The following is a 57,671-nucleotide window of genomic DNA, read 5'->3' on the forward strand; positions in this document are numbered from 1 at the left end:
CCACTTGACAGGGAGCAGTTCACAGAGGGTGCTTTTTCCTGTAAAATATATTTTTTCATCTGTACACTGCCATGATGTTTTAAAGCTCCCTGAATATTTAGTGAAACAGCTTCTGAACCTCATCTAGGATCAGTTCCGCAGTCTCTTTTTTGGAAAGCTCTCCCAGTGGAATGATATCACCGGATCTATGATAAAGAGTCACATCATTCTGGTCCTCTCCAAATACTTTTCCATGAGAAATGTCATTGGCACAGATTAGATCCAGATTCTTCTTCTTGAGTTTCTCTAGCGCATTCTTCTCAATATCTTGAGATTCGGCGGCAAACCCTACAAGAACCTGCTGGTCTTTCTTGTCCCCTAGACTCTTCAGAATATCAAGATCCTTGACGAGCTCAAGATGAAGTGTTTCTCCAGTTTTCTTGATCTTTTCTGCAGCGTATTCCTTCACTTTATAATCAGACACCGCTGCAGCCATAATCACAGCATCCGCTTCTGAAAACCGCTCTTGAAGAGCCTTGGCCATGGCTTCATTTGTCAGTGCTTTCACTGCCTGAACACCTTTGGGAAGTTCCTCGGTCACATGCCCATGAATGAGCGTAACTTCCGCTCCTCTTTCAAGAAGCCTCTCTGCCAATGCAATCCCCATTTTCCCGGAGGATCTGTTTGTAAGAACTCTCACTGGATCCAGTGGAGCTTCTGTACCGCCAGCTGTAACCAGTATGCGTTTTCCGGCAAAGTCTTTCTTTGGGTAAAGAAGCGCCATGATTTCCGTGAAAATATCCTGTACCAAAGCAAGCTTCCCTTCCCCCACATCACCACAGGCCAGCCTTCCCTGTCCAGGGCTGACAAAGGTGTAGCCCAGAGATTTCAGTTTGTTCATATTCTCGACAACCATCGGATTGCTGTACATATTGGTATTCATCGCAGGTGCAATCAGAACCTTGGCACGGGTTGCCATGACAGATGTGGAAATAAAATCATCAGAAATGCCATGGGCCAGTTTACCGATGATATTCGCTGTAGCTGGTACCACAGCAAATACATCTGCTTTTTTCGCTAATGATATATGAGCAATTTCATACGCCTTTGGCTCATCAAACATATCTGTGATGACAGGATTCTGACTGAGACTCTGGAAAGACAGCGGTGTGACAAACTCTTGTGCAGATTTTGTCATCGCCACATCCACATTGATATTCTGCTTCCGAAGCAAAGAGACCAGCTCCAGTGCTTTATAAGCAGCGATACCACCAGTTACTCCTACCACTACATTTTTCATGACTATTTCACACCATCTTTTAGGGTTTCATATTCTATCAGTCCTGCATTGACTTCATTGACCGCCACGGTAAGAGGGTTCACACTGGTTACAGGAATCAGTGGTTCCTGTCCATCGATGATCTGTCTTGCTCTTTTGGATGTGAGTGTGACAAGTCTGTATCTGTTCTCCACCTTTTCCAGCAGTTCTGTTACGGATGGTTCTATTAATGAGCTCATTATAATTCTTCCTCCTTTAAGGTTAAAATTTCATTGGTTACTCGGGTAACACGGCACCGTTCTGCACGAACAATGCACATGAGGTCACTGTATGCCTGTTCCACCGTGTGATTGGTGATGGCATAATTGTACTTGGATACATAGTTGATTTCATTGTAGGCAGATTTGAATCTTGTAAGCAAAGATTCGGGGGTTTCGCTGCCTCTGCCGATGATTCTCTTTTTCAGTTCGTTCATGGATGGGGGCAGGATAAAGATAAAAATACCTTCTGATGTATTATCCTGAACATTCAGTGCTCCCTGAATATCAATCTCAAGAATGACATCAAATCCTTCTGCCAGCTTCTCCTCCACCTCTCTTCGAGGAGTTCCATAATAATTGCCATATACTTCGGCATATTCGAGAAAAGCATCCTCTTCAATTCTCTTCAGAAACTCTTCTTTCGAGACAAAGAAATAACTTTCCCCATGCACTTCTCCTGCCCGAGGCGCCCGTGTCGTCATGGATACAGAATTCCACACATGATTTTGGCAGTGCTTTTTATATGCTTCACAAACGGTACCTTTCCCTGCACCGGAGGGTCCTGATATCACCAGGAGAAGTCCTCTACTCATCAATACCTACCTCATCAATCACATCTTCTTTGGTCTCAAGTCTATGGGCAACAGTTTCTGGTTGAACGGCAGACAGAATAATATGGTCTGAATCCGTTACAATCACTGCCCTGGTTCTTCTGCCATAGGTTGCATCAATCAGCATCCCACGTTCTCTGGCTTCCTGGATGATTCTCTTAATTGGTGCAGATTCTGGTGATACAATGGCAACTATTTTATTGGCAGAAACAATATTTCCAAATCCAATATTCACTAAGCGGATGTTCATTTTCTCACCTCTATTCAATATTTTGCATTTGTTCTCTAATTTTCTCAATCTCGTTTTTAATTGAAAGAACCAGGTTGGTAATCTCAATATCAACGGATTTCGACGCCATGGTGTTTGCTTCCCGGTTCATCTCCTGGGCAAGGAAATCCAGTTTTCTGCCCACGGGTTCCTCTTCCTTGAGAAAATTCTCCAGCTGCTCCATATGAGAGGACAGCCTTGTTAGCTCTTCATCAATACTTGCCTTGTCTGTATACATGGCAACTTCCAGTGCCAGTCTGGACTCATCCACAGGCACTTTCTCCAGAAGCTCTTCAATTCTCTTTTCCAGTCTATCTTTATAAAGCGGAATCACGAGCTTGTCGCGTTCTCTGATTCTGTCCACAAGAGCGATGATGCCTTCTTTCTTCTGCAGCATATCATTCTTCAAGGATGTACCCTCAACTTTTTTCATCTCAAGCATCTTTAGAGAAGCCTCTCTCACGGCATCTTCAAGAAGGGACCATATTTCCTCAATATTCTCTTCTTTTTCCTCCGTAAAGATTACATCCGGAAATCTTGATACCAGAGAAACAGAGATATCATCTTTTAGAGAGAAGGAATCTTTAATGGAGTTCAACGCATCCACGTACCCCTTCGCCAGATGAAGATTGGTCTGAACCGCCAGATCTTCCTTTGCATAATTTCTATAGGTGATAAACACATCCAGCTTCCCTCTGGAAATCACCTTTGAGATTTCTTTGCGGACCCTGTCCTCCAGAGACATGAGACTCTTAGGCATTCGAATGGAAAAATCAAGGTATCTGTGATTCACCCCTCTCATTTCCACCAGAAAACTTCTTTTTTCATCCTCTGCCATTCCTCTGCCAAACCCTGTCATACTCTTTATCATAGCACACCTCCAAACTTCGTAGGACTAACTGCTCCACTCACTGTCTTCCATATAAAGGTCTTTTTCAAACCAGTCTCTCACATCTTCTGCTCTATGATACAGGGACAACGCGACCATAAGTTTGATTCTTGCTTTTTGTCCGGGGAGTGAATCCCCGAAGATAACGCCCATGGTTCTCAGATGTTTACCGCCACCCTCGTAACCATAACTTCCATACACTCTCCCCTCATAACATCTGGACACAATGACCACATGGATGCCTTTAGAGAGCGCATACCGAATCCCTTCCACCATCTGAGGTGGTACATTACCACGTCCGAAGGCTTCAATGACAATCCCCTTCGCGCCCTGGTCCGCGAGAAACTTCAGGTAGGATGAATCCATCCCTGCTACAGTTTTCACGAGAGCTACCGCCGTTTCCAGCACATCGATGTCTTCTACCTGTCTCACGTCATTGCTTCTGTAGTAAATCACTCTATTGTTGTCCACAATCCCAAGAGGTCCAAAGGAAGGAGTACGGAAGGCATTCAGGGACAGTGAGTTTGTTTTGGTCACTTCTTGCGCTGCGTTGAGTTCTCCATTGAGACACACAAGCACACCGCGTCCTCTGGACTCTTTGGAAGAAGCGGTGACGATAGACTGCGCGAGATTTGACGGACCATCATACCCTAGTTCAGATCCGGAACGCATCGCTCCAGTAAATACGATGGGTATTTCAGTATCAATGGTCAGATCAAAGAGAAATGCTGTTTCTTCTAATGTGTCTGTCCCATGGGTGATCACAACCCCATCCGGATTTTCCTCTTCCATGATCTTCAAGGTGAATGCTCTCAGCTCCATCATCTTTTCCATGGTCATATGGGGGCTGGGAAATGAACTGAAATTATAGGACTTGACTTCCGCATGCTTCTCAATTCCAGTGACCATGTGCATGATCTCCTCCCCCGTAAGGGAAGGAACCGCAGCTTTGATTTTAGGATCTACTTTCATGGAGATGGTACCGCCGTTGAATATCACTACAATTTTCTTCATACATCCGCCTCTTTCTTCTTCTCTGCAAAATACTGATAGAGATATGTTTGAATTCTTCCATTGTACAGTTTCCTGTTCTTGTGGGCCTTCTTGCCAAAAGTCTTCTCAAATCCTTCTAAAGCTGTAAGAATATACATTTCGTAGTCTTCATGCACAGCTTTATCTCTTCCCATTTTCTCCATGAGCTTTCTCACATGCTCATCCTCCAGAAGACGCTCCCCATAAGGAGGATTTGTGATGATGGTTACATCTTTTTCTGTAAACCTGTGCTTCATATAGTCAGAAGGCAGGAAATAAATATGTTTGAACACCCCCGCTTTTTTGGCATTCATCTTAGCCGTAGAGAGTACATAAGTATCAATATCATACCCGGTAATGGGAAACTTGATATCCTTGATCTGGCTTCTGGCCCCTTCACGTACTTGCGGGAAAATATCCTTTGGAAAGCTTGGCCAAGTTTCACAAACAAAATTCCGCTCCATATTGGGTGCCATGTTTTTAGCAATCATAGCGGCTTCAATGAGGATCGTTCCTGAACCACAAAAAGGATCGATGAGAGGCCGATTCCCATCATAGCCAGAGATCAGAACAAGGGCTGCCGCCAGTGTCTCTTTCAGAGGCGCTTTTCCTGAATGTTCTCTGTAGCCACGTCTGTGAAGCCCTTCGCCAGAGGTATCCAATGTAAGGGTGGCTAAATCTTTTAGAAGACCGATTTCAATCTTGAAGACAGCCCCGGTCTCCGCAAACTGTTCCCGGTCGTAGGTTCTTTTCATGGACTCCACTACGGCTTTCTTAACGATGCTCTGGCAGTCCGGCACGCTATAGAGCTTGCTCCTCACAGATTTACCTGTGACATGCATTTTGCCGCTCACTGGGATGATCTTTCCAAAATCCACTGCCTTAGTTCCCTGAAAAAGTTCTTCAAAGGATTCCGCTCTGAATTCAGCCAGTTTGATGAGTACTCGTTCTGCTGTTCTCAAATGAATGTTGCATATGGCAATATCCATTTCGTCTCCATAGAACTCTACTTTTCCGTTCTCCACGTGGAGATCATCATATCCCAAAGCTTTCAGCTCATTGGACAATATCTTTTCAATGCCGAAGGCACAAGTGGCGATGAGTGTATACTCCATTACTGCTCTCCTTTAAGTGTCAGAGATAACGGACAGTGGTCTGACCCCATAATATGGTTGTAGATTTCCACATCTTTAATCTCGGGCAGCACGTTTTCTGATACAACAAAGTAATCTATTCTCCAACCGGCATTTCTGTCTCTTGCTCTAAATCTCTGATCCCACCAGGTATAAATCACCTTATCCGGGTTTTCTCTCCTGTACACATCCACATAACCATGGCTCAACAGCTTCGTAAACCACTCTCTTTCAATATCGAGAAATCCTGATGTTTTTCTGTTGGACTCTGGATTTGCAAGATCAATCTCCTCATGAGCAACGTTGAAATCTCCGGTTATTATGACTTTCTTGCCTATTTCCTTTAATGAATCAAATTTCATGAGAAGATCTTCATAAAACTTCATCTTATAAGCCAGTCTTTCTTCTCCACGGCCACCATTGGGGAAATAGATGCCAAAAATCGCATATTCTCCCACATTCACCTGAAGGACTCTTCCCTCAACATCATATTCAGGTATCCCTGAGCCTTTAATAATCTCATCTACAGGAACTCTGTTATAAACCGCCACAGAAGAATACCCTTTTCTTTCTCCTGAATGCATGGTCAATGTGTATCCCAAATCTTTAAGTAGAATTTCCTCTTCCAGCTGATGCTCTTGCATCTTAGTTTCTTGAAGAAACAGAACGTCAGGATTCAGTTCCTCAACACTCTCTCTGAAACCTTTTTTCATAATTGCCCGAAGGCCATTGACATTCCATGATACTATTTTCATGCTACCCTTCCTTTGTGTATATTTCCACAGCGTTTTTCCCATCAATCTCTTCGAGCATTACTTTGATCATTTCATTTCTTGAAGTAGGTACATTTTTACCCACATAATCTGCACGAATAGGCAGTTCCCGATGCCCCCGGTCAATGAGTACCGCGAGCTGAATGCTTCTTGGTCTTCCATTTGCGGTGATGGCATCCAGCGCTGCCCGCACAGTTCTTCCTGTGAACAGCACATCATCCACCAGGACCACTTTCTTATCCTTGATAGAGACTTCAATCACATCATTTTTGATTTGGGGACTCTCGTAGTCTTCCTCCAGGTCATCCCGATAAAGAGTTATGTCCACACTGGCAACAGGAAGTGACACATCTTCAAAATTCAAGATGTTTTCCCGAATTCTTTCAGCCAAAGGAACGCCTCTTCTTTTAATGCCCACAAGGACCAGGTCCTGAACTCCTTTGTTCTTTTCTACAATCTCATGGGCAATTCTCACAAGTGCCCTTTCAATGGCTTTTTCATCTAATAATGCTGCTTTAAACTCCATAGTTCTTCCGCAAAGCACAGCTTCCGGAAATGACACCACCTTTTTATTTTGTCCGGCAAACTGCCGGCTCACTATCCTTTTATTATACTGAAAAATCCCAGCCTAGGGCTAGGATTTGTTCATTACTTGTTAACAATATTCATGTTTTATTTATATTATTCAATCCATTCGGTGAAGCTTCGCCAAAAAATCTCTGAACTCCTTATGAACGGGAGTATGAAACATCAGAAATCCTTTGTCAGGTGTCTGAAAACCTAAGGCAGCTGCATGGAGAAGCTGTCCCTTTACAGGGTCTTTCTTATGGCCATAGGTGAAATCGCCTACAAGAGGATGGTGAATGGATGCCATATGAACCCTGATCTGATGGGTCCTTCCAGTTTCAAGTGAAGCCTCAATGAGCGTATAGCCTTTGTAGCGTCTGATGACTTTATAATGGGTCACTGCCCGTTTTCCGTCTGGAACAATCCCCATCTTAAGCCTGTCATTCTTTGACCTTCCAAGAGGTGCATCCACAGTACCTTCCTCCAGCTTCACATTGCCATGCACCAAAGCATAATATCGTCTGATCATGCTGTGATCTTTCAGCTGATGAGACAGATAACCATGGGCTTGATCATTTTTGGCTACAACCAGTATTCCAGTGGTATCCTTGTCGATCCGGTGTACAATGCCAGGCCTCAGTACTCCATTGATGCCAGAAAGATCTTTCACATGGAAGAGCAAGGCATTCACCAGGGTATCATGATAGTTCCCCACTGCAGGGTGAACCACCATACCTTTTTCCTTATCCACCACTAATAGGTCTTCATCCTCGTAAAGAATCCGGAGAGGAATGTCTTTTGCGGTAATTTCCAGTTCACTTAGTTCTGGCAGTTCCACTAGGATTCCTTCCTGGGACTTGATCTTATAGGATGACTTTCTGATTCTGCCCTCCACAGTGATGCATCCATCCTCTATAAGCTTCTGAAGATAGGATCTGGAAAGATCCGGCAGTTTTTCACGAAGGTACACATCCAAGCGGAGTCCTTCTTTTTCATCCTCCACAAGATACTGTATTTCTTCCACTTAATCCACTTCCTTTATGATATAAAGAATAAGCAGCCCAGTCCCAACGGTGATACAGATATCCGCCACATTGAATGTGGGAAAGTAATAGGTGTTTTTCCAGTGCCAGGAGATGAAATCCACAACAAACCCGTAGCGGAGCCTGTCAATGAGGTTTCCGATGGCCCCGGTTAAGATCAGTGCTGTACTGATGGTCAGGAGTTTTGTTTTCTTCTTTGTTTTCTGATACATCACAAAAAGCACCGCCATGATAATCATAGTAACAAAAGCCAGAAGATAGACTCTTCCCTGAAAAATACCAAAAGCCGCCCCTCTGTTTTCCAGGTAAGAGAAATCGAAGAATCCTTCAATGACTGTGATATCCGCTTTTCCTTTCAACGTGTCAATGGCCCAGATTTTGGTGACATAATCCAGCAGCATACCCAAAATAAATATCAAATAAATCATCTGTACCTCCATAACTCTTTCGATGTCTTCATTATTTCTTCCAGCACTTCCATTGAGATGGTCTGCTGCGCATCCGAGATGGACTCGTCTGGAGCAATATGGCTTTCAACCATCAGCCCATCTGCCCCTGCCATAATCCCTGCGAGGGCCATAGGCTTTACGAGAGATCGAACTCCAGTACCATGGCTCGGATCCACAAGGACAGGCAGCCTGCAGTTCTCCTTGAGGTAGGCCACTGAGTTTAGATCCAGTGTGTTTCTTGTGGTCGTTTCAAATGTCCTTATCCCACGTTCACAAAGGATCACTTTTTCATTGCCCGTGTTCAGTATATATTCTGCAGCACTGACCCACTCAGCCACCGTAGCGCTGAATCCTCTCTTGAGTACGACAGGTCTGCCCAACTTTCCCACTTCCTCAAGAAGTACATAGTTATACATATTTCTGGAACCAATCTGAATGAGATCCACAAAATCATCCACTTTTTCCAGGTCACGGACATCCAGGATCTCTGTTGAGATCACAAACCCAAACTCTTTTTTGATGGTTTTTAGGATTTCAAGCCCCTCATCTTTCAAACCTTGAAAATCATAAGGCGACGTTCTGGGCTTAAACGCCCCTCCTCTAAGAACATCTACCCCCAAAGCTTTAAGCTTCGTTGCAATGACTCTCATTGTATCCAGATTCTCCACAGAGCAGGGTCCTGAAAAAATCAAAAGATCTTCTCCCAGCACCTTCTCTCCAATATTGATTTTTACTTTTCCCTTTGATAAATCCATACTCTTTTGTATCATCTCTTACTCCATAATCACGAATAAAGCAGAACGAATCCTTTCTTCTGCCACACTTTGTTTGATTTCCGGACAACCCACTTCACTTAACAGGGTGAAACGAAGGAAGTCATCATTCTTTTTATCTTTTTTGATATAGTCCAGCAGCTTCTCCACAGGCAAGTCATCCACTGCAGTAACCATGCCGAATCTTTCCATGATAGACCGGGTTTGTGTGCGGATGTCACTGCGAAGTCCAAAGAGATCCTCACTGAGTTTCAGCTCTGTCAAAATCCCCAACGCCACGGCTTCTCCGTGGGTAAGAGTCTTCGGATAAACCGCTTCAAGACCATGTGCGATGTTATGCCCAAAATTCAAAACATTCCGCTGACCCCGATCAAAAAAATCTCGAGAGACCACATCAATCTTGATTTTCAGTCCCATCTCAACATAGGGTCTTACTTGAAGATTCTGCAATGAAACCTCCTTCTCCAGTAGAGAAAGGATTGGCTCTTCTCCAATTAAACCATACTTCAAAATCTCTCCCATACCGCTTTTCAGATGTCTCTCTGGTAAAGTGGTCAAAAACTCTGTACAGATAAAAATCTCATCTGGTTTCTTGAATGTGCCGATATAGTTCTTCACACCCTTATAGTTCACACCACATTTTCCTCCTACTGTACTGTCACACATGGCGAGCAGTGTCGTCGGAAGGAGAATCAGAGGGATTCCTCTTTTAAATGTTGCAGATGCATATCCAGCCAAATCCCCTGTGATGCCTCCGCCAATGGCAACAAGAGGCTCCACAGTCTGATGCTTAAATAAAAACTCATAGAGGTTCTCTGTCTCCTCCAGTGTCTTTCTCGATTCCGAAGCGTCGAGCAGGTAGACTCTTTTGTCTTGTATGTACTCTCTGAGCACTGGCCAGCTTTCATATACATTCCGGTCCACAACAAATAGAGCCCTTGATGGAAGTCTTTCCAAAGTGCTCTTTACAGATAAGCAAAACTCTATGTGTTCATTTCGAAATATATCTTCTATGCTCCTCAGTCCTTTCAAAAGTTATCTTATCACAGGAAATCTTCCTTCACAAGAAAAGAGACTTTATTTCAAAGTCTCTTTCATCTGTCTCATCCTTGAACTTCTTCAAACAGCTCAGCAGAGTCTCCCTCTTCAAAGAGATCTTTTGGTGTAAGGCCTGAAACCTGCATCGAGCTGGATCCTAAGGTTCCCTTTTCAATCTCCTCAGAATTTGTCTTGAAGGAGCTCATCTGACCTTCCAGGAAACTGAGGACACGCATCTTAAAATTTCCGAAGTCCATACGGTATTTTTCATATTCTCTTTTCAGCATTTCATTTTCACGATTTGCGTTTTCTATGATTGCCTGTGCTTTCTCCTTTGCATTCTCAAGAATATGCTGTGCTTCCTTCTCCGCTTGAATCTTCGTTGCATCTGCAGTATTCTGTGCGAGTACCAGTGTACTTTGCAGTGTCTTTTCCAGGCTCGCATAATGTTCTATTTTTTCATTATATGCTTCAAGCTTATCTTTCAGACTGGCATTTTCCCTATATAGAGCTTCAAAATCCTCCACGACCTCATCCAAAAACTCATCTACTTCATCCGTGCTGTATCCTCTCATGGTTCTTTTAAACTCTTTGTTGGTAATTTCCACTGGTGTTATCTTCATGTCCACGCCCTCCTCTTACTGCTATAAAAACTTATAAAATTCCATTCTTAAGTTTCCTTTTTGTGTTTCCTTCAACACTTCTCCGACCTTAAACTTCCCTTTCCGTCTTATGGTCAGAGTGTCCTCTGGTTTCAGCTCTTTTGATTTCTCTTTACATTCCTGATAATTGAGCAGCACAAGTCCCCGATCAATGAGCTCCACTGCTTTTCCCCTGGATGTCTGTGCAAGCTCTGCAACAATCACATCCAGTCTCTTTGAAGCAACAACTGCTTCAAATTTCTGGAGCGAAGGCTTAAGCTCTTTCACTTTTTCCTCATAGGCATAGAGCGTTGTTTCCACTGGACACTTTCCTGCGGCATAAAGGTGCTCCTTCACATAAGAACCCATTTCCTCAAAAACGATAACATAAGCCACATCCTGCTGTACAAACAAGTCCCCAAACTTGTCTCTCTGGATACCCAGCCCCAACAATGCTCCCAAGTAATCCTTGTGTTCAAGCTTTACCGCAGGCTGAAGGTTTTTGATTTCTAAAATCTTTAATGGGGATAAACCTTCCCAGTTCACACAAAAGATTCTGCGCTCTAGAAACTCTTCTCCCAGAACGGTGATGTGTCTAAACTCCTTCATCTTTATTACAGCACTCCATACTAGAGGCGTATAGAATTCTTCTACAACAAAGGGGAACTCATAATTTCCTGCTCTTACCAAGGCTTCGAAAAGCTTTGCCATTCTATAGGTGTCCTCATTATTGAAAGCCCTTACAAAGCTTTGTTTGTCCATTACTTCCAGTTGAGAAGTCCTTTAAGTGAACTCTCTTCCTTTGCTTCTCTTGAAACTTCCACTGTGGAAGGAGACAGCACATACACCCCATTTTCCACTTCCTGAAGATCCCCACCAAGAGCATAGGTGGAACCGGCGATGAAATCCAAAAGTCTCTGTGCGGTACGGGGTTCCAGTCCTGATGTGTTCACGACAACAATCTTATTTGCTTTAAGGCTGTCAGAGATCTGTGGTGCCTCATCAAAGGTATTTGGTTTGATGATGTGAACCTTTGTCTGGCCGCCATGGAGGTTCACCACTTTGTTTACTTCTTTTTGCTCTCTTCTTCTTCCTAAAACAGAATAGCTTTCCTTCGGAACTTCCATCTCTTCTTCCTCATACTCTTCCTGATCGTAGTCGTCATAAAGTTCTTCATCTTCAAAACCCATCATATTTTTAATTGAGCTTAGCATCTTTCCCATTTTTCTTTCCTCCTAAAATTAAATCGTATAGTTTCTAGCGCCAAAAATACCAGTTCCAACTCGAATCATGTTTGATCCTTCCTCCATTGCCGTCACATAATCCATCGACATCCCCATACTAAGCACCTCCATGGTGAAACGTTCCTGTCTGACCTGGGACAATTTTTGAAAAAGCTCGTACATCTTTTTGAAGTATTTCCTGTTTTCCTCTTCACTTCCTTGAGGGATAATGGCCATGAGTCCTCTGACTCTGATATGTTTTAGATCTTTTAAAAGCGTTACGAACTCTTCTAGATCATCTGTAAGAATACCGGCTTTCTGAGACTCTTCCCCAATATTCACTTCAATCAGTGTATCCACAAGAATGCCCGTTTTTTCTGCTCTTTTATTAATCTCAAGAGCTAAGGACTCCCGATCCAAAGATTGAATCAAATATGTCTTGCCTATTACTTTTCTCACTTTATTGGTTTGCAGCCCACCAATCAGGTGCCAACGGATGTCCTTTGGCAGAAGCTCATATTTTTCTTCCAGCTCCTGGACTTTATTCTCACCAAAATCACGGATTCCTTCTTTATACGCTTCCATAATCTCTTCAACGGATTTTGTCTTCGAAACCGCAATCAATGTCACGTTGTCCTTCAGTGTGCTTCTAATTTCCTCTAAGTTCTTTCTGATATTTGACAATAAGCACGCCTCCTATTCGTTTGATTCTTCTAGATATAATGGAAATATTTCATCAATGGAACCATCCAGTGTCATGATCGGACGTTTCTCTACTGAAATCTCAATTCCTCTATGTTGCAGATTGGCAATCTGGTTATACTCATTTGCAGTATATGGATCAAGTAGTTCTCGGTCTCCTACCACCTTCAGAACAAATGGTGCAGGAAGCTTCTCTCCATTGATGGAGATAAAGGCTCCACTGCAGAAGATTTCTGAGGTCTCAGTTACCCTCTGACCATTGATCTCAATGGTTTCAGCGCCATGTAGGTTCAGCTCGTTGAGAAGTTTCAGCATATCCTCATTGTGAATGATCCTAAGCCAGCTTTCCATGGATCCTGGAACTTCAGAATCCTTTGCTTTTCCATCTCTCATGGTAAGGATAATACCTTCGCCCTGGACGCTTTCATAACCGAGGAGTCTGCTGTTTCTTCTGTACTCCAGTTTCAGCTCCTCATAGATGTTTTCAAAATCCTCCACATTCTCCCTATAACCTTCAAGTTTTCGTTCATAATCGAGATTTTCCTCTTTCAATCTCTCGATTTCACTCCGAAGACTATTTCTGAGCTCTACTTTGTCTCCACGATCCAGTTCCACTTTATAAAGGTTCATCTTCCCTGCCACCAGCGATACCATGACTGAAAGTCCCATACCGATGACAACAGACCCAATGAATACACTCACTTTACGCATCTTCATGAAGATACCGTTCAATCAGCATTCGTCTGATTACCGCAAAATTATTGAAGATTCTGCTGCCAAACACAATCACCGCTGCAAGATACATGGGAATACTGAGCTGATCCCCAAAATATGTAAGGACCACAGCAATGACCCCATTGCCGAAAAAACCAGAAAGGAAAATCATCTGATCAAAATTATGAGCAAGATAAGCCTTCCATGCTCCGATGACGGAGTCGAAACAAGCAAGAATTGCTACCGCCACATAGATACTGTATACATCAGGGATTTTAACATTCAATGAGAATCCCAGAAAAATTCCCAGCAGCAGTCCCAGAATTACAATCATGGACGCACCTCCTCCATACTGTCTGTTCTATAAGCCTTGTTATACTTAGGGATAAGAATATGGTCTTCAGAATGAAACCTGATGTCATAAAATTCCAAAGCATAGTAGGAAAGCACTCCCTGAAAAGCCATGGCCCCTTTGAGTTTTTCAGGATCCCCAACGGCTCTTATGACCACCTCATCTCGTGGAGAGACCTTTTCGTCATTAACAAGAATATAGCTGTTGTTGGCACTGGATTGGATCCCTGTCTGGATGGTTACCCTTTTATCATTGATGCTGATGGCTTCCGCTCCAGCAAACTTCAGTTCATTGACTAAGTAGATCAGCTCCAAATCTGTCAGATAGTTGAAAGTCTGAGGATTAAGGCTGGCGTCTGTCGGTCTTAGGGTCATCACAATACCAGGTCCTTTTGCGTCCACCATTCCAAGAAGAAGCCTTGAACGATCCAGTTCCTGTTTAAGAAGCGCATGGGCTTCACTGGAAGAAGCAGCAGCAGTTTCGAAATTTTTCACATCCTGTAGAAGTTTCCGATTCTTTTGAAGAAGTTCCTCTTTTTCCCCTTCCAAGGTGGCAATCTCCTGAAGAAGCAGTTCAGTTTCTTCTATGGTCAACGTTCGAACAGGTTCCTGTCTTTGCTGATACTGATAGGTAAGCAAAAAACCCAGTATCAGGAAAACAACTGCAACCAGCCATTGGTTATTTTTCTTGTTCATGTTCATCTGTCACCTTACTCTTCATTCCCTTCTTCATCCTGATCCTCTTCCCCTTCTCCAGAAACGCCATCATCGCTTGGAGTAGTGATTCTTCCTGCATCAAAAATCACAGGATCATCCACATAAGCTAAATCCAGATATCCTTTCACCTCGTCCAGATGACCTGAAAGGATGATATTGATGGCCGCATTCAGTTTTTCTTTTAGGGAATCACCATACCCCAGGCGAATCTCCGTATCATGGTAATAGGTTCTGATGTTCGAAGACTCTGTGAGATCTAGTACTGGTAACTCCACAACACTTGTATTCCTATCATGAAGCACAACAAAGGTTTCAAGTATTCTCATTTTTTCCGGCGCATCTTCATAGATGTTTGCACCAAGCTCCGGAAGAGGTCTTGTATCAATCAGCGTCACTCCCTCTATGGGATTTGCCCCCACGTCCAGAAGCTGTCCCTGTTCTGTAAGAAGACTATACACACCATTGCTGTAATAGTTGACTTTGGCTGTATGTTCTTTAACTTTGATTGATATGCCATTGGGGAGCACTCTTTTGATTTCTGCTGATGAAAAATAGGGATGTTTTTTCAGGTGCTCTGTTATGGTTTGGGTTTTCATGAGAAATATATTTTCACCAAATAGTGGCCTTGCACTTTCTTCTACAAAACCTTTAGGAATCTCCATCTGGCCAGATACAGTTACTTTTTCAACCATAAAGTACGGTGCTTTAAGTAGAAAAACAACCCCAGCGCTTAAAGCAAACATGAGAAGGACAGTAAGGATCCTTTTTTTTCTACGGCGCTTTTTGCGTTCTATCCGTTCCTGAATTTCTTTTAGGCTCACTTTCTGTCACCCCTCTTCCTTCATAATCACACGGATTTTGACTGTCTTGAAATATTAAGCAGCACACCTACTGCAACTAAATTGACCACCAGAGATGTTCCTCCTGCACTGATGAACGGTAAAGTTACACCCGTCACCGGGAAGGCTCCGATAACTACAGCGATATTGATGAAGGACTGCAGCGCAAAGATAGCTGTGATCCCTACTGCTAGTAGCCTGCCGAACTGATCTTTCGCTTCAATGGATATGCGGATACCTCTGTATATGAGGATGAGAAGCAGAAACATCAGGAAAAGTCCCCCGATAAGCCCCAGTTCTTCAACAATTACTGCAAAAATAAAATCATTCTGCGCTTCAGGCAGCCAGAAGGCTTTCAGCCTGGACATGCCTATTCCTTGTCCAAATACGCCTCCACTTGTGAGAGCGTAAAGTGACTGAACCAGCTGATGTCCTGCCCCTTGGGCTTCTTTGAATGGATCCCCAAAATTCAGAAGTCTTGCCATACGGTATGGCTCGATCCATAGAAGAATCCCAAGACCACTGACGCCAATGGAAACATAGGTGAAAAGCTGCAGGAACGTTCCTCCAGCAAGGAATATCAGTATCAGTGAAGTAATCACAATGATTGCTCCAATGGAGAGGTTACTCTGCAGAACAACCACAATACCCGCAAACACAATCATCATGAGAAAAACTCTAATGGTTGGTTTCCATTTTTTTCTCCCCTTTAATATATCCAGCCTTTTCAGTGTATTGGCAGCGTAGAGCACCATGGTGAATTTCGCAAGTTCTGAAGGCTGGAGAGAAAGACTTCCAAAACGGAGCCAGCGGCTTGCACCTTTGACAGGTTCAAAAAGTATAACCGCCACATTCAGAACTAAAACCGCAAACACCAACAGTTTCGTTCTAGACATTGTCATAAAATGATAATCAAAATTGGCTACCACAAAAACCATGATAAAAAGGCCAGCAGCAGCAAAAAAACCTTGCCTTATCACATCTGAGTAGGATTCACGCCCCCGAACGATGTTCTCATAACTGGAGGCACTGTATACCATCAGTAGGCCAAATAATACCAGCGCTACGGTTACTGCAAGCAGAGTGAAATCCACTTCTTTATACTTTTTTGCTTTCTTTTTGCTTTTTTTCTGTGCTTTGACTTTCGATGAAGGCAAGCCACTTCTTACAGAAATATCTTTTGTTCTCTCCATGACGCCTCCCTCAGCCTCTCACGTGCTATAAAACAAGGTAGGCTACAGCCACTGCTAGTACTGTGACTGAAGCAAAAACTACAACAATTTTATTTTCTTTCCAACCCAGTGCTTCAAAGTGATGATGGATTGGTGCCATTTTGAAAACACGCTTTCCGGTCTTTTTAAAAACAGCCACCTGAACAATCACAGACAAAGTTTCCACCACATAGACAATTCCCACAAGAATAAGGAGAAGCTCTGTTTTCGTCATCAGTGCAGCGATGCCTACTGCACCGCCTAAAGCCAGTGAACCCGTATCTCCCATAAAAACTTTGGCTGGATAACGGTTGTAAAACAGAAAGGACAGAAGACCGCCAATAAGTACTGATGAAAAAAGAACAACAGGCTCCTGGCCCTGTTTCACACCAACAAGGACATAGAATATCAGAACACAAATGGTCACTGTGGAGGACAATCCATCTATCCCATCAGTCAGATTCACCGCATTGGTCACAGCTGCAAAAAATACCACTACAAAGAGCACATAGAAGATCCCCAGTGAAACCTCATTATTCACAAATGGAATCCTTACCGCATCATAGTCAAATCCAAAATGAAGCACTCCCCCTGCAAGGATACCAAAAAGCAGAAGATAAGCCATTTTACTTTTAGCGCTCAGTCCGTCCGATGACTTTTTCTTCACTTTCAGAAAATCATCCAGAAAACCGATAAGACCAAACGAGAGTGTCACAACAATCATGAATACTACAGTTAGATTTAGTCCAGAGAACAAAAGCCCTGCGATAAGAAGAACTGAAAGAAACAGGACTCCGCCCATACTTGGTATTCCTTGTTTCACCAAGTGAGACTCAGGACCTTCCTGCCTGATGTTCTGACCAAGCTTAAAAGCTCTCAGCTTACCAATCACATAAGGTCCCATGGCTATACCAGCAGCCATGCTGACTAAAAGTGCGATGACACTTATTTCCATTCTTCATTTCCTCCGAGTTCCTCAAGTATTGGTAGAAATCTCTCAAAGTACATTCCACGAGATGCTTTCAGAAGCACCACATCCTCTTTTTTTAAACGGTCTTTCAACATACGCTGCGCTTCTTCAAAGGTATCAACCCCCACAGCTCCTTCACCAAAAGCTTCCACCATGGCTTTTTGGTATTCTCCTACAAAGAGAACCTGATCAATGCCACGCTCTTTTGCTGCAAGAGCGACAGCTTTATGTGCCTCCAATGACTCCTCTCCCAGTTCACGCATCGTCCCAAGCACTGCTACTTTGCGGCCACTGAACTGAGCAAGATAATGAAGTGCCGCTTTCATGGAATCTGGGCTGGCATTGTAACAATCGTTGATTACAGTTAGCTGTTCGTATTTCAAGACGTCCATTCTCATGGCACTCTTCGCAACTTCCACTTCTCGAAGGTCCTGGTCCGCTACCCCCAGTTCCTTCGATACAATGTAACAGAGTATTCCATTCAGCACATTATGCCTTCCTGGTATATGTAGTCGTATGACATCTTTTGACTTATTCACTGTGAATTCTACAGAGTCTTCATGCAGCTTAACATTTTTAGCAATATAGTCTCCTTCTTTCAATCCCCCTGTAAGAATGCGGTACTTTTTGTCTGTAACAGTATTCAGATAGGGATCGTCTCCATTCAGCACGAGAAGCGACTTTTCTGAGAAGAAATCAGTGATTTCCATTTTTGCTTTCAGTATGTTCTCCTGTGACCCCAAGTTCTCGATATGAGATAACCCGATGTTGGTTATGATTGCATAGTCCGGCAGTGCTACCCGTGCCAGATTATGAATCTCTAATGGAGCACTCATCCCCATTTCGAGAACCGCATAATCATAACTGTCGTCCAGGGAAAAGATCATCAGCGGAAGTCCCAGTTCATTGTTATAGTTTCCAGATGTTTTAAAAACCCGGTACTTTTTGGAAAGCATCCCATGAAGAATGTCCTTTGTGGACGTCTTTCCAGTCGATCCTGTAATTCCGATGATTTTTACAGATAAAAGAGATCTGTAGTAATGAGCAAGATCCAAAATTGCACGATAGGTGCTCTGAACTTTCAGCACAGCCTTTCCAGCTGGAATCTCTGTCAGTTCTACACCTTCAACAATGGCCACTGATGCCCCTTTTTCAAATGCATCCAGATAGTGCTCATTTCCATTGAAATGTTCCCCTTTAATACCGATAAACAAAGAATCTTCCGATACAATTCTTGAATCAATAAAAACACCCTGGAAACTGGCTTCCAAATTCCCATAGACTTCTGCACCCAGTTTCTCTACAATATCTTTAATAAAAATGGTTTTCATCTTTACCTCACTACTCCATCAGTCAAAATCACTAAACTACTATACCATATTTCTTTTCCAGTTTACTTTGATTAAAGAAAATAGCATGTGAAATCACATGCTATTATTGATTAACGTAAGGACAAATATTGATCCACTTCCAAGAAAATTTCACGAGCCCAAGGTGAAGCGACGATGGAACCAAAAATCTCATCCTTTGGATTATTCACAATAACAAGCACTGTAATCTTAGGGTCTTCATAAGGTGCTCCCCCGATGAAAGAAGAAATGTACTCCTCATCGGAATATTTCTGCTTTCCATTCTCGTCCGTAATGATTTTCTGTGCTGTACCTGTTTTCCCGAACACATTTATTCCTTCAATATAAGCACGGTTTCTCGGATTCTTTCCTGTAGCACCATAGAGATACTCCAGCATACTTTCCGCAGTACTCTTGGAAAGTATTGGAATTCCTTCCTCCTCATTGAGATCTTTTACCGTAATCTCTCCATTCACATCTGTAAGCTCAGCCTTTTCTGCCACATGCAGCTGGATCATCTCTCCACCATTTGCTACAGTATTCATCGCATTCAGCATTTGAACTGGCGTTACTGTCTGTGCCTGACCAAATGAAGAAGTCGCTAGATTGATCGGTGTAAGGTCTTCCAGATTGAAAATAATTCCACTGGCTTCACCAGGAAGGTCGATTCCGCTTTTTGCGCCGAACTGAAACTTTTTAAGATACTCATTAAACTTTTCAGCACCAAGCCTTTGTGCAATCTGAACAGTTGCCACGTTACAGGAGTTCTTTAAAACATCTGCTGCTGTCTGATCCCCATGGGCTTTGTTGTTGACGCATTTTATACGTACACCATTGACATAAATAAATCCGTCACAGTGGAAGTGCTCATGTTCTCCAATGACGCCCTCTTCAAGCGCAGCGGAGATTGTTACGATCTTAAAGGTGGAACCAGGTTCATATGAATCATTCACCGCGAAGTTGCGTGATATTTCATTGAACTCATCACTGGTTTTCCCTTCAAAGGGTTTGTTCGGATCAAAGTCCGGAAGATTCACAAGCCCTAACACGCCTCCAGTCTTAGGATCTGACACAAGTATGGTCACGCTGTCGGCTTCATGCTTTTCCATGGCGGCTTCTGCCGTTTTTTCAACAATATACTGTATTTTCTCGTCAATGGTAAGATACAAATCACTTCCATTGATGGCAGGAGTTTCAATCACATCACTATAGGGCAGTTCTCTTCTCTGTTTATCGGTTTCTGCAATCTTGATCCCATCTACACCCTTCAGCAGATCATCGTAATAATACTCCAGTCCCATAATGCCTTCACCGTCTATATTGACAGCACCCAGAACCTGAGAAAGATAGTTGCTGTTTGGAAAATATCGGATATCATCATATCCGATGACCAGAAAATCAACATTCGCTTCACCGATATATGCACGAAGCGCATCAACCGTATCTTTTTCAATCTTTCTCTTCAGAATGACAGAAGTACTTTCAGAAGTGAGTTTACTAAGAACCTCATCCACTTCCATCCCTAACACCTCTGCAAAAGGCGCTGCGTAATAAGAAGCCTCACGGTCTGTCTTTTCAAGCTTTCTTCTGAATGTAGCAAGATCCACATCCACACGGTAAGCCTCCGTCGAAGAAGCCAGTAGAGAACCGTTACGGTCTACGATACTTCCTCTTTTGGCAGGCAGAGCCAATTTTTGCAAGATCTGGCTTTGAGCCTTTAAAAGAATCTCATCACGGGCAATGACCGTGACATAAATGAGACGCGCACTCAGCCCCATAAACACGCTAAACGTTATGATAATAACCGCCCAGTATCTCGATTTCTTCATACAATCCTCATGTTCTTAATGCGCAAATTCAAAAGGAATTAAAGATAGAATTTGTTCAGAAAGACTTTTCTCTTCAGTTACAGCTACACCATCTGAAAAATGATTCACCGATAAGTCCACTTCAATATAATCTTCACGATTCACAGTCTGAAGTTCCATTTCTTTGGATTTTTCAGCAAGCTCCTTTATGGAGGATGCTTTAATAATCTTGGATCTTAGATCCTCATTGAGCTTTTCAGTCTCTCTGATCTGATTCTGCATTCCCACATACTGATTCTGCAGATCATACACCATAGAGCTTCTAAACAGCACAAATGCAAGCAGAACAGCCATAAAGAAAATGGACCGTCCAACACTTTTTTTCATAGCATTGTTCTGTACCGCTGTCTTTTTCTGATACTGTTCTTTTGATCTTTGAAGTTTACGTTTTTCTTCCACCTCACGTCTTTTCTGTTCTCTCTCGACGCTTGGATTCGGAACCGCATGAATATACGGAACACGTTCTGGTAGTGCCATCATCATCACACCTTTCTATCAGTCCCTAACCTATAGCTTCTCCAACACCCTGAGCTTAGCACTGCGTGATCTCGGGTTCTCTTCTATTTCTAACTCCGAGGGCAGTATGGGCTTTCTGGTAAGAATCTTAACCGTGGCTGTCTTCCCACAGACACATGGCATATTCTTTGGACAGGTACAAGGATCCATTAAATCACGATATGTATTTTTAACAATTCTGTCTTCTAAGGAGTGGAAGGTGATGATCGCCAGTCTTCCTCCTGGCTTCAACCCGTCTACCGCATCCTCAATGGTATCTTTTAAAATACTAAGTTCTCTGTTGACTTCAATTCTTATTGCCTGAAAAGTTCTTTTTGCAGGATGAGGACCTTCTCTTCTTGCCCTGGCCGGAATGGCGTTTTTTATGATTTCCACAAGTTCCAAGGTCGTATTGATCGGTTTTTCCTGCCTGGCTTTTGCAATGAACCCTGCGATTCTCTTGGCAAACTTTTCTTCTCCATAGTCCCGGATGATTCTATATATCTTTTCTTCATCATACTCATTGACTACTTCATAGGCGGAGAAAGGATCATCCTGATTCATTCTCATATCCAGTGGCGCATCCTTCATATAGGAAAAACCTCTCTCTCCCTCATCCAGCTGATAAGAAGAGACCCCAAGATCCATGAGAATTCCATCAACACCTTCAGGTGCATGGTCTTCAATGATGGACTTGATCATTTCAAAATTCGAATGAACTAATATCACATTGCTGTACTGAGACAAAATTGTCCTCGCATTTTGAAGCGCATCCTGGTCCTGATCAATTCCGATCAGTTTTCCTGACTCAATTCTTTTGAGAATCTCTTTTGAATGACCCGCTCCACCTAACGTACAGTCTACATAGGTTCCATCTTTTCTGATATTGAGAGCTTCCAGACATTCCTCCAGCAGCACAGATACATGTTTAAATTCCATACAATCACCTAAATCCCTAACTCATTCATTTTTGCCGCAATTGCATCCATATCCATGTCACTCTCGTTATACGCAGTCCACTTTTCTTTTGACCACACTTCAACACGATCCATCATACCAACACTTACTACTTCACCTTCAATACCTGCATACGAAAGCAGCGACTGCGGAATTAAAACTCTACCCATTTTATCCGGTTCCATCTCGTTTGCTCCTGAAAAGAAGAAACGGACAAAGGCACGAACATTTTTATCTGTCATGGGCAAAGCCTTCAGCTTTTTCTCAAAAACTTCCCACTCTGATTTTGGATAAATATATAAGCAGGAATCAAGCCCTTTGGTCATGATAAATGTGTCTCCAAGACCTTCTCTGAGCTTAGCAGGAATAATTATTCTATTTTTCTTATCCATTCCATGACTAAACTCACCAATCAGCATCTTTAATCACCACTTTTTACCACTTTTCACCACTTATATGTTCATTCTACACAAAAAAATATAACCCTTCAATAGTTTGAAGGGTTATAAATAAAATAAGTTTAAAATTCACAAAAAATCTTTAATTTGAAATCTCATGAGCACCATAGGGTTTCGCTATTTTCAGAAAATACCAACAAAAATAATGTAAATTAATTCACAATTGATTCTTTTAGTCTATTTCCACTTTATGTAGATTTTACGAAATAATGATCTGAACCGCATGATCTTTCTGAAAAACCCGCTGAAAAGAAGCCTTCACATCCGCTGTGTGAATCTCTTTTAATGTATCCACATAGGAGAATACATCCTCCCCATGAAGAAGCATCCCTGTGGTTGTTACTCCGATCCTGTCCACAGAGTTAAACACATTCACGAAGCTTCCTGTCATGGATTTTTTGATTCTTTCCACAGCTTCCTGCTGACCGTCAAAAAAGGCTTCATCTGCCAGCACTTTCTCTATATACGCTTCAATGGTATCCAGTACTTTTTGGGGTTCTTTAGATTCTCCCCCCATAAAGATTTCACCATGATCGCTCCCCAGATTGAATTCACTGGAAAAACTGTCGTTGATGATTCCTTCTTTCAGCATATCTTCATAGAAAACTGAAGTGGATCCAAATACAAGCTTCATCATCAGGGTTCCAGTGAGCGACTCCTTCATAAGATTCGGACTTTCAGGCAGCACCTTGATACCATAAATATAGTTAGGCACCTGCAAACCCATGTTCAGGCTGGAAGCTCCTTTGTTGACATGCTGCGGCTCTATATAGGTTCTTTTTACGAGATGAAGTTTTTCTCCTCTCTTCACCTTTTCTTGAAGCAGCAAAACAGCTTCCTCCATAGGGATGTCCCCAACTAGAACAAGAATCATGTTCTCTGGATGATAAAATGCTTCATAGCATTCTATCAGGTCCTGCGCGGTGAGTTTATAAATAGATTCCACTGTGCCCGCAATATCTTCTCGCACAGGATGTGTGAAGTACATGGATTTAAGCGCTTCGATATACCCTCTGAATCCCGGATGGTCATCGTACATCTTTATTTCTTCAGCAATGATGCCTTTTTCCTTCTCCACGTTCTCCTCCGTAAGATGGGGGGTAAAAACCATATCCAGGAGAAGTGAAAGATTCTCCATAAAATGGTTTGTGGTGCTGAAATAATAGGAGGTCTGATGGTTGTTGGTAAAGGCATTCACAGAAGCCCCTTGCTCTGTAAACCGGTTGAACACATTGAGACCTCCAGGCATCTCAAACATCTTATGCTCTAAAAAATGCGCAATCCCTTCTGGATACTTCTTGAAGTTTTGGCCACCATCAATTGAAAACTCCACATCTTTGCTGCCAAAATCTGAGGTCAGAATTGCATAGGATTTAGTGAATCCTTTTTTCGGTATATAAAAGACTCTGAGTCCGTTAATTTCAGTCTCATATAGTTTTTCATCTATAAATTTTAGTTCTTTGTAGTTCATTATGAAAGTTCCTCCCCACCCAGATAGTGAGCACATACAAACTCCACTTTCTTGGCCGCTTCAATCACCTGTTCTTTGGTTACTTTTTTGATTCCTTCAATCACATCATCCACCGTATAATGAATTCCAAATACTCTGAGAGCGATGAGATAATTTGATGTGTTGTACATGGAATCCTCCATGGAATGAAGTGTGCTGATCATTTTCGTTCGAGCAATCTCCATTTCCTCGTGAGTAAACTCCCCATCAATCATTTTCTGAAGCTCTTCATCAATAAGTTCTTTTGCTCTATCAAACTTCGTGAAATCCACACCAGCTCCAATGGTCATGACACCAGCGAACTTATCAAAAGAAGAGTATATGGAATATGCCATAGAGTGCTTTTCACGCACTTCATTGAATAATTTAGAGTGGGCTCCTCCTCCAAAGATGGAGTTAAAAACCGCCAGCGCAAAATAATCACCACTGAAAATTGTTGTATTGGTCTTATAAAGCAATGACATCTTTCCCTGATTGATTTTCATGGGTTCATACACAATATCTGCTCTTTCTATAAAGCTTCTCTCACCATAAAACCCTTCCGGTTGTACTAGAGTCTCATCCTTAAGAATTTTCAGCATGGATAGTTTCCCTGAGATCATCTCTTCATCTTCGATGTTTCCGGAAGCATAGCAGAAGGCTGGTTTTTTCAAAAGATCCTCCCAGAGCTTCTTCAATACTTGAGGGGTCACACCATCGAGCTCCTCCAAAGTGCCGTATTCTGGAATCCTGTATTCATCCAGGACACCAATCTCCACCACCCGATTCATGGAATAATGACCTTTATCATCATAAACGGATTCAATATAAAGCCTATGATTATCCAGTTCCTGACTGATGATCTCCAAAGAAAAATCCTCTTGGACAAACAGCGGATGATACAGCACTTCTTCCAGAAGAAAAATCGCTTTATCCCATAAATCCTCTTTATATAAAGTGAATCTGTTGTCAAGGAAACTGACATAAAAGATCACAAATAGCTTTTCTCCCACTTTATGCAATCCGATGTCAAACACCGCCCCGTAAAGTTCCTGGAGATATCTCGCGATGGCAGAGGAGGAGCTGAATGCCTTGGTTCCTCTTTTCATCAGCTGAGCCATCACGTTATATCCTGTGACGTTCTCATCCAGGCCAACGGGAATCACAAGACTGATGGCATTATTCTTAAATTTACCCGTTTTAATAATTCCAATATTTTTCATACTTCCTCCACATCCAGCTAAGTCCGGATTTCATTAAATAGTTGCATACAATATAGTATCACATTTAAGCCTGAAAATCTTCTTAAAGAAAAACATACCCGAAAACCGCCCTAACAGCAGTCCTTCGGGTATGCCGCTTCCCTTTATAATTTGGTATCGTCTACTGAATCCAGATATGCTTTGATTTCTGGCATAATGGATGGAATGGTCTCAGGCAGGAATGGATTTTTCAGTCCAGCCAGTTCCACAAGTTCCAGGAACGGCTTGCTTCCACCTTCTTTACAAAGTGCAACATAATCATCCCAAGCTTTCTTTCCTTCCTTACGGCTTCTCATAAAATACTGCAGCGCACATACTTGAGCCAAAGTGTAGTCGATGTAATAAAATGGTGATGTAAAAATATGAAGCTGTTTAAAGAAGAATCCACCTCTGTTGTACAGGTCATTCTCTTCATAATCCTTCAATGGCAGGTATTTCTTCTCAATCTCTCTCCACTTTGCCTTTCTTTCAGCAGGAGTAGCTTCGGGATGCTCATATACAAAATGCTGGAACTCATCCACTGTAACTCCATAGGGAAGGAAGAGCAGTGTTCCCTGAAGATGGGAAAACTTATATTTTTCCGTATCTTCCTCAAAGAACAGATTCATCCAAGGCCATGTGAAGAACTCCATGGACATGGAGTGGATTTCGCATGCTTCGTAGGTTGGAAAACTGTACTCTGGAACCTCATAGTGTCTTGAGGAGTATACCTGGAACGCATGACCAGCTTCATGAGTCAGTACGTCGATATCTCCTGAAGTACCATTGAAATTAGAGAAAATAAACGGAGCCTTATAATCTGCAATATATGTGCAGTACCCTCCTGCCTGCTTTCCTTTTTTGGTAACCAGATCCAGAAGTTCATGCTCTGTCATAAAGTCAAAGAACTCTTTTGTTTCAGGAGAGAGTTCTTCGTACATTTTCTTGCCGTTTTCGATGATCCATTCTGGGCTTCCTTTAGGTGTAGCATTTCCTGTGGTAAACTCTATGGCTTCATCATAGTACTTGAGACCATCCAGTCCAAGTCTCTTGGCCTGACGCACGCGCAGATCCTTCACCACCGGAACAATATGGTTCAGGATCGCTTCGCGATATCCTGCCACTTCTTTTGGACCGTATTCAGTCCTTAGAAGACTGTCATAGGCCATCTGCACATAGTTCTCATACCCTAATTTCTTTGCCATTCTTGTTCTTACTTTGACCAGTTCATCATAAATCCTGTCAAACTCAGCCTCATGTTCCTTGAAGAACCCTGAATAAGCTTCATAGGCAGATTTTCGAACCGCTCTTTCTTTATGTTCCATAAATGGAATCAGACCGGAAAGATTACGTTCTTCTCCTTCAAACTGAATGCTCGCTGAAGCAACCAGTTTGGAGTATTCGGATGAAAGCTTATTCTCTTCCTGAAGATCTTCGATGATTTCAGGTTTGAAGGCTTTCACTGAAAGCTCAGCAAGGTTGAGTAGATGCTTGCCGTATTTGTTTTCAATCTCTGCGCGGTATGGTGTATTTAGAATAATATGATAAAAACGTGTCACAAGATTCTGCAGTTCAGGCATTGCCATATCCACATAATCGGACTCTTTATCATAGAACTCATCTCTGGTATCAATGCTGTGACGAATAGATACCAGCTGGAACATAGTCTCCACATGCAGCCTCAGTTGTATGAATGCATCCATGTGCTGTAAAAACTCTTCCTTTGTTGCTGCTTTTTCCATGGCAGAAAAGAGCACATCCGCTTCTTTTTTGATTTCCTCTACCACAGGACGTTCATACTTGTAGTCTTGAAATTTCATCGTTTGCCTCCTAATAATTTTCTCTGTAGTATTCTTCCCCCATCAGCTCCACATCGAACTGCTGGAGTAAAAACTCCGTAATACTTTGTAGCGTGGACTCTACCATATCTTTGGATGTGGATATCACCGACAAAGCTAAAACAATACTCTGGTGCACATCCTGATGATCTGCTTCTATCACCGAAACATTAAACTTGGATCTTACCTTCGATTTCATGCTGGAAACAATGCTTCTTTTTTCTTTTAACGAATGGACATACGCGACTCTGAATGTGAGCACAGCCACTCCTTCATGTATCATCTGAAAAGCACCGCCCTGCATGGAGAAGCTTCCGCTCCCTCAATCTTCAGAGGCAAAACCGCCAATCTGTATATACCAGGCTCCACATGACTGAGTTCCAGATTCTCCAAAATTATTATATCACTTTCAAGAAGTAATTTATGCAATGGATATGGATAATCTTGTTCGATGGATTCATGAACTGTACCTATCAGCTGAACTCCGTTTTTCAGAAACATCCGCGCTCTATCTTCTGTGAGATATCCTTCTTTTGAAAGGATATTTTTTACGCCATAAGGGATTGGGTCTTGAAAACTCGACACCACAGCCGTTTCACCAAAAAACCTCTCCAGTTCAAAATCATCTGCTGTTTTCCCATTTTCGATGAAGTGTGACGGAAAATCCATATGGGTTCCCGAATGGGTGCTAAGAGACAACTTCCTGAGAGAGAACCCGTCCTGGGAAATGCTGTTTTTTTCTTCCACAACCACTTCCGGGTCTCCTGGGTAAACCTCCATACCATGGCTGATGTGTTTTGTGATATCAATAATTTCCTTCTCTGCCTCCTTATCTCTTTGGCCAATGTCTCCTTCTTGATTGTGAGATAACCTGAAAAACGGGGTTCTCTCTCTGATGCTGTCCCAGTTTTTTATAAGATAGCGAGCAAAAAGAATGGTAATAATACCATTGGCCAAAAGAAGCAGGACTCCCAATACACTCACCAGTGCACTTGTTTCGGACGTCTGCGCCAGAAGTAATGGCATCACAAATGCAATGAAATTATTGAATGCATGAGCTCCCATGGCGAGATACAAGTTTCCGGTTTTATGGTAAATAAAGCAGAGCACGAATCCAATCACGGCAGTAGGCACCATGGTTTCCGCATGAAGAAATCCAAAGATGAGAGACGATGTAATCATCGCAAACAGCGTGCTTTTTCTTTTGGCGATGAGATTGAATAAAATCCCTCTAAATAAAATCTCTTCCACAATGGGCGCAAGCACCACAATGGCTAAAAAGATCATACCAATCTGCAGATATCCAGCCTGTTCTATCATCAGCTCGATCGATTCCGATGCCCCCAGATAAGATTCGAATAGGCTCGGGAATAAAAACTGAATCACCAGTCCATAGAGCACACTGACCAGACTGCCAATAAAAAAGGGAGCCATCATAAGAGGCAGCGAAAATGTCTTTTTATCACTCGTGAGCACCTTTTTTTGCTCCTGACTTGTCAGCCCCCGATTAAAAAAGGCAAAGAACAGTACTACATAAAAAAGAATCTGCAATATATAGATCAAGTTTTGAGGCGCTCCAGATTCACCCACGATCACCACCAGCAGAATATAGGAAAAAAATACCCCAAATAGAAGCAGGAGAAATTTAGTTACGCTCATATTTCTAAACTCCGTCATGATTGTTCCTCCACATATCTTTTTATCTTATAGTTTCAGTATATCAAATAGAGTTCTATCTGAATATAAGAAAAAACCTGAGTATTGCTACACAGGTTTTCCATACGTAGAATTAGACATTGAATCTGAAATTCACCACATCGCCTTCTCGCATCACATATTCTTTTCCTTCAATTCTATATAAGCCCTTTTCCTTTGCGTGGGCTTCAGAACCAGATTCCATCAGTGCATCATAAGAGATGACTTCAGCTCTGATAAAGCCTCTCTGGATATCAGAGTGGATCTTTCCAGCCGCCACAGGAGCCTTTGTGCCAACTTTAATGGTCCAGGCACGGATTTCCTGAGGTCCTGCCGTAAGAAAGCTCATGAGCCCCAGAAGTCTGTAACTTTCCTTAATCAGCCTGTCCAGTCCAGTCTCATTGATTCCGTACTCTGCCAGCATCTCAAGTTTTTCATCATCCTCAAGACCTGAAAGCTCCTCTTCCAGTCTTGCACAAATGGTCACAAGTCCTGCATTCTCGTCTTTAATATACTCCCGGACTCTTTTGACCAGATCATTCTCTTCCCCGGACATCAGATCCTCTTCAGAAATGTTCGCTGCATACAGCACTTTTTTTGAAGTAAGAAGAAACAGTCCTCTGATCACTTCCTCTTCTTCCTCAGTGGCATCAAAAGTCCTCACAGGGAAACCTGCTTCCAGATGCGCTTTGATTCTTTCCATGAGATCATACTCCGCCTGTGCTGTTTTATCGCCAGAACGTTTCAGCTTCATGGCCTTGTCCATTCTCTTCTCCAAGGTTTCCAGATCAGAAAAAATCAGTTCGAGATTTATGGTTTCAATATCTCTGATTGGATCCACATTACCTTCCACATGGACAATATTATCATTTTCAAAGCAGCGCACCACATGAATGATGGATTCCACTTCTCGGATATGGGAGAGAAACTTGTTGCCCAGCCCTTCTCCCTGGGATGCTCCTTTTACAAGTCCTGCAATGTCATAAAACTCTACATGAGCATACACTTTTTTCTTTGAATTATAAAGCTTCTCCAGCGCATCAAGTCTTTCATCTGGTACTGTTACAACGCCAACGTTAGGCTCAATTGTTGCAAATGGATAATTTGCAGCTTCTACTCCAGCCTTGGTGATCGCATTGAAAAGAGTACTCTTTCCCACATTGGGCAATCCTACAATTCCTAATTTCATACATTTATTTCCTCACTTTTCTCTATTACATCTAGTCAATTATACAGATGATTAGATGATTAATCAAGAATACTAAGGAAAAACCCCGGCGGGTCAGTAAAACTGATGCGCCAGGGTAACAGCTCTTCCTATGCTAATGTGGAATTCAGCATCCAGAGTTCTTTCTGGTAATATGCTGTAAACTCATTCATAATGTCTACAGTCGGATCATCTCCAGCCTTCTCTGCTTCTTCCTTAACTTCCAGAGTCAGGTTCAGAAGATATTCAAAATCCTTCTTCACAACCTCAACAAATTCAATGTCCTTACCAAACTCTTCGGAGCGTTCTTCAATCTTTGCAATCTCCAGAACACCTTTTAAAGATGCAACAGGCTTATATCCAAGCTGAAGCATTCTTTCTGCCACTTCATCCATATCTTCTGTCACTTTGTTGTAGTATCCCTCAAAAAGCTCGTGCATTCTATGGAACTGCTTTCCAGTCACATACCAGTGTACGTTATGAAGCTTTGTGTACATCACTGTAAGATCTGCAACATACTGATTCAGTTTTGTTTCCAACTTTGTTTTTGCCATTATTTATTCCTCCATTACTCTACAGTTACTATAATCTGTTCGAAGTGCCTTTGTTCACTTACCTCTTATTATCAGTAGGAGGTAAGTAGAAAGCCCCCGCTAAGGGGGCTGGTCATATTAAGCTAATGTAGCCTTGATCATCCAAAGCTGTTTCTGATAATAAGCAGTGAACTCATTCATGATGTCTACAGTTGGATCATCTCCAGCCTTGTCTGCTTCTTCCTTAACCTCGAGTGTAAGCCCAAGAAGGTATTCAAAGTCTTTTCTGACGATCTCAACAAAATCAAGATCCTTTCCAAACTCTTCTCCTCTTTCTTCAATCTTTGCGATTTCCAGTGCACCTTTCAGTGTAGCTACGGGTTTGAAGTCAAGCTGAAGCATTCTCTCTGCTACTACATCCATGTCTTCAGTGATCTTGTCATAATACATTTCAAAAAGTTCATGCATTGCGTGGAACTGTCTTCCTTCTACATACCAATGCACATTGTGCAGCTTTGTGTACATTACTGTAAGATCTGCAACATACTGATTCAGTTTGGTTTCTAAATTTGCTTTTGCCATAATTTACCTCCAATAATTAGAACAGTTTCTAATTTATAATGATTATTAATTTGTTATCTTTATAATACACGAATCTCTATTAATTTGCAAGTGCTTTCCGTGGATTTTTCGTAAACAAAGTATAACAATTATTGACGACCATAAATTTTGTCAATGACCACAGCAACGATATCCTCTTTAAGGTTCTTTGATTTTTCAACAATATCGTCTGTTTCCTGTTTCATTCTGATATTTTCATCATTGACTTCAGATCCAGCCAAGTTGATGAACACATTGAGAGCCGCTCCTTCAATGGCACTATGAATCAGGATCGCTGCTACTCCCGCATCTGAAATCGCATTTTTGTTTCCAAACTCTGTGGCAATCTTCAATGCATCATACATAGCAAAGGATTCATGAACCAACTCTTTTGGAATCTCCAGCACTTTCACTTTGGAGCGGTCGATTGCTCCTTTACGAAGCGATTTCTCATCCTCGGTTGTTTTAGCCATGGAAAATGCATCCATAAGCTCATCAAATGCACTGGCATCTTCCTGCATAAGTTTCAGATACTTTTCTCTAAATGCATCTGTCTTTTCCCTGGCTTCTTTCATTGCTTGTATGACGGATTCAGGATAATCCTTAGATACTTTCTTATCAATGGTCAGATTAAAAACCATAGAAGTAAGTGCCGCCGCAAGAGATGCGCTCAATGCCGCCGCAGCTCCACCCCCAGGTGTTGGTTTTCCTTCTCCGAGCACTTTTGTAAAATCATTGATGGATAATTCTCTTAACACAAAATCACCTCTTATCTATTATTGTAGTACTTCCTCTTGTTAAAATCATCTGCATTTCCTGATATTAATGGAACATTATCATAATATTAACATAAAGTAGTATTTTTATCTAATTTTGTTACAGTACTGTATTCAATATCTCATAGACTTTATTCATTTCCTCATGCATGATTACATCCTTCTCCAGAAAAGGTACAACGCCTCTGATTTTCTCATAAATCGGAGCCGTACCTTCCCCCAGTGTATAACCATGACGGAAATCAATGGCCTGACAAGCGGCAAAAGCCTCAATGGCAAGGACTCTTCTTGTATTTTCTACAATCTCACGTAATTTTCTCGCTGCAGTATTTCCCATGGATACATGATCCTCCTGATTGGCAGAGGAAGGTATCGAGTCTACAGAAGCTGGATGTGAGAGCACTTTATTTTCAGAAACCAAAGCCGCTGCTGTATATTGGGGAATCATAAAACCAGAGTGCAGGCCTCCAGAAGGAGCCAAAAATGCAGGCAGATCATTCAGCTGGTAGTTCACAAGTCTTTCCAGCCTTCTTTCAGAAATATTCGCCAGCTCACTGACCGCAATGGCAAGGTAATCAAAAATAAGGGCCATGGGTTCACCATGGAAGTTCCCTCCAGAATAAATTTCATCTTCACTGAGTACTATGGGATTATCTGTTACCGCATTCAGCTCTATTTCAATCTTCTCCCTTGCAAAGTCCAGGGTGTCTAAGATTGCACCATGAACTTGGGGAATACACCGGATGGAATAGGCATCCTGAACACGAATATCATTCTGCTTCGTTACAAGAGTAGACCCTTTCAGTATTCTCAGAATCTCTTTTGATACTTCAATCTGACCTTTGTGGCCTCGAACCACATGCAGCCTCTCATCAAAGGCTGTGGTAATTCCACGCAGTGCCTCCATGGTCAGCGCAGCTGTGTGATTTGCTGTCCTCAACGCTCTTTCAGCATCATAGAACGCATGAGCTCCAATGGAAGTCAGCGCTTGGGTTCCGTTAATGAGCGCCAACCCTTCCTTCGCTTCCAGCACTACAGGATGGATGCTTGCAAGATTCATCGCCTCTCTGGATGGCATGATTTTCCCGTTGTATTCAGCCATCCCTTCTCCAATCAGTGTGAGCACCATGTGCGCCAAAGGCGCCAGATCTCCAGATGCACCTAAGGAGCCCTTCTCGGGAATCACAGGGTGCACTCTCTTGTTCAGCATCTCAAGAAGAGTTTCAACGGTTTCCAGCCTGATTCCTGAAAAACCACGAGCCAGTGCGTTGACACGAAGGAGCATCACACCGCGTACCTCTTCAGTTTTCATCGGATGACCTACACCACATGCATGAGATACGATGAGGTTGCGTTGAAGGTCCTTCAGTTCGTTCACACTGATTTTAACTTCAGAAAACTTACCAAACCCTGTATTAACACCATAAACTGCCTGAGTGCCTTCAGCGGCTTTCTCCAGCGCTTTTCTTGAATGCATGATACGGTTTCTAGTATCCACACTCAGGGAAACTTCCTCGTTTTCTCTAGTGACACGGATAAAATCCTCCAGTGTCAATGTTCCATTTTCTATAATAATCATCTTCCACCTCCCATACTCCCATCATAATATGAAACCGTTTAATTTTCCATAGAGCTTTAACAATCTGATGGAAATAGTTCAATAAATCATCTGTCAATTCTCAAACCCATAAAATATTATCCGAATATTCGAAATCTGATAACTTGCAGTAAAAAAGAGCAGAGGAAGCACTGGGGCTCCTCTACTCTATGCTGTTTATTCCTGTTCAGATATTTTTGAGATTTCAATGCCCAGTTCCTGGAGCTGAACCTCATCCACTATGTTCGGTGCTTCGGACATCGGATCAAATGCATTCTGATTCTTAGGGAACGCAATCACATCCTTGATATTTTCGGTTCCTGCAAGGAACATCACCAGTCTATCCATACCAAAGGCTAATCCACCGTGTGGTGGTGGACCATATTTGAATGCTTCCAGTAAGAATCCAAAACGAGCCCAAGCCTGTTCCTGGGAAAACCCTAATAAGGTGAACATTTTTTCTTGAAGCTTGCTGTCATGAATTCTGATGGAACCGCCACCCAGTTCTTCCCCATTGAGGACCATATCATAGGCTTTCGCACGTGCTTTTCCTGGATCTGTATCCAATAAATGCAGATCTTCTTCCATAGGACTTGTGAATGGATGGTGAAGCGCTACAAATCTTCCAGCCTCTTCGTCTCTTTCAAGAAGCGGGAACTCTGTGACCCAGGCAAACTTAAACTCTTCGGCCCCTTCAAGCAGACCATACTTCTTTGCAAGATCCAGCCTCAATGCCCCCAGGGATTGGAAAACCACTTCGTCCTTGTCTGCAACGATAAGGATAAGATCTCCTGTCTTGGCTTCCGTTCTCTCGATGATTGAAGTGATTTCTCCTTCTGAGAGGAATTTAGAAAGTGCTGTTTTAACCCCTTCTTCCTTCAACTGAATATAAGCCAGTCCTTTCGCTCTGTAAGTCTTTACAAACTCACCCAGTCTGTCAATGTCTTTTCTGCCCATGGAAGCTCCACCGCTTAGTGTGATGGCTCTCACGCTGCCATTGGCATCCAGTGCATTTCTGAAGACAACAAACTCTGTGTCCTTTACAAGATCAGACAGATCTTTCAGTTCCATTCCGAATCTGAGATCTGGCTTATCAGATCCAAACCGTTCCATGGCATCTTTGTATGTAAGCCTTTCGAACGGGAGCACCACTTCTTTATCCAGAACTTCTTTAAAGACTCTTTGCACCAGTCTTTCATTCAGTGCAATGACATCTTCAACTCCAACAAAACTCATTTCGATGTCAATCTGAGTAAACTCAGGCTGTCTGTTGGCTCTCAAATCTTCGTCTCTAAAACACTTGGCAATCTGAAAGTACTTATCGAAACCAGCAACCATGAGAAGCTGCTTGAAAATCTGAGGGCTCTGTGGCAATGCATAGAAGGTTCCTGGATAATTTCTAGAAGGAACCAGATAATCTCTTGCCCCTTCTGGTGTGCTCTTGTTGAGTATTGGTGTTTCCACTTCCAGGAAACCTTCCTGGTCCATGAAGTTACGGATAGAGATATACGCTTTACTTCTGATTTTGAAGATTTTCTGCATATCTGGTCTTCTCAAATCAAGATATCTGTACTTCAGACGGATGTGTTCCGAAGCATCGAGATTTTCTTTGATGTAGATGGGTGGGGTCTCAGATTCAGAAAGTATCTTCAGTTCTTTGGCGATCAGTTCCACTTGGCCAGTGGGAATGCTGTCATTAACTGATTCTCTTCTCTCCACTACACCTCTAACCAGAATACAATATTCTGTTCTCAGAAGATCCGCTTTTTCATAGGCTTCCTTGGCTGCTTCTTCACGGAATACCACCTGAAGGATTCCTTCGCGGTCACGTACATCACAGAAAATAAGAGCTCCTAAATTTCTTCTTTTCGCTACCCAGCCTGTTACGATGATTTCCTGCCCGATCAGGCTCTCATTCACATGACCTGCCATATGGGTTCTTCTTAATTGACCTAACATTTCTCCCATTATGATCCACTCCTCATGATAATCTCTTCAATTGCTTCAGGTGTCAGCGGCACTTCTACCTGTTCACCATTTTCCATGTTTTTAAGTGATGCTTTATTGTTAGAAAGCTCTTCTTCACCAAGTATCATCGTGAAACGAGCTCCAATCTTATTGGCATATTTCATCTGCGCTTTCAGCTTTTTACCCATATGATCAATATCAGCCTTTAGTCCTCTGCTTCTGAGACTATGAGCCACTGAAGCTGCTTTCAGGCTTTCTTCTGGTCCCATGGAGGCAATGAACACATCCAGTCTAAGAGGTTCTGGAATTACGATACCTTCATCCTCAAGTGTCATCAGGAGCCTCTCCAGCCCAAGCCCAAAGCCAACAGCCGGCATAGAAGGTCCGCCAATCTCTTCAATGAGATAGTCATATCTTCCTCCGCCACATACTGTAATGTCTTTGTTCACTATCTCAAAAACAGTCTTGGAGTAATAATCCAGCCCCCGGACAATCCCCTTATCCACTTCATAGGCAATACCCATGGCTTCGAGATAGCTTTTCAGCTGTTCAAAGTGAGTGCTGCATTCATCACATACGTGATCCAGAATGAGAGGAGCGTCTTTTACAAGAAGCTGACAGCTTTTTTCTTTACAGTCTAGAATTCTCATTGGATTTTTATGAAATCTATCCTGGCACACTGTGCATAAATCATCATAGTGAGGGGTCAGATAGTCCTTTAGCAGTGTGTTATAGTCTCTTCTGCACTCCGGATGACCAATGGAGTTGATCTTTAAGGTCAATCCCTTGATGCCCAGCTCTTCAAAGGCTCTCATGGCAATGGAAATAACCTCCGCATCTGCAGATGGTTCCTTGCTTCCGAAAAGTTCGACTCCAAACTGGTGGTGCTGACGGAGTCTGCCCTTTTGAACATTCTCATACCTGAACACAGGTGTGAAATAATACAGTTTTGTCGGTTGAGCATCCGCATACATAGAGGATTCAACAAAAGCACGAACCGCAGGAGCAGTCCCTTCCGCCTTCAGCGTAATGCTTCTGTCTCCTTTGTCCAAGAATGTATACATCTCTTTTTGCACTACATCTGTAGTTTCACCTACTCCTCTTGTAAAGAGCTCCGTGCTTTCAAACATCGGTGTACGGATTTCACGGAACCCGTAGGTATGTGCAATCCCTTTCAGGTGCTCTTCGATATAATGCCATTTATATGCATCCATTGGAAGCATATCTTTTGTGCCCTTTGGCGCTTGCAGATCCATAATTTTTCACTCCTTTTGGAGGAACTGAAGTTTTTTCTCCATCATTTCCTCAAATCTTTCTGTATAATCATTCAGGCCTTTGAAGTTCGCAAACCGTTCAATTTTCCCATCCTTCACCTTCTTGGTTACGCCGTCCGCGCCCATGGCAATGATGGTCTTCACCTCTTCAATCATGACCATATTATAATAATTTTCAAAGCCTTCCCTTGCATAACCGACATTTTCATGATTTCCCACCATATTTTTCTGACGGTACATGTAGTAGGGCTTTAAACCCATTTTTCTTGCACATTGATCCGTTGCAGCATACATTCGGTTCATTTCTTCCTGCTGAGGAAGCTGATACTTCTTTTCAAGAATGAAATCCTCGTAGAGAATCGAAGCCCTCTTGATTGCCAGTCCATGCACAGTAATACTTTCCGGTCTCAGCATTTCAATATCAGCCAGCGTGTTTTCCACATCCATGAAAGTTTCTCCCGGGAGACCAAGAATAAGATCCATATTTATATTGTCAAACCCCATATCTCTGGCCATCCCGAAAACTGAAAGCACTGTCTCACGATTGTGGTTTCTTCCAATGATTTTAAGAGTTTCATCTTTCATACTCTGAGGATTGATGGATATTCTTGTGGTATGGTGTTTTTTCATGCTCTGAAGCTTTTTCGCTGTGATACTGTCTACTCTTCCAGCTTCCACAGTAAACTCCCGGATTGGATGCATGCTTAAGAACAGCTCATCGATAGACTCCATAACCTCTTCAAATTCTTCATCTGATACCGCAGTGGGTGTGCCACCCCCAAAGTATATGTGCTGAACCGTAATATTCTGTTCTTTAAGATATGCTGAGATCTGCTGCATTTCCTTCTTCAGCAGCTCAAGATACAGATCCTTATACCGGTTTCCATGATACACATTGGAGGCAAATGAGCAGTAGACACATCTGGAGGGGCAGAAAGGCATACCGATATAAAGATCGAAGGAATCCTTCGTATCCACACTATGAAGAACTTCTGATTCCTTAAGAGCAACCTCATAGGCAAGAAGAATCTTATCCGCATCCGCCAAGTACTCTGCAGTCATTTCTTCCACAATTTGTTCTTTCGAATAGCCTTTTTCTATGAGCTCTCTCATTATTTTAGAAGGTCTTATGCCGATGAGAATCCCCCAAGGCAAGTGCTTTCCGGTTTTGCTGCTGAGCCTTTTGAAAAGAGCTCTTCTCATGATATTCAATGTTTCATCTGGGTAAGCTAAGGACTCTTCTTCCTTAAAGAACTTGATTCTGAGCACTTCTCCCGAGACAAACACTTCGATATCTCCCTCTTTTATATCATCCTCATCCAGATACTGAATCTGAGAGGCAGGATAAAACAGTGTAGTCATGTGATAAACATGATACCTGAGACTGTTGTTGCTTTTCACATGAATCATCATCGTCACCTATCTGAGATATCCATTGAATGCTTTTTCCATGGCAAGGGTGGTTTCAGGTCCATGTCCAGGGAAGACTCTCGTTTCACCAGGAAGCTTCATCAGCTTTTCCTTAATGGAATAAAGGAGCTCCTCCATATTTCCTCCTGGCAGATCAGTTCTGCCAACGGAGTTCTGAAAAAGCACATCGCCAGAGAAGAGCAGTCCATCCACATAATAGCTTAAGCTTCCCCTGCTGTGGCCAGGAGTTTCAATAATCTCCACTTTTTTGCCCGAAAAGATGAACTCATCTCCTTCTTTCAAGAAGTAGTCCGCTCTTTTCATTTTTCCGAAAGCCATTTTTCTTTGCTCAATGAATTTCATATCTATTTCACTGATATAGACCGGTACAGAGAACGCCTCTCTAACAGCATCTACAGCACCAACATGGTCCACATGGCCGTGAGTAAGAAGTATCGCCTTCAAATTTATTTTCAGGCTTTCCAGATATCTCACAAGAGACTCCCCCTCATCACCTGGATCGATGATCAGAGCATCCCTCGTGGTGTCATCTATAAGGATATAGGCATTTTCCTGGTAAACGCCTAAAACGGTTTTTTTTACTAACATGTGATCTCCTTCCTAAAAGGTCTTTCTGCTGTCAAGAAGTATGGTTACTGGCCCGTCATTTTCAATAAGAACCTTCATTTCTGCGCCAAAGACTCCAGTTTCAACCGTATATCCGCTTTCTCTCAGGTGATGGATCATCTGATGATACATCTGCTCTGCGTCCTCACCTTTAGCTGCCTGAATAAAACTTGGTCTTCTTCCCTTCCTCGCATCCCCATACAGAGTGAACTGGGAGATCAGGAGTATTTGTCCGCCAACTTCCTGTAGAGATAGATTCATCTTCCCTTCAGAATCCTCAAAGACCCGAAGGCCCTTGATTTTCTCAAGAATATATTTCATATCCTCTTCTGTATCATCATCTTTGATACCCACCAGAACATTGAACCCTTTTCCGATTTTTCCAACACGATGCTCTTCCACCAGAACTTCTGATGCAAGAACTCTTTGGATTACTGCACGCATTTCATCACCTACACATTTCCTATTCTAAAAGCATCCACCACGCTTGAGAGTTTTCTTAGTCTCTTCAGGCATTCTTCCAAAAGATTGATGTCTCTAATTAATAGAGACAGATGAATCATTACGGATGCATCTTTTCTGGTTTCCACATTCATAGCATTCAACGGAATCTTCAGCTCATTAATCAGAGCGATGATATCCGAAACCAGGTTTGGTCTATCCAAAGCATGGATCTGAACACGAGCGCTGTAAAGCTCCTGACTTTCTTTTTCCCATGATACTTCCACGATTCTATGGGTTTTGTCATTCTTGATGGCATCGATATTCGCACAGTCACTTCGGTGTATGCTGATGCCCCTGAAGTTTGTGATAAATCCAATGATCTGATCTCCCGGAACCGGATTACAGCACTTTGCAAAGCGAACCTGTACATTGCTCATACCGGCAACAACCACACCAAAATAGGACTTCTTCTTCGCTTTCTCTTTTTTCTTCTGAGCATCAATCATCTTTTCCGCTTCAAGAAGAGAGAGTCTGTTGTCTTCGTTGATTTTCGCCTTTTTTTCCTCTTCCAGAAAATCCTTGAGCGCTGTAACGATGGTGGATGGAAGCACCTGACTGGCTCCTACCACAACATAAAGGTCATCCATATTGTTGCCATGATATCTTCGAATCAGCTTATCCAGCATCTCTCCTTTCGCGATATCCGCAAAATTGCGATCCTGTTTCTTCGCCTCTTTTTCAAGAAGTTCTTTTCCACGCTGAATGTTCTCTTCTCTTTTTTCTTTCTTGAACCACGCTTTGATTTTTGTTTTCGCCTGATTGGAAGTAGCAATATTCAACCAGTCAATATTGGGCCCTTTCGGTTTGGATGATGTTATGATTTCAACAATTTCACCCGTAGCCAGTTTGTAGTCCAATGTGACCATATTTCCATTGACTTTTGCTCCGATTGTACGGTTTCCGACATCCGTATGAATCCGGTATGCAAAGTCTATGGGTGTTGCTCTGAAAGGCAGATTGATTACTTCTCCTTTTGGTGTGAAAACAAATATCTCATCACCAAACAGATCAATCTTGAATGCTTCCATAAATTCTTCCGCATCAGAAGTCTCTTTTTGCCATTCCAGCATGTCGCGCACCCAGATCAGTTTCTGGTCCATGGTGTCTTTGGGTGCCTCTTTCGAGGAACCCGTCTCTTTATACTTCCAATGAGCTGCGATACCATATTCTGCGACCCTATGCATTTCATAGGTTCTGATCTGGATCTCAAAAGGCTTTCCTTGAGGCCCGATTACAGTCGTATGGAGACTCTGATACATGTTGGGCTTAGGCATGGCTATATAATCTTTAAAACGTCCCGGAATCGGTTTGTAAATCGTATGAACTATGCCCAGTGCCGCATAACAGTCTTTGATAGAGTCCACAAGAACGCGAATCGCCGTGAGATCAAAAATCTGGTCGATGTTCTTGTTCTGTGCCATCATCTTTTTATAAATGGAATAAAAATGTTTTGGTCTTCCGTCAATATCACATTCAATGCTGGCGCTCTTCAGTTTACCCACAATATCATCCATGATCATATTGATGTAAGCTTCACGCTCTTTTCGTTTTTCAGCGATCTGATTCACCAGGTCATAATACTCTGTAGGATACATATAGCGAAAAGCCAGATCTTCAAGTTCCCACTTGATTCTGAACATACCTAAACGATGGGCGAGGGGCGCATAAATGTCGAAGGTTTCTTTTGATTTCTCCCGCTGCTTGTCTGGCTGCATATATCGGAGTGTTCTCATATTGTGCAAGCGGTCTGCAAGCTTGATGAGAATGACTCTAATGTCCTTTGCCATGGCAAGGAGCATCTTTCTGACATTATCTGCCTGTTCCTCTTCCTTGGATTTATATTTGATTTTACCGAGTTTCGTCACACCATCCACCAGCTCAGCAATCTCAACACTGAACAGTTCGGCAATCTCGTCAAAGGTGTACTTGGTATCCTCGATGACATCATGAAGAAGCCCGGCCACCACGGTGTTGGTATCCATTCCCATATCCACAAGAATGGAAGCTACCTCCACGGGATGAGTCACATAAGGCTCTCCAGAGATTCTTCTCTGGTCACCATGTGCTTCAGAAGCCAGATTATATGCTTTTATGACCAGTTCCTTATTGATATTGCCTGCTTTATCAATTTTCTTCATTAAATCGTAGAGCATATTTCTTCCTCATTTCTACAGAATTGTTATACTTTGAAATATGGCATAGGCTGGTACGAAACCAGCCTATTAGAGTATGTATTTACTTCACGGATTAAATGTCGTACTGTACCATGGATTCAACATGGTATCCTTCCAGTTTGTCTCTGCCTTTCAGTTCTGTAAGTTCTATCATGAAATCAATGGAGGCAACTTCACCGCCTGCCAGTTCAATAAGCTTTGCGCACGCAGAAATTGTTCCTCCTGTAGCAAGCAGATCGTCCACAAGTGCTACTCGGTCCCCTTTTTTGAAGGCATTTTTATGAATCTCCAATGTATCTGTACCATACTCCAGATCATACGTGATGGAGACCGTTTCTTGAGGCAGCTTACCTGGTTTTCTGATGGGAATGAATCCAACACCCAGCGCATAGGCAAGGGGCACTCCAAAAATAAACCCTCTGGCCTCAGGACCTGCGATATAATCCACCTTCAGTTCCTTGAGTTTCTTTGCCATGGTATCTATCAGTTCCTGAAAGGCTTTTCCGTCACCAATCAGTGGTGTGATATCTTTAAAACTGATCCCTTCCTTGGGAAAATTCGGGATGATTGCAATCTTTTCTTTAAAATCCATAATAACCCTCCATAGGTTTTTTCAACTGTTGATTAAGTATTTGGCTATCTGCTCTGCACGATGAATATCTTCTGTAGTCAGCAGTTCAATGATGATTCTTGCATTGTCTACCATGGACCAGGGATTATCTTTCGGTGTCAGAAGATCCTTTATTACCGTATCTCCTCCATCTGCCATGTTTTTAATAGAACGGATTCCATAATTCGTAGATACTCGAAGTCTGTTTAGTCCCATTTTCAAAAGTTCATCATCCTCATTATTGTCGTCAGAACCTAAATATACCAGATCAGTATACCTGTATATATTTCTTGTGTCATAGTTCATGGAAAGATCCTTTGCAAAAGCAAACACATTTTTCATCAATGTGGCTTCAAAAATTTCGAAGCTGTACTCCACAATACCATCTCCATGGCCCAATGTGACAAAGTCTTTCCCAGAATCCTTGAGCGTTGTATGCACTTTTTCTGTGAACGATCGGTCCAGAGAAAGCATCACACCAGGATTGTAAAAATTGAGATGAGTTTTGACATCACTAATGAGACTCTCACGATTTCCTCCTTGCGGAATCAGGAAATAGTCAAAGTCTGCATTAAAGTACCGGAGCACCAGAATCAGCATTGCAATGCTGCAAATCCCCTCACGGTTTCCTTTGCCGTATATGATGATTTTTTCTCGGCTGTTCACAGCCTCCATGATTCTTAATATTGCCTTATGGGTATATTTCACAGAACTTACATTTTCGGGACCGCGAAATATTGCCCTAAGATACGTACTCACCATATGCATCCCTCACCTAATGAAACAACTATTATTATAATACAAAAACCAGCTCTTCACAATGAAGAACAGAAACCTTTGGGATTGAAGAAAGGTCACTTGGAGAAGTGACCTTTCTCATATCTACCTAAAATTTTCTCGCTGTTGATCTCTATTTTTTGATCTTATGTACTCTATCTTCCAAGCTGATCCAGAATGGGGATGCAACGAAGAAGGTAGACAATCCGCCGACCATGACGCCAATGGATATTGGCAGGGCAAAATCTCTGATCTGAGGCACAAATATCGCAACAGACAGAATTGTAAAGAGCGTTGTCAGAAGTGTACCTACAGATCTGGAGAAGGATTCACCCAAGGAGAGATTGATGATCTCCTTATTAGATAACCCTGGGTGAAGCTTCTTGTTTTCTCTGACTCTGTCAAAAACAACTATTGTATCATTGATGGAGTATCCCAAAATAGTGAGAACCGCCGCAATAAACGGTGTATTCACAGAAATCCTAGCTACAGCATAGATTGCAATCAGGAAGAAGATATCATGAACCAAAGCAAGGATTGCTGCAAATCCATAATTTTTCTTGAATCTGAAAGAAATATACACAAGCATCAACGCTGCGGCAATAACGACCGCTTTCACTCCACCTTCTGTCAGTTCTCGGCCAATGGAAGCCCCGATCTCATCCAGTGTAATAATACTGTCTTCTTTTAAAGAATACTTTTCCTGAATCTGTTCCACCAGCTCATCAATGGTCTCTGTAGAAAGAGACTGGCTTCGCACTTCAATCTGAGTGTTGTCCACAACCTGTGTCTGAGCTTTGTCATCGTAAGTTTTGACGATTTCATCAATTTCAGTCTTGTCAAACTCCTGTCCGATTTCCATCACAAGTCTTGTACCACCTGCAAAATCCAGGCCTAAATTCAGCCCTTGGGTTGCCGTGAAGAAGATACCGATGGCCATAATAGCTGCAGATATGACTCTCCAGTATTTTGCCAAAGCAATGAAGTCTCTTTTCTTCTTAGGCGCTGGGTTGGATGAAACGCCAAAGTGTTCCGGCTTTGCGAGGAATCCCATGGAAACCCCCATCCAAAGCAGTCTTCTTGTAATCACAAGTGCTGAGAACATGGATATCACGATACCAATCATTAAGGTCAATGCAAATCCCTTCACTGCACCGGATCCAATATAGTAAAGAACCAGACCTGCAATGATTGTAGTGATATTAGAGTCAATGATAGAGCTCATGGCATTGCTGAATCCAGATTTTATTGCTTTTGGAATATCATTTGTAACTGCCAGCTCTTCTCTGATTCGCTCAAAGATCAGAACATTGGCATCCACAGCCATACCGATGGTAAGGAGGAACCCTGCAATACCTGATAATGAAAGTGTAGCATCGATGGCATAGAACACGAATAACAGAAGCCATACATAGAAACCTAGTGCTACGGAAGCAAGGAAACCTGGTCTTCTGTACTTTATCAGCATGAACAGCACAATCAGCGCAATACCGATGATTGATGCAGTGAGAACATCTCCCATAACACCAGCACCAAGACTTGCACCGACAGTTTTCACTTCAATGGCTTTGACTGGGTATGGAAGAGCTCCAGAGTTGATGATTCCTGCTAGATTCTGAGCTTCCGCTACGGAGCTCATTCCTGTGATAACCGCCTGACCACCACTGATCACGTCGTTCACCATTGGATTTGACAGCTGTTCTCCATCCATATTAATGGAAATCTGCTTTCCTCTGAATTCTGTAGTTGCTTTTTCAAACTTTTCTGCACCAACTTCATTCAATATGAGAGATACCACAGGCTGGCTGTTGGAGTCCAGCATACCGGATGCAGACTGCACATCACTACCTGTGAGTATTACATTGCCCTCAGGATCCTTAAATGTCAGTTCTCCTGTTGTCTGAAGATTTGTAACGATATCACTGGAATTGTAAACCCCAGGAATATCAATTCTGACACGTTTCTCTCCTTCGGTTGTAGAAACTGTTTCACTCACACCAATTTTATTCACTCTAAGGTCCAGAAGTGTCTTAATGGAAGAAAGCTCCTCCTGTGTGAGTTTCTCTGCCTGAACTTCCATCACCACTGAGACTCCACCTTGTAGATCCAGCCCTCGATTGATGACCTCACCAAAAGATTTAAAACGGTAGCCTCCCACCGTTAGCCCCTCTACAGCAGTAAAGGAAAGGAATGATAATAAGACTAAAATAATGACAAATAAAGATATACTGCCTTTTCTTTTCATCGTGAATTTACCTCCGATTTCTAATAGAACCATATTTTAGCTGTGTTTAGTCAAAATCAAAGGGCAGGCGAAACGCTGCCCTTTTCTGACTTTATGTTTTCACCTTGTCCCAGGTATTATTCAGCAACCTCTGTACGAACTGACGCAACAGCATTCTTGGAGAATTTGATTTTTGTTCTGTCTGATCCTGTCTCCAAGGTAATGGTCTCTTCATCCAGTTTCACAATTTTTCCGATGATGCCGCCTCTTGTTGTTACCTCATCATTGATCTTCAGTTCACTGATCATCTTGGTGAACGCTGCCTTTCTTTTCTTCTCTGGAAGAAAGAGCATGAAATACATCAAACCAAGCATGAGAATGATGGGGAGTAATTGTCTTACGATATCCATAATTAAGCCTCCATTGTTTAATACTACTATTATAGTGAATTTTGTATGAATAAGAAAGATATTCAGGTAAAGTTCTTCAATAAACTCTGATTATTTCTATTTTTCGACAGGTTCTTGTCCTCTGGACCACTCCGAAAGTTTATTCTCTTTAAATTCATGAAATCTGTCCTCATCCAGTGCTTTCCGGATATCTTCCATGAGCTTATTGTAGAAATAAAGATTATGAAGCACACAAAGCCTTAAGGCCAGCATCTCTTTCGCTTTAAAAAGATGTCTGATGTAGCTTCTTGTATAATGCTTGCAGGCTGGACACTCACACCCTTCATCAATTGGCTTCTCATCCATCTCGAAGCGCTTGTTGTTCAGATTGATTTTACCCCTGGAAGTGAATACATGTCCATGTCTTCCGTTTCGCGCTGGAAGAACACAGTCAAAGAAATCCACGCCTCTTTCCACAGACTCCAGTATGTTTTCAGGTGTACCAACCCCCATGAGATAAATGGGTTTGTCTTGAGGAAGATGAGGAACTACCACATCCAGAATCCGATACATTTCCTCGTGAGTTTCTCCTACTGCAAGACCACCGATGGCATAACCATCCAGATCCATTTTCGAAATTTCCTTGGCATGGGCAATTCGGATATCCTCATAAGTGCCACCTTGATTAATGCCAAATAGCATCTGCTTCTTATTGATTGTATCCTCTTTTGCATTCAGCCGGTCCAGTTCGTTTTTCGAACGCACAAGCCATCTTGTGGTTCTTTCCACTGATTTTTCCACATACTGCCGTTCTGCAGGCAGTTCAATGCACTCATCAAAGGCCATGGCTATGGTAGAAGCCAAATTCGACTGGATTCTCATAGACTCTTCTGGCCCCATGAAGATGGAACTTCCATCAATATGTGAGTTGAAGGTAACCCCTTCTTCTTTGATCTTTCGGATCTTTGCCAGGGAAAAGACCTGGAACCCCCCTGAATCAGTCAGAATGGGTCTATCCCAGTTCATAAACTTATGGATACCCCCCATTTTTCTCACCAGCTTATCTCCTGGTCTAAGGTGAAGGTGATAAGTATTGCTCAGCTCTACCTGACACCCTATTTCTTTAAGATCCATGGAAGAAACAGCACCTTTGATCACCGCTAGAGTTCCTACATTCATAAATACAGGTGTTTCTATCGTTCCGTGAGGCGTTTCAAACCGCCCTCTTCGCGCTCTTTTCTCAGTTTTTAACAATGTGTACATTTATCCGTTCACCCTATTCCTTTATCAACATCGAATCTCCAAAACTAAAGAACCGATATTTCTCTTTTACAGCAGTCCTATAAGCACTCATTACATTTTCCTGACCCGCTAAAGCAGAGACCAGCATAATTAGTGTGGACTCAGGCAGATGGAAGTTCGTAATGAGGCAGTCCACACATTTGAAGTGATAACCCGGATAGATAAAGATCTTTGTATATCCGGAGGCTTCACGTACAAATCCCTTCTCATCTGCGATGGTTTCCAAGGTTCTTGTGGATGTGGTGCCTACAGAAATAATTCTTCTGCCTTCATTTTTGGCATTATTGATGATTTCCGCATTCTTTGCATCGAGACTGTAGAATTCTTCATGCATATCATGGTTTTCCACAGACTCAACCTTCACTGGCCGAAATGTGCCCAGCCCCACGTGAAGTGTTAAGAAAGCTGTCTGCACTCCCATACTCTGCAGCTTATCTAAAAGCTCCTTCGTAAAATGCAATCCAGCTGTAGGTGCTGCAGCAGACCCCTCTTCTCTGGAATAAACCGTCTGATATCTTTCTCTGTCTTCCAGTTTCTCTTTAATGTAAGGTGGAAGAGGCATCTCTCCCAGACGGTCCAGGATTTCTTCGAACACACCATCGTAAAAGAACTTTACGATTCTGTTTCCATTCTCAAGAACATCCAGAACTTCAGCCTTTAGAAGTCCCTCTCCAAATGTGAACTTGGCACCTTTACGTGCTCTCTTTCCTGGTTTCGCCAAGCATTCATAGGTATCCAGCATCTTTCTGTTCAGAAGCAGGAACTCTATTTTCCCTTCTGTATCCTCCTTGACTCCAAGAAGCCTTGCAGGAATCACCCTGGTGTCGTTGAGGACGAGAACATCACCCTTTCTCAGAAAGTCCGGCAGATCCCCAAAATGCTGATGGTTGATCTCACCCGTTTTCTTATCCAGAACCAGCAGTCTGGATGAGTCTCTTTTCTCCAAAGGGTGTTGGGCTATAAGCTCTTCAGGCAAATCAAAATAAAAATCTTCAACTTTCAACTTTTTTCCTCATTTCTACAGTAAACTTTGTTGGCCTCTTTGATCTTTTTTCACCCCGAGGTGTTCATAGGTCTTATCGGTCACCACACGGCCCCGTGGCGTTCTCATGATAAATCCCTTCTGAAGAAGATAAGGTTCGTAAACATCCACAATGGTGTCTACTTCTTCTCCGATAAAAAATGACAGAGTCTCCGCACCAACCGGACCACCGTTGAAATGGTGCACCATGGCTTCCAGAATTTTACGGTCTATACGGTCAAATCCTTCATCATCCACATCTAATAGCTTCAGTGCCATTTCAGCAGTTTCGTCTGTTATGATGTTCTCACCTTTTACCTGAGAAAAATCCCGTACCCGTTTCAAGAGCCTGTTTGCAATTCTCGGTGTTCCTCTGGAACGCCTTGCGATGGAGAGCGCCCCTTCATCACTGATCTCAAAATCCAGTATCCTGGCACTTCTTACTATAATCTCCTTGAGTTCTTCGTTGCTGTAATACTCCATGGAAAGCTGAACACCAAAACGGTCCCGAAGCGGTGAGGTTAGAAGACCAATCCGTGTGGTTGCACCAATCAGCGTGAATCTTGCTAAATCCAGTCGGATGGACTTCGCCTGAGCACCTTTTCCGATGACAATATCCAAGGAGTAATCTTCCATGGCCGGGTAAAGAATCTCTTCCACAGTTCTGGACAGACGGTGTATTTCATCGATAAAAAGAACATCTTTGTCTGTAAGTGTTGTCAAGATCGATGCGAGATCCCCAGCTTTTTCGATGGCAGGACCAGATGTGATTTTTAAGGTGCCTCCCATTTCCCGTGCAATGATATTCGCCAATGTTGTTTTTCCAAGTCCGGGCGGTCCATGAAGAATTACATGATCCAGAGATTCCTCTCTTAATTGCGCCGCTTTAATAAAAACTTTCAGATTATCTTTGACCTTCTCCTGTCCGATATATTCTGAGAGCTTTAAGGGTCTTAAGGAATATTCGTTTACTATATCCTCCTCCATGAACTCAGAGGTTATCACGCGTTCATTCATTTTTTCTCTCCTAATTCATCAGATATTTCAGGGCATCCTTTAATACATTTTCAATGCTCTGCTCCCCATTGATTTCTTCCAGCGCTTTACTTGCTTCACGTTCAGAATAACCCAACGTCATCAGCGCCGCCAGTGCTTCATTTGCAATACTATCTGATATTGCTTGTTTCTTCTGATCCTCATCCAGGGAGGACAGATCTTCAATATGGATCTTTCCCTTTAATTCGAGTATGAGACGTTGAGCAATCTTCTTGCCAATCCCAGGTGCTTTCATCAGCAGAGACTCATTCTCATGCACTATGGCATACTTCAGGTTCTCAGGCGCACTGGCGGAAAGAAGTGATAATGCAGCTTTTGCTCCCACTCCATTTATCGTGATCAGGATTAAAAACAATTCCAGCTCCTCTCTTGTTGAAAATCCATATAAGCCAATGAAATCCTCCCGGACAATCTGTGTAAGAAACAAGGTCACTTCCTCATTGGTTTGAGGCATCATCGCCATGGTATACCCTGATGTGAAAATCTTGTATCCTATTCCACTGTTTTCCACGGTCACATAGTCTTTAAAAATACCGACAAATCTGCCTCTAACATAATCGTACATTCCCATTCCTCCACATAATTTCTTTATTATCTTATCATGATTCTATTGAAATATAAATCAGATGATCTACGAGTTCAAGTCTCCCGAGTAATGAAATAAATCGTTGCCAAGTGGATGGATCACTCAGCAACGACTCCTCCAAGCCTATTATTGAAAAACAAATGTCTGTTATTTGCTGTTGAAAGCTGAATAAAGATCCTCGTTGAAAACCACATCAAGCTCTCCAATGAACTCTTTGTGACCATCACCACCACAAAAGTTATACTTGAACATATATAGTCCATTAGATGGTTCGAAATCAAAAATCCCGCCCATATCGTACTGTTTGTATCCGTTCCTTATTGCATAAAGTATAGCTTCATAGTTCATCTGAATGCTTGCATTCAAGTTGCGTTTGTTGTTGGAGCTTGCAGCATATATATAAAAGGATTTTTTATTGTATGAAACCACTATACAAGTTGAAAGAACCTCATTTTCATCATCAAAGGTTTCAAAAATACAAGCATCGCTATATGCGTTCATCAATCTTACAAAGTACTCTTTTGGCCGATAAAGAATCCCCTGCCTTTTGGACATGTCTACGGTTAAACTATAAAATCGATCCAAAGCTTCTTCAAACATTAAATCAGAGACTCTAATGATCCGGGTATTCAACCCATTCTTATAGGTTTTTCTGATTTTTGTACGTTGATTGCTTGAAAAAACCTTCATGACCTCCTCTTCACTTATGTCCTCCAAATCTAAAATCATGTTATGCTTTGGATTTGTAAACACCTTAATATTCTCCTGTTCATTTGAACGGAAAGCATATCCTAAGCTGCGGTACTTCTCCACTAACTCATGATCTTGCATCACTTCAGGGTCCATTCTCAGAAAAAAACCATTGCGTTTTTTTACAGCAGGCATTGCTTCCTTTATGAGCTCCTGTACAGTTTCTATATCATAAAAATCACATACTGGACCTCTTGGTGCATACATAAATGCATTCTCTCCATCATTCTTCACTGATAATATGGATAAAGCCGCCCGAATATCTCCGTTCTCATCTTCAAGATAAACATAATCCGCATCCCAGTTGTTCTTCACTTCTTTCCATCCCATGGATTGGAGCATATGCCCATATGGACTTTCTTTCACATAGTTCTCATATTTTTTCACCATAATATCATTACTCAAATCTAATACCGGCATCAGTGTCCTCACTTTCATCCTTATATTCGTTCTATCTAAATTCACTTCTGTTTGCGTTCTAAATTCTTTAATAGAGATTTTTTATACAAAGAAAAGTATCTGAATATCACCCATCTTCTTTGTAACGATAAATCTTTGTCGTAAAATAATGTTGTTCCTTTATTTGCTGTTTTTTTTGCTTGATGAAATAGTTCTAAATCTGTTCTTTCAAGCATCTTATATACAGTACCGGAAAAGCAATTCATCCATAAAAAATTCTTGTCTCCATAGATAATACTTTCGACAGGTTTCCTCATTACAAGATCTTCCACGATTGGCACAGCAATATTGGCTCCTGCAAGAGTTGAGAAAAAACTGCTTCTGCCTTGACGCATATTGATCTCAAACACTTTAAACTTGCCATCTGACGCGTCAAGTTTAAAATCAAAATTCGATAATCCAGTATAGTTGATGCTTTCAAGGAAGTGCTTTATTTTACGATAAAGCATCTGGACATCTTCATTCATTTCCGTACTGATTATCGCCACATAATTTCCTCTCATGACTGGATCCGGATCCTCAATGGCGATTCTTCCAAGTGACATAAGTCTCACTTTCCCTTGACTGTCTGAGTATACATTCATGACATACTCATTTGTCACATCCCCATAAACATATTCCTGTAGTATCATGTTATGTTTATACCCTGCTCCATAGATTGAACTGAGTGCTTTATTCAACGAATCTGCATCTTCGAGAATATACGCTTTTTCTTTACCTTCAAATTTGAGATCAAAATAATCGCTGCTTTCAGCTGGTTTTAAGACAACGGGGAAAGAAAGCTCTGATTTGTGTTCTGAATAGTTCCTATGATCAATCATTTCAGCTTTAGGATAATCCAGTTCATACTTCTCGCATAATTCATAAAAATTCATCTTATTTGACAGGAAGATCCCTTGTTCTGCTTCAGTGTAAGGGATTACGTAGTATTTGCTCAGCTCATTGTAATTGCTTAAAATCCTAAAAACATACTGTTCACTTGCAGCAAACAAAATAAGCTTCTTATTGGAGTTTTCAACTGCATAATCTTTCAGTGTTTTTACCATGATGTCATCATTCGAAAAGTTCGGCACTTCTGTCACATCGCAAATTTTGGAATGATCCACCATAAGCAGCTTTCTTGTTCCAAATACTTTGCTGATGCTTCCATAAGCCATATGAAAAGCTCTTGCGACTCCATACGTATTCAAATCTGTACCGATGATAACAGGTTGGAAAAATACACTCTCTGTCATAGTAGAATCCTCACTTTCAGTTCTCTTTGATGATATCCATAATTATTGCATTCAATTTACATATTATACCATTGGGTTGGTCTTTCGCAAACAGTTGGAAAGCAACCTTCATTATAGACCTTATGACCTTCTGAGTGAAGTGAAAAATCCTGAAGCTTTTCTTATCTATAATCAATCCATCTCGTACTACACCTAGGGAAGTACTTCTCTTCGGGTCATAGCCCCTACAAATCTGATCGTCTCCCTATGGAAAATGGGTTCCCGCCGGAAAGCAGGAACCCATTAATATTGAAAGAGTATTATATCCTTACATTTATCCTAAAAGGAAACCAACTACATTATCTGCGAAGATCTGCAGCATAGAGCTATTTTACTTCTTCATCATAATCAACATCAACCACTTTGTGGTCCTGTGAAAAAAACGTATCGTCATGGACACTTTTCACCTGAGTCACTGGAGGTTCGTCTTCCTTTACAGTTGGTTCTGAATAGCTCCGATAATAATTCTCTTCTTTTCGCTTATAGCTCTCTCCAGTGGTACCAGAGAAAAGCGGGCGTATAAGACGCCTGTAGATATACCAAATCCCAAACCCCAACAGTATATAAGGCAACAAGGTAATGGCAAAAGATATTACTAAAAAAATTATTACAATGCTTATCAGAAAGCCTACTAAACTCTGTCCTCTCATCTTCATCTTCTCCCTCAGTTTTCTTGAACTATGCACCCATTCTACCGGAAGAAGATTAAATGAGCATTAAAGGTCCTTACAGTTTTGAATAAGCTACAGCAACTTTTGCAGCAACTTCTGCGTTGTTGTATACCAGCTGGATGTTTGACTCAAGAGAATCTCCTCCAGTTATTTCCTTTATTTTTGCCAGAAGGAATGGTGTTGTCTCTTTACCTTTAATCCCTTTCTCATTCGCTTCAACGACTGCATCTTCTATGACCTTTGTGATGAAAGCCTCGTCCATGGAGTAGTTTTCCGGAATCGGATTTGCAATGAGTGCTCCTCCATGGAGTCCAAGTGACCATTTGGTCTTCAGAACTGATGCCATCTCTTCTGGTGTGTCAATTTGATAGTCCACTGGGAAACCGCTCTTTCTGGTATAAAAAGCTGGAAGCTCTTTTGTGCCATAACCAAATACAGGCACACCTTTGGTTTCAAGATATTCAAGTGTTAAGCCGATATCGAGGATGGACTTTGCACCAGCACATACTACCGCAACGTCAGTAGCCGCAAGCTCTTCTAAATCCGCGGAAATGTCCATGGTTGTTTCCGCGCCTCTATGTACACCACCGATGCCGCCTGTAGCGAAAATCTTGATCCCCGCCATATCGGCAATGATCATTGTGGATGCAACTGTGGTCGCACCATCTTTCTTCATAGAAACAATATAAGGGATATCCCTTCTGGAGACCTTTGCAACATCAGGAGCTTTCCCCATATAATCGATCTCTTCTTTCGTAAGCCCTGCTTTCAGAACACCACCAATGATACCGATGGTTGCAGGAACTGCGCCGTTTTCTCTGATGATTTCTTCCACTCGAAGGGCAGTTTCAACATTTTTAGGATATGGCATTCCATGAGATATAATCGTGGACTCCAATGCCACCACTGGCTTTCCGTTTTCTAGCGCTTCCTTTACTTCCTGGCTTGTAACTACATACTGATTCATTTCATTTCCTCCACTTTTTTCATTATTTTTCTGATTTCACTTTCGGACAGGTCCGGATTAATGGTTTCATAGGCATTCATGGCCATGACGGATGCTCCAATGGCGAATCTCACTTTATCCTTGATTGGAAAACCATGGAGCTCTGAGTAAACTAAAGCTGCCTGAAATGCATCTCCCGCTCCCGTGGCATTCTTTGGTGTCATCTTTGGTGCTTTCATTATCCCGTTCTTAAGACCATCGCTATAAAAAACGCCTTCAGGTCCCAATGTAATAAAAACATTCTTCACCCCTTCGGCATGGAAAAATCCACAGGCTTTCTCCAAATCATGATGATTTTGGATGGCTATGCCTGATAGAGCTTCTGCTTCCAGCCTGTTTGGTTTTATGGTATGGAATGCCCCAATAACACTCTTTGCTCGCAATGCTTTGGTATGGGATACGGTATCCAAAAACAGATCGTTCTCCTTGAATAAATCTACCCCATATCGGAAGATTTCCTCTTCCAAATTCGTATCAAATACGATCACCTGACTTTTAAGAATCACTTGTTTAGAATCTTCCAGATATTTTCTGTCCAGCTTCTTGAAAATATTCATCGAAGCAATGGCAAGATCCATATCATTTTCATGGTCAAGAATGGCCAGATACGTTCCCGTACCTTCCTCTTGCACTCTCTTCACATGGCTCATATCGATGCCGATTTTTTCTGATTCTTTGATGATCTGATCTCCATATATGTCTTCACCAACGACAGTGAACATTTTGGTATGTGTACCTAGTCTTGCAAGATTCTCCGCTATATTTCTTCCTACGCCGCCCAGGGAGACTTTTACGCCACCCGGATTAGAATCCTGACGTTTCAGTTCATGAAATGGATAACCCACAATATCCATGTTGGCACCACCTATGACAGACACGTGATCTCTCTCATCAACCACATAGCCTCGTCCTCTTATGATTCCTTTTCTCGTGAGATTGGTGATATGGACAGCTACGGAGGATCTTGTGATTTGAAGCGCTTCCGCAATCTCTTGTTGCGATACAAATGGATTCTTCTTGATGATTTCTATAATCTCGAATTCTCTCTGTGTAATTTTGATCACCTCCAAATAAGCTAATGCTTAATTAATAAGCTTATGTTAGTATTATAATGTAAAATTATTCCAGAATCAAGAGCTTACACAAAAAAAATAACCGCAGAAAACTGCGGTTTATCGTTTAATATCTACAAGGAGCCTGTTATACTCCTCATGCAACTCTATCAGGTTGTCTTTCGTTTCGGATGTGATATCTCCCGAAATCATTTGAGCAATTGAATTTTCAACATTCTTCAGCACTCCTAATGTCTCATACTTTGCCAAATAAGTTTCAGGAGGCAATGCAAGCTCTTCCACCAGGACATTCAGCGTGGCGCTTCGCTCTTTCAGGTCATATACATCGGACACATCCAGGACTTTATTCACTATCCCATTGAAAACATCTCCAAGCCCCAGACCTTTCATGAATCTGTTGACACGAAGTGTCGTCAGATGCGCGATATTCTCTTCTATGAGCTTGCCCTGACTTTCATAGCTTTCAACAACCGTATTAAACTTCTCCCGATAGTTCTCCAGCTGTTTCAGCTCTTCAGCCAATACTTGCTGCTGCTTTTCTATCTCCGCTTGAGCGATACGCTCTTGTTGGGTATCCACAGCAATTTTTACAGCATTATACGCTACAAACACAAACAAAGCCAACAGAATAACCAATGTCATGCGCATTATGACAGACTTTTTGGGCTTATTGAGTTCACGTTCAGGATCGTAAATTCCATCCTCATCCGGACTTTTTCTTCGCTCATAAAACGGACGGCTTTCATCTTTTACAACCTGCGGATTGTGATCTTGTGTCCGGGAACTTATGAACTTTTGATGATCCGAGCTATATCCGCCCAGAGTAACTTTTTTTCCAGTTAAAGGAGAACCGCACTGGTTGCAGTACTTGCTTCCCTCAACATTGCCATGTCCACAAATCGAACACTTCAAAATCCATCACCTACTTTATTATTAGTTCCACTATACACCAGTGACATTATACGATTCTTTGCAAAGCATAAACTTTTCCTTAAAAGTGAATCTGTTTGAATCAAAATCTTGAAATAAAAAAGACCAGATATCACAATATCTGATCCATTCCTTCTTGTATTATCCAAGTGCAACATCCAGAATCATCATGATGGTAAAACCTACCATAACACCCATGGTTGCATAGTCTGAGTTATTGTTTGACTGCGCTTCAGGTATCAGTTCTTCCACAACCACATAAATCATTGCACCAGCTGCAAAGCAAAGTGCAAAGGGAAGAATACTTCTCATGCTTAGAACAAGCAGAGCCCCCAAAACACCTGCAATGGGCTCAACGATTCCTGAAGCCTGACCATAAAGAAATGCTTTTGTTCTGCTCATCCCTTCACGCCTGAGTGGAATAGAAACCGCTGCCCCTTCAGGAAAATTCTGAAGGCCGATACCAATGGCAAGAGCAATGGCTCCCATGAGACTCGAGGATTCAATTCCGGCTGCTACAGCCCCAAAAGCTACCCCCACCGCCAGCCCTTCTGGAATATTGTGAAGAGTTATGGCTAGGACCAGCAAAACACTTCGCTGCCAGGATGTTTTAGGACCTTCCTTTACTTTGGGACCTAATCCAAGGTGCATATGGGGAAGAGTCTTATCTACAATAAATAGAAACAGACCACCTGACATGAATCCCATGGCCGCCATAAGCCATGGATTGAATCCCATTTCTTCAGCCAGGTCAATACCCGGACTGATCAGCGACCAGAAACTTGCAGCGATCATTACACCTGCAGCGAACCCCAACATCGTATCAAACACTTTTTTATGAATGGTTTTAAAGAAGAAAACCAGCGCTGATCCCAGGGCCGTAACTCCCCATGTAAACAGCGTGGCAAATAAGGCTTGAATGGTGGGATCGAAACGTTCAAAGAATGCAACCATAGGTTCACCTCAACTTCCTGTGTTTTTATGCCTATCCTTCAAAATCCTCATGGAACTCTGCATTATGATAAACATTATCCACATCTTCATCTTCCAGCAGCTTATCCACTAATTTTTGGAAGAGGATGGATGTTTCTATATCCAACGACGTAGTCACATTAGGAATCATAGTCACTTCACCCTCGAGGATTTCAATTCCCGCTTCTGATATCGCCGCTTTTACAGCATCAAATGCTTCAGGCTCTGTAATGATTTCTAGAACCTCTTCTTCGGAAGTCATATCCTCAGCCCCACTTTCCAGCGCAAGCATCATGATTTCTTCTTCATCCAACTCTTCCGTCTTCTCGATGACAATCTGGCCCTTCTTATTGAACATAAACATAACTGAACCGGAAGTACCTAGATTTCCACCGAACTTATCAAAGATATGTCTTACATTTCCTGCTGTTCTGTTCTTATTGTCCGTATAAGCTTCCACAATCACTGCTACGCCATTGGGGCCATATCCTTCATAAACCATGTCTTCGTAATTTGCGCTGTTTACATCTCCAGCAGCTTTCTTCAGCAATCTTGTGATGTTGTCATTGGGCATGTTGGCCGCTTTCGCCTTTAGTATCACATCCCGCAGCTTTGCATTGGTTTCTGGATTGGTTCCATCCTTCGCTGCCATCATCAGTTCCTTGCCGATTTTAGTAAATATCTTTCCTCTTTTGGCATCTACCTTGCTTTTTTTCGCTTGAATATTATGCCATTTAGAATGTCCTGACATATCAATCACCCTCCATTTTCTTACAATCCACTATTATAGCACTCCTGCTAGCCTTCTTCAAACTCTTTATAGAGCCGCTGCTCCATCTTGTAGTATAAAGATGCATCTGAAACTGAAATTCTTGCATGGCTGGATGTAAGGTTGACTATATCGCTTTTTAGTATTTGCAGTGCAGTTTCTTCAATGTAGATTTTCAGTGTAACCTCTGAAGTGTACTCAATCTCTTCTGTCTCAATCTGCTTTTCCCTCAGGTAGTGTTGAACCTTCCCTAAAAGATCATATTCAATGTGCAGGTCCA

Annotated in this window: 61 protein-coding genes (1 of these 61 running past the window's edge); all 61 read right to left on the reverse strand. The window is 42.1% G+C overall.

Annotated features, from left to right (window positions below; all coding sequences use genetic code 11):
* Positions 1 to 97: 97 nt before the first annotated feature.
* Positions 98 to 1,279, reverse strand: a complete 1,182-nt coding sequence (gene coaBC, locus DEF30_RS03320) for a bifunctional phosphopantothenoylcysteine decarboxylase/phosphopantothenate--cysteine ligase CoaBC (protein WP_294096495.1) — start codon at positions 1,277 to 1,279, stop codon at positions 98 to 100.
* Between the two features lie 2 nt (positions 1,280 to 1,281).
* Positions 1,282 to 1,500, reverse strand: coding sequence for a DNA-directed RNA polymerase subunit omega (gene rpoZ, locus DEF30_RS03325; RefSeq protein WP_031572859.1), 219 nt, complete (start codon positions 1,498 to 1,500; stop codon positions 1,282 to 1,284).
* Positions 1,497 to 2,114: a guanylate kinase gene (gene gmk, locus DEF30_RS03330; RefSeq protein ID WP_294096497.1), complete on the reverse strand. Its 618-nt coding sequence runs from the start codon at positions 2,112 to 2,114 to the stop codon at positions 1,497 to 1,499. Before gmk ends, rpoZ begins: the two co-directional genes overlap by 4 nt.
* Positions 2,104 to 2,379 carry an extracellular matrix/biofilm regulator RemA gene (gene remA, locus DEF30_RS03335; protein WP_031572863.1) on the reverse strand — a complete coding sequence of 92 codons (276 nt, stop codon included), beginning with the start codon at positions 2,377 to 2,379 and terminating at the stop codon, positions 2,104 to 2,106. The genes gmk and remA overlap by 11 nt, the downstream gene beginning before the upstream one ends.
* Positions 2,380 to 2,389: 10 nt before the next feature.
* Positions 2,390 to 3,268, reverse strand: coding sequence for a YicC/YloC family endoribonuclease (locus DEF30_RS03340; RefSeq protein WP_294096502.1), 879 nt, complete (start codon positions 3,266 to 3,268; stop codon positions 2,390 to 2,392).
* Between the two features lie 24 nt (positions 3,269 to 3,292).
* The gene (locus DEF30_RS03345; protein ID WP_294096504.1) at positions 3,293 to 4,300 is read right to left on the reverse strand and encodes an asparaginase; all 1,008 of its coding nucleotides are present in this window, start codon (positions 4,298 to 4,300) and stop codon (positions 3,293 to 3,295) included.
* Complete coding sequence (locus DEF30_RS03350; protein WP_294096506.1) at positions 4,297 to 5,433, reverse strand: class I SAM-dependent RNA methyltransferase; 1,137 nt, start codon at positions 5,431 to 5,433, stop codon at positions 4,297 to 4,299. The genes DEF30_RS03345 and DEF30_RS03350 overlap by 4 nt, the downstream gene beginning before the upstream one ends.
* Positions 5,433 to 6,206, reverse strand: coding sequence for an exodeoxyribonuclease III (locus DEF30_RS03355; RefSeq protein ID WP_294096508.1), 774 nt, complete (start codon positions 6,204 to 6,206; stop codon positions 5,433 to 5,435). The genes DEF30_RS03350 and DEF30_RS03355 overlap by 1 nt, the downstream gene beginning before the upstream one ends.
* 1 nt (position 6,207) lies before the next feature.
* The gene (pyrR, locus tag DEF30_RS03360) at positions 6,208 to 6,750 is read right to left on the reverse strand and encodes a bifunctional pyr operon transcriptional regulator/uracil phosphoribosyltransferase PyrR (RefSeq protein ID WP_294096510.1); all 543 of its coding nucleotides are present in this window, start codon (positions 6,748 to 6,750) and stop codon (positions 6,208 to 6,210) included.
* Between the two features lie 159 nt (positions 6,751 to 6,909).
* Complete coding sequence (locus DEF30_RS03365) at positions 6,910 to 7,815, reverse strand: RluA family pseudouridine synthase (RefSeq protein ID WP_294096512.1); 906 nt, start codon at positions 7,813 to 7,815, stop codon at positions 6,910 to 6,912.
* On the reverse strand, positions 7,816 to 8,262 hold the full coding sequence (gene lspA / locus DEF30_RS03370) for a signal peptidase II (protein ID WP_294096513.1): 447 nt from the start codon (positions 8,260 to 8,262) through the stop codon (positions 7,816 to 7,818).
* Positions 8,259 to 9,053, reverse strand: coding sequence for a 3-deoxy-7-phosphoheptulonate synthase (gene aroF / locus DEF30_RS03375; RefSeq protein ID WP_294096515.1), 795 nt, complete (start codon positions 9,051 to 9,053; stop codon positions 8,259 to 8,261). Before aroF ends, lspA begins: the two co-directional genes overlap by 4 nt.
* Positions 9,054 to 9,056: 3 nt before the next feature.
* A complete protein-coding gene (locus DEF30_RS03380; RefSeq protein WP_294096517.1) occupies positions 9,057 to 10,013 on the reverse strand; it encodes a 3-dehydroquinate synthase family protein in 957 nt (318 codons plus the stop codon).
* Positions 10,014 to 10,159: 146 nt separating this feature from the next.
* Positions 10,160 to 10,717: a DivIVA domain-containing protein gene (locus DEF30_RS03385; protein ID WP_294096519.1), complete on the reverse strand. Its 558-nt coding sequence runs from the start codon at positions 10,715 to 10,717 to the stop codon at positions 10,160 to 10,162.
* Between the two features lie 21 nt (positions 10,718 to 10,738).
* Entirely contained in the window at positions 10,739 to 11,497 is a 759-nt protein-coding gene (locus DEF30_RS03390) for a YlmH/Sll1252 family protein (RefSeq protein WP_294096521.1), read from the reverse strand.
* Complete coding sequence (sepF, locus tag DEF30_RS03395) at positions 11,497 to 11,958, reverse strand: cell division protein SepF (protein ID WP_294096523.1); 462 nt, start codon at positions 11,956 to 11,958, stop codon at positions 11,497 to 11,499. The genes DEF30_RS03390 and sepF overlap by 1 nt, the downstream gene beginning before the upstream one ends.
* An 18-nt stretch (positions 11,959 to 11,976) precedes the next feature.
* A complete protein-coding gene (locus DEF30_RS03400; RefSeq protein WP_294096525.1) occupies positions 11,977 to 12,642 on the reverse strand; it encodes a YggS family pyridoxal phosphate-dependent enzyme in 666 nt (221 codons plus the stop codon).
* Positions 12,643 to 12,654: 12 nt separating this feature from the next.
* The gene (locus tag DEF30_RS03405; RefSeq protein ID WP_294096527.1) at positions 12,655 to 13,371 is read right to left on the reverse strand and encodes a DUF881 domain-containing protein; all 717 of its coding nucleotides are present in this window, start codon (positions 13,369 to 13,371) and stop codon (positions 12,655 to 12,657) included.
* Complete coding sequence (locus DEF30_RS03410; RefSeq protein WP_294096528.1) at positions 13,364 to 13,708, reverse strand: small basic family protein; 345 nt, start codon at positions 13,706 to 13,708, stop codon at positions 13,364 to 13,366. The genes DEF30_RS03405 and DEF30_RS03410 overlap by 8 nt, the downstream gene beginning before the upstream one ends.
* A complete protein-coding gene (locus DEF30_RS03415; protein ID WP_294096530.1) occupies positions 13,705 to 14,421 on the reverse strand; it encodes a DUF881 domain-containing protein in 717 nt (238 codons plus the stop codon). Before DEF30_RS03415 ends, DEF30_RS03410 begins: the two co-directional genes overlap by 4 nt.
* A 14-nt stretch (positions 14,422 to 14,435) precedes the next feature.
* A complete protein-coding gene (locus DEF30_RS03420; RefSeq protein ID WP_294096532.1) occupies positions 14,436 to 15,263 on the reverse strand; it encodes an FtsQ-type POTRA domain-containing protein in 828 nt (275 codons plus the stop codon).
* Between the two features lie 26 nt (positions 15,264 to 15,289).
* The gene (gene ftsW / locus DEF30_RS03425; protein ID WP_294096534.1) at positions 15,290 to 16,474 is read right to left on the reverse strand and encodes a putative lipid II flippase FtsW; all 1,185 of its coding nucleotides are present in this window, start codon (positions 16,472 to 16,474) and stop codon (positions 15,290 to 15,292) included.
* Positions 16,475 to 16,499: 25 nt separating this feature from the next.
* Positions 16,500 to 17,447: a phospho-N-acetylmuramoyl-pentapeptide-transferase gene (mraY, locus tag DEF30_RS03430; RefSeq protein WP_294096536.1), complete on the reverse strand. Its 948-nt coding sequence runs from the start codon at positions 17,445 to 17,447 to the stop codon at positions 16,500 to 16,502.
* Entirely contained in the window at positions 17,438 to 18,793 is a 1,356-nt protein-coding gene (gene murF, locus DEF30_RS03435) for a UDP-N-acetylmuramoyl-tripeptide--D-alanyl-D-alanine ligase (protein ID WP_294096538.1), read from the reverse strand. Before murF ends, mraY begins: the two co-directional genes overlap by 10 nt.
* A 110-nt stretch (positions 18,794 to 18,903) precedes the next feature.
* Entirely contained in the window at positions 18,904 to 20,640 is a 1,737-nt protein-coding gene (locus tag DEF30_RS03440; protein ID WP_294096540.1) for a penicillin-binding transpeptidase domain-containing protein, read from the reverse strand.
* A gap of 15 nt (positions 20,641 to 20,655) precedes the next feature.
* Complete coding sequence (locus tag DEF30_RS03445; protein WP_294096541.1) at positions 20,656 to 21,162, reverse strand: hypothetical protein; 507 nt, start codon at positions 21,160 to 21,162, stop codon at positions 20,656 to 20,658.
* A gap of 24 nt (positions 21,163 to 21,186) precedes the next feature.
* A complete protein-coding gene (gene rsmH / locus DEF30_RS03450) occupies positions 21,187 to 22,113 on the reverse strand; it encodes a 16S rRNA (cytosine(1402)-N(4))-methyltransferase RsmH (RefSeq protein WP_294096543.1) in 927 nt (308 codons plus the stop codon).
* 8 nt (positions 22,114 to 22,121) lie between these two features.
* A complete protein-coding gene (gene mraZ / locus DEF30_RS03455) occupies positions 22,122 to 22,550 on the reverse strand; it encodes a division/cell wall cluster transcriptional repressor MraZ (RefSeq protein ID WP_074910152.1) in 429 nt (142 codons plus the stop codon).
* Between the two features lie 238 nt (positions 22,551 to 22,788).
* Positions 22,789 to 24,060, reverse strand: a complete 1,272-nt coding sequence (locus DEF30_RS03460; protein ID WP_294096548.1) for a pitrilysin family protein — start codon at positions 24,058 to 24,060, stop codon at positions 22,789 to 22,791.
* Positions 24,060 to 25,301 (reverse strand): pitrilysin family protein, encoded by a 1,242-nt coding sequence (locus tag DEF30_RS03465; protein WP_294096550.1) that lies wholly within the window; start codon positions 25,299 to 25,301, stop codon positions 24,060 to 24,062. The genes DEF30_RS03460 and DEF30_RS03465 overlap by 1 nt, the downstream gene beginning before the upstream one ends.
* Positions 25,302 to 25,444: 143 nt before the next feature.
* Entirely contained in the window at positions 25,445 to 27,139 is a 1,695-nt protein-coding gene (locus DEF30_RS03470; protein WP_294096552.1) for a M3 family oligoendopeptidase, read from the reverse strand.
* A gap of 10 nt (positions 27,140 to 27,149) precedes the next feature.
* A complete protein-coding gene (locus tag DEF30_RS03475) occupies positions 27,150 to 27,440 on the reverse strand; it encodes a DUF503 domain-containing protein (protein ID WP_294096554.1) in 291 nt (96 codons plus the stop codon).
* Positions 27,437 to 28,834: a CPBP family glutamic-type intramembrane protease gene (locus tag DEF30_RS03480; RefSeq protein ID WP_294096556.1), complete on the reverse strand. Its 1,398-nt coding sequence runs from the start codon at positions 28,832 to 28,834 to the stop codon at positions 27,437 to 27,439. Before DEF30_RS03480 ends, DEF30_RS03475 begins: the two co-directional genes overlap by 4 nt.
* A gap of 112 nt (positions 28,835 to 28,946) precedes the next feature.
* Entirely contained in the window at positions 28,947 to 30,041 is a 1,095-nt protein-coding gene (gene ychF, locus DEF30_RS03485; protein WP_074910165.1) for a redox-regulated ATPase YchF, read from the reverse strand.
* Between the two features lie 128 nt (positions 30,042 to 30,169).
* Entirely contained in the window at positions 30,170 to 30,613 is a 444-nt protein-coding gene (locus DEF30_RS03490) for a DNA starvation/stationary phase protection protein (RefSeq protein WP_294096559.1), read from the reverse strand.
* A gap of 117 nt (positions 30,614 to 30,730) precedes the next feature.
* Positions 30,731 to 31,174 (reverse strand): DNA starvation/stationary phase protection protein, encoded by a 444-nt coding sequence (locus tag DEF30_RS03495; protein ID WP_294096561.1) that lies wholly within the window; start codon positions 31,172 to 31,174, stop codon positions 30,731 to 30,733.
* A 128-nt stretch (positions 31,175 to 31,302) separates the two neighbouring features.
* Positions 31,303 to 31,950, reverse strand: coding sequence for a cyclodeaminase/cyclohydrolase family protein (locus tag DEF30_RS03500; protein ID WP_294096563.1), 648 nt, complete (start codon positions 31,948 to 31,950; stop codon positions 31,303 to 31,305).
* A gap of 118 nt (positions 31,951 to 32,068) precedes the next feature.
* A complete protein-coding gene (gene hutH / locus DEF30_RS03505; RefSeq protein ID WP_294096565.1) occupies positions 32,069 to 33,547 on the reverse strand; it encodes a histidine ammonia-lyase in 1,479 nt (492 codons plus the stop codon).
* A gap of 195 nt (positions 33,548 to 33,742) precedes the next feature.
* Positions 33,743 to 35,533 carry an aspartate--tRNA ligase gene (gene aspS / locus DEF30_RS03510; RefSeq protein ID WP_294096568.1) on the reverse strand — a complete coding sequence of 597 codons (1,791 nt, stop codon included), beginning with the start codon at positions 35,531 to 35,533 and terminating at the stop codon, positions 33,743 to 33,745.
* Positions 35,533 to 36,789 (reverse strand): histidine--tRNA ligase, encoded by a 1,257-nt coding sequence (gene hisS, locus DEF30_RS03515; protein ID WP_294096570.1) that lies wholly within the window; start codon positions 36,787 to 36,789, stop codon positions 35,533 to 35,535. Before hisS ends, aspS begins: the two co-directional genes overlap by 1 nt.
* Before the next feature lie 6 nt (positions 36,790 to 36,795).
* Positions 36,796 to 38,169: a coproporphyrinogen dehydrogenase HemZ gene (gene hemZ, locus DEF30_RS03520; RefSeq protein WP_294096572.1), complete on the reverse strand. Its 1,374-nt coding sequence runs from the start codon at positions 38,167 to 38,169 to the stop codon at positions 36,796 to 36,798.
* A gap of 57 nt (positions 38,170 to 38,226) precedes the next feature.
* Positions 38,227 to 38,826 (reverse strand): MBL fold metallo-hydrolase, encoded by a 600-nt coding sequence (locus DEF30_RS03525; RefSeq protein WP_294096574.1) that lies wholly within the window; start codon positions 38,824 to 38,826, stop codon positions 38,227 to 38,229.
* 12 nt (positions 38,827 to 38,838) lie between these two features.
* Positions 38,839 to 39,288 (reverse strand): D-aminoacyl-tRNA deacylase, encoded by a 450-nt coding sequence (dtd, locus tag DEF30_RS03530; RefSeq protein ID WP_294096576.1) that lies wholly within the window; start codon positions 39,286 to 39,288, stop codon positions 38,839 to 38,841.
* 8 nt (positions 39,289 to 39,296) lie between these two features.
* Complete coding sequence (locus DEF30_RS03535) at positions 39,297 to 41,501, reverse strand: bifunctional (p)ppGpp synthetase/guanosine-3',5'-bis(diphosphate) 3'-pyrophosphohydrolase (RefSeq protein ID WP_074910190.1); 2,205 nt, start codon at positions 41,499 to 41,501, stop codon at positions 39,297 to 39,299.
* A 94-nt stretch (positions 41,502 to 41,595) separates the two neighbouring features.
* Positions 41,596 to 42,114, reverse strand: coding sequence for an adenine phosphoribosyltransferase (locus DEF30_RS03540; protein ID WP_294096579.1), 519 nt, complete (start codon positions 42,112 to 42,114; stop codon positions 41,596 to 41,598).
* A gap of 21 nt (positions 42,115 to 42,135) precedes the next feature.
* Positions 42,136 to 42,894, reverse strand: coding sequence for a hypothetical protein (locus tag DEF30_RS03545; RefSeq protein WP_294096581.1), 759 nt, complete (start codon positions 42,892 to 42,894; stop codon positions 42,136 to 42,138).
* Positions 42,895 to 43,042: 148 nt separating this feature from the next.
* A complete protein-coding gene (secD, locus tag DEF30_RS03550; protein ID WP_294096583.1) occupies positions 43,043 to 45,154 on the reverse strand; it encodes a protein translocase subunit SecD in 2,112 nt (703 codons plus the stop codon).
* A 116-nt stretch (positions 45,155 to 45,270) separates the two neighbouring features.
* The gene (gene yajC / locus DEF30_RS03555; RefSeq protein ID WP_294096585.1) at positions 45,271 to 45,543 is read right to left on the reverse strand and encodes a preprotein translocase subunit YajC; all 273 of its coding nucleotides are present in this window, start codon (positions 45,541 to 45,543) and stop codon (positions 45,271 to 45,273) included.
* 96 nt (positions 45,544 to 45,639) lie between these two features.
* Complete coding sequence (gene tgt / locus DEF30_RS03560; RefSeq protein WP_294096587.1) at positions 45,640 to 46,785, reverse strand: tRNA guanosine(34) transglycosylase Tgt; 1,146 nt, start codon at positions 46,783 to 46,785, stop codon at positions 45,640 to 45,642.
* A gap of 13 nt (positions 46,786 to 46,798) precedes the next feature.
* Entirely contained in the window at positions 46,799 to 47,827 is a 1,029-nt protein-coding gene (gene queA / locus DEF30_RS03565) for a tRNA preQ1(34) S-adenosylmethionine ribosyltransferase-isomerase QueA (protein ID WP_294096588.1), read from the reverse strand.
* Between the two features lie 15 nt (positions 47,828 to 47,842).
* Positions 47,843 to 48,862, reverse strand: a complete 1,020-nt coding sequence (ruvB, locus tag DEF30_RS03570) for a Holliday junction branch migration DNA helicase RuvB (protein WP_294096590.1) — start codon at positions 48,860 to 48,862, stop codon at positions 47,843 to 47,845.
* Between the two features lie 10 nt (positions 48,863 to 48,872).
* A complete protein-coding gene (gene ruvA, locus DEF30_RS03575; RefSeq protein WP_294096592.1) occupies positions 48,873 to 49,466 on the reverse strand; it encodes a Holliday junction branch migration protein RuvA in 594 nt (197 codons plus the stop codon).
* A 168-nt stretch (positions 49,467 to 49,634) separates the two neighbouring features.
* The gene (locus tag DEF30_RS03580) at positions 49,635 to 50,657 is read right to left on the reverse strand and encodes a peptidoglycan bridge formation glycyltransferase FemA/FemB family protein (RefSeq protein ID WP_294096594.1); all 1,023 of its coding nucleotides are present in this window, start codon (positions 50,655 to 50,657) and stop codon (positions 49,635 to 49,637) included.
* 41 nt (positions 50,658 to 50,698) lie between these two features.
* Entirely contained in the window at positions 50,699 to 51,742 is a 1,044-nt protein-coding gene (locus DEF30_RS03585; RefSeq protein ID WP_294096596.1) for a hypothetical protein, read from the reverse strand.
* Positions 51,743 to 52,296: 554 nt separating this feature from the next.
* Positions 52,297 to 52,620, reverse strand: coding sequence for a hypothetical protein (locus tag DEF30_RS03590; protein ID WP_294096598.1), 324 nt, complete (start codon positions 52,618 to 52,620; stop codon positions 52,297 to 52,299).
* Between the two features lie 76 nt (positions 52,621 to 52,696).
* Positions 52,697 to 53,608, reverse strand: a complete 912-nt coding sequence (locus DEF30_RS03595) for a pseudouridine-5'-phosphate glycosidase (RefSeq protein ID WP_294096600.1) — start codon at positions 53,606 to 53,608, stop codon at positions 52,697 to 52,699.
* Positions 53,605 to 54,711 (reverse strand): PfkB family carbohydrate kinase, encoded by a 1,107-nt coding sequence (locus DEF30_RS03600; RefSeq protein WP_294096602.1) that lies wholly within the window; start codon positions 54,709 to 54,711, stop codon positions 53,605 to 53,607. Before DEF30_RS03600 ends, DEF30_RS03595 begins: the two co-directional genes overlap by 4 nt.
* Positions 54,712 to 54,819: 108 nt before the next feature.
* A complete protein-coding gene (locus DEF30_RS03605; protein ID WP_294096604.1) occupies positions 54,820 to 55,632 on the reverse strand; it encodes a hypothetical protein in 813 nt (270 codons plus the stop codon).
* A 159-nt stretch (positions 55,633 to 55,791) separates the two neighbouring features.
* Positions 55,792 to 56,604 carry a ZIP family metal transporter gene (locus DEF30_RS03610; protein ID WP_294096606.1) on the reverse strand — a complete coding sequence of 271 codons (813 nt, stop codon included), beginning with the start codon at positions 56,602 to 56,604 and terminating at the stop codon, positions 55,792 to 55,794.
* 31 nt (positions 56,605 to 56,635) lie between these two features.
* Positions 56,636 to 57,373, reverse strand: coding sequence for a YebC/PmpR family DNA-binding transcriptional regulator (locus DEF30_RS03615; protein WP_074910234.1), 738 nt, complete (start codon positions 57,371 to 57,373; stop codon positions 56,636 to 56,638).
* Between the two features lie 47 nt (positions 57,374 to 57,420).
* Positions 57,421 to 57,671 carry the end of a YigZ family protein gene (locus tag DEF30_RS03620; protein WP_294096608.1) on the reverse strand. 406 nt of this gene lie beyond the right edge of the window, so the window shows 251 of its 657 coding nt (coding positions 407–657); its start codon lies beyond the right edge, outside the window; it ends in the stop codon at positions 57,421 to 57,423.

The sequence above is a fragment of the Proteiniclasticum sp. genome, from assembly GCF_003514505.1.
Classification (GTDB): domain Bacteria; phylum Bacillota; class Clostridia; order Clostridiales; family Clostridiaceae; genus Proteiniclasticum.

Excerpts from the sequence above, each read along its gene's own strand:
- DEF30_RS03595 (WP_294096600.1), bottom strand. The coding sequence starts at position 53,608 with ATGAATCAGTATGTAGTTACAAGCCAGGAAGTAAAGGAAGCGCTAGAA.
- secD (WP_294096583.1), bottom strand. The coding sequence starts at position 45,154 with ATGAAAAGAAAAGGCAGTATATCTTTATTTGTCATTATTTTAGTCTTA.
- DEF30_RS03465 (WP_294096550.1), bottom strand. The coding sequence starts at position 25,301 with ATGAAAAATATTGGAATTATTAAAACGGGTAAATTTAAGAATAATGCC.
- DEF30_RS03480 (WP_294096556.1), bottom strand. The coding sequence starts at position 28,834 with ATGACGGAGTTTAGAAATATGAGCGTAACTAAATTTCTCCTGCTTCTA.
- DEF30_RS03475 (WP_294096554.1), bottom strand. The coding sequence starts at position 27,440 with ATGATACATGAAGGAGTGGCTGTGCTCACATTCAGAGTCGCGTATGTC.
- DEF30_RS03535 (WP_074910190.1), bottom strand. The coding sequence starts at position 41,501 with ATGCTCTACGATTTAATGAAGAAAATTGATAAAGCAGGCAATATCAAT.
- dtd (WP_294096576.1), bottom strand. The coding sequence starts at position 39,288 with ATGCGTGCAGTAATCCAAAGAGTTCTTGCATCAGAAGTTCTGGTGGAA.
- tgt (WP_294096587.1), bottom strand. The coding sequence starts at position 46,785 with ATGTACACATTGTTAAAAACTGAGAAAAGAGCGCGAAGAGGGCGGTTT.
- mraZ (WP_074910152.1), bottom strand. The coding sequence starts at position 22,550 with ATGCTGATTGGTGAGTTTAGTCATGGAATGGATAAGAAAAATAGAATA.
- mraY (WP_294096536.1), bottom strand. The coding sequence starts at position 17,447 with ATGGAAATAAGTGTCATCGCACTTTTAGTCAGCATGGCTGCTGGTATA.
- remA (WP_031572863.1), bottom strand. The coding sequence starts at position 2,379 with ATGAACATCCGCTTAGTGAATATTGGATTTGGAAATATTGTTTCTGCC.
- ftsW (WP_294096534.1), bottom strand. The coding sequence starts at position 16,474 with ATGGAGAGAACAAAAGATATTTCTGTAAGAAGTGGCTTGCCTTCATCG.
- DEF30_RS03390 (WP_294096521.1), bottom strand. The coding sequence starts at position 11,497 with ATGGACAAACAAAGCTTTGTAAGGGCTTTCAATAATGAGGACACCTAT.
- DEF30_RS03460 (WP_294096548.1), bottom strand. The coding sequence starts at position 24,060 with ATGAACTACAAAGAACTAAAATTTATAGATGAAAAACTATATGAGACT.
- DEF30_RS03610 (WP_294096606.1), bottom strand. The coding sequence starts at position 56,604 with ATGGTTGCATTCTTTGAACGTTTCGATCCCACCATTCAAGCCTTATTT.
- DEF30_RS03585 (WP_294096596.1), bottom strand. The coding sequence starts at position 51,742 with ATGGTAAAAACACTGAAAGATTATGCAGTTGAAAACTCCAATAAGAAG.
- DEF30_RS03580 (WP_294096594.1), bottom strand. The coding sequence starts at position 50,657 with ATGCCGGTATTAGATTTGAGTAATGATATTATGGTGAAAAAATATGAG.
- sepF (WP_294096523.1), bottom strand. The coding sequence starts at position 11,958 with ATGGGAAAGATGCTAAGCTCAATTAAAAATATGATGGGTTTTGAAGAT.
- yajC (WP_294096585.1), bottom strand. The coding sequence starts at position 45,543 with ATGGATATCGTAAGACAATTACTCCCCATCATTCTCATGCTTGGTTTG.
- DEF30_RS03445 (WP_294096541.1), bottom strand. The coding sequence starts at position 21,162 with ATGATGATGGCACTACCAGAACGTGTTCCGTATATTCATGCGGTTCCG.
- DEF30_RS03415 (WP_294096530.1), bottom strand. The coding sequence starts at position 14,421 with ATGAACAAGAAAAATAACCAATGGCTGGTTGCAGTTGTTTTCCTGATA.
- DEF30_RS03340 (WP_294096502.1), bottom strand. The coding sequence starts at position 3,268 with ATGATAAAGAGTATGACAGGGTTTGGCAGAGGAATGGCAGAGGATGAA.
- pyrR (WP_294096510.1), bottom strand. The coding sequence starts at position 6,750 with ATGGAGTTTAAAGCAGCATTATTAGATGAAAAAGCCATTGAAAGGGCA.
- ruvA (WP_294096592.1), bottom strand. The coding sequence starts at position 49,466 with ATGTACGATTATGTTAGAGGCAGATTTGTCGGTATTTTTAAAGACTAT.
- DEF30_RS03350 (WP_294096506.1), bottom strand. The coding sequence starts at position 5,433 with ATGGAGTATACACTCATCGCCACTTGTGCCTTCGGCATTGAAAAGATA.
- hutH (WP_294096565.1), bottom strand. The coding sequence starts at position 33,547 with ATGATTATTATAGAAAATGGAACATTGACACTGGAGGATTTTATCCGT.
- DEF30_RS03615 (WP_074910234.1), bottom strand. The coding sequence starts at position 57,373 with ATGTCAGGACATTCTAAATGGCATAATATTCAAGCGAAAAAAAGCAAG.
- DEF30_RS03470 (WP_294096552.1), bottom strand. The coding sequence starts at position 27,139 with ATGAAATTTCAAGACTACAAGTATGAACGTCCTGTGGTAGAGGAAATC.
- ruvB (WP_294096590.1), bottom strand. The coding sequence starts at position 48,862 with ATGAATGAACGCGTGATAACCTCTGAGTTCATGGAGGAGGATATAGTA.
- hemZ (WP_294096572.1), bottom strand. The coding sequence starts at position 38,169 with ATGACTACACTGTTTTATCCTGCCTCTCAGATTCAGTATCTGGATGAG.
- ychF (WP_074910165.1), bottom strand. The coding sequence starts at position 30,041 with ATGAAATTAGGAATTGTAGGATTGCCCAATGTGGGAAAGAGTACTCTT.
- DEF30_RS03410 (WP_294096528.1), bottom strand. The coding sequence starts at position 13,708 with ATGATTGTAATTCTGGGACTGCTGCTGGGAATTTTTCTGGGATTCTCA.
- DEF30_RS03495 (WP_294096561.1), bottom strand. The coding sequence starts at position 31,174 with ATGGCAAAAGCAAATTTAGAAACCAAACTGAATCAGTATGTTGCAGAT.
- aspS (WP_294096568.1), bottom strand. The coding sequence starts at position 35,533 with ATGGGAGAAATGTTAGGTCAATTAAGAAGAACCCATATGGCAGGTCAT.
- rsmH (WP_294096543.1), bottom strand. The coding sequence starts at position 22,113 with ATGGAATTTAAACATGTATCTGTGCTGCTGGAGGAATGTCTGGAAGCT.
- aroF (WP_294096515.1), bottom strand. The coding sequence starts at position 9,053 with ATGATACAAAAGAGTATGGATTTATCAAAGGGAAAAGTAAAAATCAAT.
- DEF30_RS03545 (WP_294096581.1), bottom strand. The coding sequence starts at position 42,894 with ATGGTGAGTACGTATCTTAGGGCAATATTTCGCGGTCCCGAAAATGTA.
- DEF30_RS03405 (WP_294096527.1), bottom strand. The coding sequence starts at position 13,371 with ATGCGTAAAGTGAGTGTATTCATTGGGTCTGTTGTCATCGGTATGGGA.
- DEF30_RS03355 (WP_294096508.1), bottom strand. The coding sequence starts at position 6,206 with ATGAAAATAGTATCATGGAATGTCAATGGCCTTCGGGCAATTATGAAA.
- lspA (WP_294096513.1), bottom strand. The coding sequence starts at position 8,262 with ATGATTTATTTGATATTTATTTTGGGTATGCTGCTGGATTATGTCACC.
- DEF30_RS03440 (WP_294096540.1), bottom strand. The coding sequence starts at position 20,640 with ATGAAGAAATCGAGATACTGGGCGGTTATTATCATAACGTTTAGCGTG.
- DEF30_RS03590 (WP_294096598.1), bottom strand. The coding sequence starts at position 52,620 with ATGAGAGGACAGAGTTTAGTAGGCTTTCTGATAAGCATTGTAATAATT.
- DEF30_RS03345 (WP_294096504.1), bottom strand. The coding sequence starts at position 4,300 with ATGAAGAAAATTGTAGTGATATTCAACGGCGGTACCATCTCCATGAAA.
- DEF30_RS03490 (WP_294096559.1), bottom strand. The coding sequence starts at position 30,613 with ATGGCAAAAACAAAGTTGGAAACAAAACTGAATCAGTATGTTGCAGAT.
- DEF30_RS03540 (WP_294096579.1), bottom strand. The coding sequence starts at position 42,114 with ATGGATTTTAAAGAAAAGATTGCAATCATCCCGAATTTTCCCAAGGAA.
- DEF30_RS03525 (WP_294096574.1), bottom strand. The coding sequence starts at position 38,826 with ATGTTAGTAAAAAAAACCGTTTTAGGCGTTTACCAGGAAAATGCCTAT.
- coaBC (WP_294096495.1), bottom strand. The coding sequence starts at position 1,279 with ATGAAAAATGTAGTGGTAGGAGTAACTGGTGGTATCGCTGCTTATAAA.
- murF (WP_294096538.1), bottom strand. The coding sequence starts at position 18,793 with ATGAAAACCATTTTTATTAAAGATATTGTAGAGAAACTGGGTGCAGAA.
- DEF30_RS03385 (WP_294096519.1), bottom strand. The coding sequence starts at position 10,717 with ATGAAGATAACACCAGTGGAAATTACCAACAAAGAGTTTAAAAGAACC.
- hisS (WP_294096570.1), bottom strand. The coding sequence starts at position 36,789 with ATGGATCTGCAAGCGCCAAAGGGCACAAAAGATATGCTTCCAATGGAT.